General features: G+C 57.8%; 47 protein-coding genes and 2 pseudogenes (2 of these 49 cut by a window edge). 31 read left to right on the plus strand and 18 right to left on the minus strand.

Annotation, left to right across the window (positions count from 1 at the left end; all coding sequences use genetic code 11):
• Positions 1–104, minus strand: partial view of a 3-mercaptopyruvate sulfurtransferase gene (gene sseA, locus DBY73_RS05605; protein WP_112010214.1) — the start only. It extends 739 nt beyond the left edge of the window; the window shows 104 of its 843 coding nt (coding positions 1–104); the start codon lies at positions 102–104; the stop codon falls past the left edge of the window.
• Positions 105–306: 202 nt separating this feature from the next.
• Here sseA and DBY73_RS05610 point away from each other — a divergent pair, with 202 nt between their 5' ends.
• From DBY73_RS05610 to DBY73_RS05690, 17 genes are all read left to right on the plus strand, one after another.
• Positions 307–5,259, plus strand: a complete 4,953-nt coding sequence (locus tag DBY73_RS05610; RefSeq protein ID WP_112010215.1) for an alpha-2-macroglobulin — start codon at positions 307–309, stop codon at positions 5,257–5,259.
• A gap of 1 nt (position 5,260) precedes the next feature.
• Positions 5,261–7,588, plus strand: a complete 2,328-nt coding sequence (gene pbpC / locus DBY73_RS05615) for a peptidoglycan glycosyltransferase PbpC (protein ID WP_112010216.1) — start codon at positions 5,261–5,263, stop codon at positions 7,586–7,588.
• A 155-nt stretch (positions 7,589–7,743) separates the two neighbouring features.
• Positions 7,744–10,122, plus strand: coding sequence for a DMSO/selenate family reductase complex A subunit (locus DBY73_RS05620; RefSeq protein WP_309300351.1), 2,379 nt, complete (start codon positions 7,744–7,746; stop codon positions 10,120–10,122).
• Positions 10,119–10,748: a DMSO/selenate family reductase complex B subunit gene (locus DBY73_RS05625; RefSeq protein ID WP_112010218.1), complete on the plus strand. Its 630-nt coding sequence runs from the start codon at positions 10,119–10,121 to the stop codon at positions 10,746–10,748. The genes DBY73_RS05620 and DBY73_RS05625 overlap by 4 nt, the downstream gene beginning before the upstream one ends.
• Positions 10,741–11,544: a DmsC/YnfH family molybdoenzyme membrane anchor subunit gene (locus DBY73_RS05630; protein ID WP_112010219.1), complete on the plus strand. Its 804-nt coding sequence runs from the start codon at positions 10,741–10,743 to the stop codon at positions 11,542–11,544. The genes DBY73_RS05625 and DBY73_RS05630 overlap by 8 nt, the downstream gene beginning before the upstream one ends.
• Complete coding sequence (locus DBY73_RS05635) at positions 11,541–12,404, plus strand: 4Fe-4S dicluster domain-containing protein (protein WP_258458384.1); 864 nt, start codon at positions 11,541–11,543, stop codon at positions 12,402–12,404. Before DBY73_RS05630 ends, DBY73_RS05635 begins: the two co-directional genes overlap by 4 nt.
• A 133-nt stretch (positions 12,405–12,537) precedes the next feature.
• Entirely contained in the window at positions 12,538–12,969 is a 432-nt protein-coding gene (gene ndk / locus DBY73_RS05640) for a nucleoside-diphosphate kinase (RefSeq protein ID WP_112010221.1), read from the plus strand.
• A gap of 273 nt (positions 12,970–13,242) precedes the next feature.
• The gene (locus DBY73_RS05645; protein ID WP_112010222.1) at positions 13,243–14,409 is read left to right on the plus strand and encodes a bifunctional tRNA (adenosine(37)-C2)-methyltransferase TrmG/ribosomal RNA large subunit methyltransferase RlmN; all 1,167 of its coding nucleotides are present in this window, start codon (positions 13,243–13,245) and stop codon (positions 14,407–14,409) included.
• Positions 14,410–14,701: 292 nt separating this feature from the next.
• Positions 14,702–15,694 (plus strand): cytoskeleton protein RodZ, encoded by a 993-nt coding sequence (rodZ, locus tag DBY73_RS05650; RefSeq protein WP_112010223.1) that lies wholly within the window; start codon positions 14,702–14,704, stop codon positions 15,692–15,694.
• Positions 15,695–15,720: 26 nt separating this feature from the next.
• On the plus strand, positions 15,721–16,839 hold the full coding sequence (gene ispG / locus DBY73_RS05655) for a flavodoxin-dependent (E)-4-hydroxy-3-methylbut-2-enyl-diphosphate synthase (protein WP_020690022.1): 1,119 nt from the start codon (positions 15,721–15,723) through the stop codon (positions 16,837–16,839).
• 81 nt (positions 16,840–16,920) lie between these two features.
• On the plus strand, positions 16,921–18,195 hold the full coding sequence (hisS, locus tag DBY73_RS05660) for a histidine--tRNA ligase (protein WP_112010224.1): 1,275 nt from the start codon (positions 16,921–16,923) through the stop codon (positions 18,193–18,195).
• A 13-nt stretch (positions 18,196–18,208) separates the two neighbouring features.
• Positions 18,209–18,829, plus strand: coding sequence for a YfgM family protein (locus DBY73_RS05665; RefSeq protein WP_112010225.1), 621 nt, complete (start codon positions 18,209–18,211; stop codon positions 18,827–18,829).
• A gap of 10 nt (positions 18,830–18,839) precedes the next feature.
• The gene (gene bamB / locus DBY73_RS05670) at positions 18,840–20,018 is read left to right on the plus strand and encodes an outer membrane protein assembly factor BamB (protein ID WP_112010226.1); all 1,179 of its coding nucleotides are present in this window, start codon (positions 18,840–18,842) and stop codon (positions 20,016–20,018) included.
• 112 nt (positions 20,019–20,130) lie between these two features.
• The gene (gene der / locus DBY73_RS05675) at positions 20,131–21,603 is read left to right on the plus strand and encodes a ribosome biogenesis GTPase Der (RefSeq protein ID WP_112010227.1); all 1,473 of its coding nucleotides are present in this window, start codon (positions 20,131–20,133) and stop codon (positions 21,601–21,603) included.
• Positions 21,604–21,899: 296 nt separating this feature from the next.
• A complete protein-coding gene (locus tag DBY73_RS05680; protein ID WP_112010228.1) occupies positions 21,900–23,441 on the plus strand; it encodes a peptide MFS transporter in 1,542 nt (513 codons plus the stop codon).
• A gap of 61 nt (positions 23,442–23,502) precedes the next feature.
• Positions 23,503–24,531, plus strand: a complete 1,029-nt coding sequence (locus DBY73_RS05685; protein WP_112010229.1) for a Gfo/Idh/MocA family oxidoreductase — start codon at positions 23,503–23,505, stop codon at positions 24,529–24,531.
• A gap of 48 nt (positions 24,532–24,579) precedes the next feature.
• Positions 24,580–24,801, plus strand: coding sequence for a zinc ribbon domain-containing protein (locus DBY73_RS05690; protein ID WP_112010230.1), 222 nt, complete (start codon positions 24,580–24,582; stop codon positions 24,799–24,801).
• Here DBY73_RS05690 and DBY73_RS05695 read toward each other — a convergent pair.
• Genes DBY73_RS05695 through xseA form a run of 3 tightly spaced genes read right to left on the minus strand, consistent with a single transcriptional unit; the run spans position 24,798 to position 27,600 of the window.
• Positions 24,798–25,148, minus strand: a complete 351-nt coding sequence (locus DBY73_RS05695; RefSeq protein ID WP_112010231.1) for a protealysin inhibitor emfourin — start codon at positions 25,146–25,148, stop codon at positions 24,798–24,800. The genes DBY73_RS05690 and DBY73_RS05695 overlap by 4 nt on opposite strands.
• Entirely contained in the window at positions 25,149–26,168 is a 1,020-nt protein-coding gene (locus tag DBY73_RS05700; RefSeq protein WP_112010232.1) for a M4 family metallopeptidase, read from the minus strand. It lies immediately after the preceding gene.
• A gap of 58 nt (positions 26,169–26,226) precedes the next feature.
• Positions 26,227–27,600: an exodeoxyribonuclease VII large subunit gene (gene xseA / locus DBY73_RS05705; RefSeq protein WP_112010233.1), complete on the minus strand. Its 1,374-nt coding sequence runs from the start codon at positions 27,598–27,600 to the stop codon at positions 26,227–26,229.
• 159 nt (positions 27,601–27,759) lie between these two features.
• Here xseA and guaB point away from each other — a divergent pair, with 159 nt between their 5' ends.
• The 3 genes from guaB (at position 27,760) to DBY73_RS05720 (ending at position 31,656) form a co-directional block, all read left to right on the plus strand.
• Entirely contained in the window at positions 27,760–29,226 is a 1,467-nt protein-coding gene (gene guaB / locus DBY73_RS05710) for an IMP dehydrogenase (protein ID WP_112010234.1), read from the plus strand.
• A 68-nt stretch (positions 29,227–29,294) separates the two neighbouring features.
• Complete coding sequence (gene guaA / locus DBY73_RS05715) at positions 29,295–30,872, plus strand: glutamine-hydrolyzing GMP synthase (RefSeq protein WP_112010235.1); 1,578 nt, start codon at positions 29,295–29,297, stop codon at positions 30,870–30,872.
• Positions 30,873–31,203: 331 nt separating this feature from the next.
• Positions 31,204–31,656 carry a GNAT family N-acetyltransferase gene (locus DBY73_RS05720; protein WP_112010415.1) on the plus strand — a complete coding sequence of 151 codons (453 nt, stop codon included), beginning with the start codon at positions 31,204–31,206 and terminating at the stop codon, positions 31,654–31,656.
• A gap of 97 nt (positions 31,657–31,753) precedes the next feature.
• Here DBY73_RS05720 and DBY73_RS05725 read toward each other — a convergent pair whose 3' ends face one another.
• Entirely contained in the window at positions 31,754–32,644 is an 891-nt protein-coding gene (locus tag DBY73_RS05725; RefSeq protein ID WP_112010236.1) for a LysR substrate-binding domain-containing protein, read from the minus strand.
• Between the two features lie 165 nt (positions 32,645–32,809).
• Here DBY73_RS05725 and DBY73_RS05730 point away from each other — a divergent pair, with 165 nt between their 5' ends.
• The 3 genes from DBY73_RS05730 to DBY73_RS05740 are packed head-to-tail and all read left to right on the plus strand — an operon-like array spanning position 32,810 to position 34,527.
• Positions 32,810–33,343, plus strand: coding sequence for a sugar ABC transporter (locus DBY73_RS05730; protein WP_112010237.1), 534 nt, complete (start codon positions 32,810–32,812; stop codon positions 33,341–33,343).
• Positions 33,344–33,347: 4 nt separating this feature from the next.
• Positions 33,348–33,674 (plus strand): hypothetical protein, encoded by a 327-nt coding sequence (locus DBY73_RS05735; protein ID WP_112010238.1) that lies wholly within the window; start codon positions 33,348–33,350, stop codon positions 33,672–33,674.
• 13 nt (positions 33,675–33,687) lie between these two features.
• Positions 33,688–34,527, plus strand: coding sequence for an MBL fold metallo-hydrolase (locus DBY73_RS05740; protein ID WP_112010239.1), 840 nt, complete (start codon positions 33,688–33,690; stop codon positions 34,525–34,527).
• An 86-nt stretch (positions 34,528–34,613) separates the two neighbouring features.
• Here the strand turns inward: DBY73_RS05740 and DBY73_RS05745 are convergent, their stop codons facing one another.
• The 3 genes and pseudogenes from DBY73_RS05745 to DBY73_RS05755 form a co-directional block, all read right to left on the minus strand.
• Complete coding sequence (locus tag DBY73_RS05745; RefSeq protein ID WP_112010240.1) at positions 34,614–35,348, minus strand: alpha/beta hydrolase; 735 nt, start codon at positions 35,346–35,348, stop codon at positions 34,614–34,616.
• A gap of 11 nt (positions 35,349–35,359) precedes the next feature.
• Positions 35,360–35,827 (minus strand): DUF6130 family protein, encoded by a 468-nt coding sequence (locus tag DBY73_RS05750; RefSeq protein ID WP_112010241.1) that lies wholly within the window; start codon positions 35,825–35,827, stop codon positions 35,360–35,362.
• Between the two features lie 50 nt (positions 35,828–35,877).
• Positions 35,878–36,354 (minus strand): annotated as a pseudogene (locus tag DBY73_RS05755) (MFS transporter); the annotation flags it as partial.
• Here DBY73_RS05755 and DBY73_RS05760 point away from each other — a divergent pair.
• A pseudogene (locus tag DBY73_RS05760) lies at positions 36,351–36,993 on the plus strand (LysR family transcriptional regulator substrate-binding protein); the annotation flags it as partial. The pseudogenes DBY73_RS05755 and DBY73_RS05760 sit on opposite strands and share 4 nt — an antisense overlap.
• Here the strand turns inward: DBY73_RS05760 and DBY73_RS05765 are convergent.
• Positions 36,990–37,178, minus strand: a complete 189-nt coding sequence (locus DBY73_RS05765; protein ID WP_112010242.1) for a YfgG family protein — start codon at positions 37,176–37,178, stop codon at positions 36,990–36,992. The pseudogene DBY73_RS05760 and the gene DBY73_RS05765 sit on opposite strands and share 4 nt — an antisense overlap.
• A gap of 348 nt (positions 37,179–37,526) precedes the next feature.
• Here DBY73_RS05765 and DBY73_RS05770 point away from each other — a divergent pair, with 348 nt between their 5' ends.
• Positions 37,527–39,767: an EAL domain-containing protein gene (locus tag DBY73_RS05770; RefSeq protein ID WP_112010243.1), complete on the plus strand. Its 2,241-nt coding sequence runs from the start codon at positions 37,527–37,529 to the stop codon at positions 39,765–39,767.
• A 4-nt stretch (positions 39,768–39,771) separates the two neighbouring features.
• Here the strand turns inward: DBY73_RS05770 and ppx are convergent, their stop codons facing one another.
• The 4 genes from ppx to purM form a co-directional block, all read right to left on the minus strand.
• On the minus strand, positions 39,772–41,313 hold the full coding sequence (gene ppx, locus DBY73_RS05775) for an exopolyphosphatase (protein WP_112010244.1): 1,542 nt from the start codon (positions 41,311–41,313) through the stop codon (positions 39,772–39,774).
• 3 nt (positions 41,314–41,316) lie between these two features.
• The gene (gene ppk1, locus DBY73_RS05780) at positions 41,317–43,377 is read right to left on the minus strand and encodes a polyphosphate kinase 1 (protein WP_112010245.1); all 2,061 of its coding nucleotides are present in this window, start codon (positions 43,375–43,377) and stop codon (positions 41,317–41,319) included.
• Positions 43,378–43,581: 204 nt separating this feature from the next.
• On the minus strand, positions 43,582–44,223 hold the full coding sequence (gene purN, locus DBY73_RS05785) for a phosphoribosylglycinamide formyltransferase (RefSeq protein ID WP_112010246.1): 642 nt from the start codon (positions 44,221–44,223) through the stop codon (positions 43,582–43,584).
• Complete coding sequence (gene purM / locus DBY73_RS05790; RefSeq protein ID WP_112010247.1) at positions 44,220–45,257, minus strand: phosphoribosylformylglycinamidine cyclo-ligase; 1,038 nt, start codon at positions 45,255–45,257, stop codon at positions 44,220–44,222. Before purM ends, purN begins: the two co-directional genes overlap by 4 nt.
• A gap of 266 nt (positions 45,258–45,523) precedes the next feature.
• Here purM and DBY73_RS05795 point away from each other — a divergent pair, with 266 nt between their 5' ends.
• The 4 genes from DBY73_RS05795 (at position 45,524) to DBY73_RS05815 (ending at position 50,104) form a co-directional block, all read left to right on the plus strand.
• On the plus strand, positions 45,524–46,954 hold the full coding sequence (locus tag DBY73_RS05795) for a 6-phospho-beta-glucosidase (protein ID WP_112010248.1): 1,431 nt from the start codon (positions 45,524–45,526) through the stop codon (positions 46,952–46,954).
• Between the two features lie 225 nt (positions 46,955–47,179).
• Entirely contained in the window at positions 47,180–47,806 is a 627-nt protein-coding gene (gene upp / locus DBY73_RS05800) for a uracil phosphoribosyltransferase (protein WP_040074548.1), read from the plus strand.
• Between the two features lie 86 nt (positions 47,807–47,892).
• Positions 47,893–49,182, plus strand: coding sequence for a uracil permease (uraA, locus tag DBY73_RS05805; protein WP_112010249.1), 1,290 nt, complete (start codon positions 47,893–47,895; stop codon positions 49,180–49,182).
• 220 nt (positions 49,183–49,402) lie between these two features.
• Positions 49,403–50,104: a DnaA inactivator Hda gene (locus DBY73_RS05815; protein WP_220092922.1), complete on the plus strand. Its 702-nt coding sequence runs from the start codon at positions 49,403–49,405 to the stop codon at positions 50,102–50,104.
• Between the two features lie 80 nt (positions 50,105–50,184).
• Here the strand turns inward: DBY73_RS05815 and DBY73_RS05820 are convergent, their stop codons facing one another.
• The 3 genes from DBY73_RS05820 to celB are packed head-to-tail and all read right to left on the minus strand — an operon-like array spanning position 50,185 to position 53,885.
• Positions 50,185–51,606 (minus strand): leucyl aminopeptidase family protein, encoded by a 1,422-nt coding sequence (locus DBY73_RS05820; RefSeq protein WP_112010251.1) that lies wholly within the window; start codon positions 51,604–51,606, stop codon positions 50,185–50,187.
• A complete protein-coding gene (locus DBY73_RS05825) occupies positions 51,606–52,562 on the minus strand; it encodes a N(4)-(beta-N-acetylglucosaminyl)-L-asparaginase (RefSeq protein ID WP_112010252.1) in 957 nt (318 codons plus the stop codon). Before DBY73_RS05825 ends, DBY73_RS05820 begins: the two co-directional genes overlap by 1 nt.
• 3 nt (positions 52,563–52,565) lie before the next feature.
• Positions 52,566–53,885 (minus strand): PTS cellobiose transporter subunit IIC, encoded by a 1,320-nt coding sequence (gene celB, locus DBY73_RS05830; protein WP_112010253.1) that lies wholly within the window; start codon positions 53,883–53,885, stop codon positions 52,566–52,568.
• A gap of 146 nt (positions 53,886–54,031) precedes the next feature.
• On the opposite strand from celB, the gene DBY73_RS05835 reads away from it, so the two are divergent.
• Positions 54,032–54,856, plus strand: a complete 825-nt coding sequence (locus DBY73_RS05835; protein ID WP_112010254.1) for an XRE family transcriptional regulator — start codon at positions 54,032–54,034, stop codon at positions 54,854–54,856.
• Here the strand turns inward: DBY73_RS05835 and arsC are convergent, their stop codons facing one another.
• Together arsC and bepA are read right to left on the minus strand one after the other, a co-directional pair.
• Complete coding sequence (arsC, locus tag DBY73_RS05840) at positions 54,857–55,213, minus strand: arsenate reductase (glutaredoxin) (protein WP_112010255.1); 357 nt, start codon at positions 55,211–55,213, stop codon at positions 54,857–54,859.
• Positions 55,214–55,231: 18 nt separating this feature from the next.
• Complete coding sequence (bepA, locus tag DBY73_RS05845) at positions 55,232–56,695, minus strand: beta-barrel assembly-enhancing protease (protein ID WP_112010256.1); 1,464 nt, start codon at positions 56,693–56,695, stop codon at positions 55,232–55,234.
• Positions 56,696–56,914: 219 nt separating this feature from the next.
• Between bepA and DBY73_RS05850 the strand changes: the two genes are divergently transcribed.
• A protein-coding gene (locus DBY73_RS05850) for an AI-2E family transporter (RefSeq protein ID WP_112010257.1) crosses the window boundary here: on the plus strand, positions 56,915–57,671 show its 5' portion. It continues 308 nt past the right edge of the window; the window shows 757 of its 1,065 coding nt (coding positions 1–757); the start codon lies at positions 56,915–56,917; its stop codon lies beyond the right edge, outside the window.

Below are 57,671 nucleotides of genomic sequence, written 5' to 3' on the forward strand. Positions count from 1 at the left end.
TGTTCCTGCCCGGGAGGGGCCATCCGCGCGTCAATAATCTGAACTTCCGGGTCGTCGCCGTGTTCAACCAGCCAGTCGGCCGCGACGAAGTATGAGGTAGACATGATTGCCTCCGTTTTTATCCGTAAAGCTGAATTGTCGGCGTTTTTGCGAATACCCACAAGCCGGCCTTTTCCAACGTGCGAGCAACGCCTTATTTTCACTCTCTTTCTCCAAATCGTAATTTGGACTTTTGGTATTAATCAAACATGGCGATAATACTTATCCGGACGATGACCAACAGGCTCTTTGGGCCAGGGACACAGGATGAAACCGTTTCGCTTAGCCGCGCTCTCACTCGCGCTGCTCACCACCTTTACGCTTGTCGGCTGCGACAATAGCGACGAAAAAACGCAGGCTGCGGTACCCGCGGCTTCCTCTACGACGCAACAGAAAACGCCGGATAAGCCGAATGCGGATACGCTGGCGAAGCTGGCCGCGCAGAGCGAGGGCAAAACGCTGACCCTGCTGGACGCCTCGGAAGTCCAGCTTGACGGTGCGGCTACGCTGGTGCTGACGTTCTCCATTCCGCTCAATCCCGACCAGGATTTTGCGAAAACGGTACACGTAGTGGATAAAAAAAGCGGCAAAGTCGACGGGGCATGGGAGCTTGCGCCGAATCTGAAGGAGCTGCGCCTGCGCCATCTGGAGCCAAACCGTAATCTGGTCGTCACCGTTGAACGCGATCTGCAGGCGCTGAACAAAGCGACGTTTGGTATTGATTATGAAAAAGCACTGACTACCCGGGACGTTGAACCGACGGTCGGCTTTGCCAGCCGCGGCTCGCTGCTGCCGGGCAAGGTCGTGGAAGGGCTGCCGGTAATGGCGCTCAACGTGAACAACGTTGACGTGAACTTCTACCGCGTGAAGCCGGAGTCGCTGGCCGCCTTTGTCAGCCAGTGGGAATACCGCAACGCCCTGACCAACTGGGAATCGGACAATCTGCTTAAAATGGCGGAGCTGGTTTATACCGGGCGTTTCGATCTTAACCCGGCGCGCAACACGCGTGAAAAGCTGCTCCTGCCGCTGCGCGATATCGCGCCGCTGCAGCAGTCCGGCGTCTACATCGCGGTGATGAATCAGGCCGGGCACTATAGCTACAGCAATGCCGCCACGCTCTTTACCCTGAGCGATATTGGGGTGTCCGCTCACCGTTATCATAACCGTCTGGATATCTTTACCCAGAGCCTGGAGAACGGCGCGGCGCAGGCTGGCGTGAAGGTCACGCTGCTGAATGATAAAGGGCAGACGCTTGCCGAGGCGAACAGCGACGCGGACGGCCATGCGAAGCTGGAAACGGATAAAGAGGCGGCGCTGATCCTCGCCAGCAAAGACGGACAGACCACGCTGCTTGACCTCAAGCTGCCGGCGCTCGACCTGGCGGAGTTCAATATTGCCGGTAGCCCTGGCTACAGCAAACAGTTCTTTATGTTTGGCCCGCGCGATCTCTATCGTCCGGGCGAAACGGTGATCCTCAACGGCCTGCTGCGCGACAGCGATGGCAAACCGCTGCCCGCGCAGCCGGTTAAGCTCGACGTGCTTCGCCCGGACGGGCAGGTGGCGCGCACCGTTGTGGTTCAGCCTGAAAACGGCCTCTACCGCTTCAACTATCCGCTCGATAGCGGTGCCCAGACGGGCATGTGGCACATCCGCGCCAACGCGGGCGATAACCTGCAGCGGCTGTGGGACTTCCACGTAGAAGACTTTATGCCGGAACGCATGGCGCTGAACCTGACGGGGCAAAAAGCGCCGGTGTCGCCCGAAGATAAGGTGAGTTTCGACGTTGTGGGATATTACCTGTACGGCGCGCCGGCCAACGGTAATTCTCTGCAGGGCCAGCTGTTCCTGCGTCCGCTCCGCGAGGCCGTCGCCGCGCTGCCCGGCTTCCAGTTTGGCGATATCGCCGAGGAAAACCTGAGCCGCAGCCTGGACGAAGTTCAGCTGACGCTTAACGAGCAGGGCCGCGGGCAGGTATCTGCCGAAAGCCAGTGGAAAGACGCGCATTCGCCGCTGCAGCTTATCCTGCAGGCCAGCCTGCTGGAGTCCGGCGGACGTCCGGTGACGCGCCGCGCCGAACAGGCGATCTGGCCCGCCGCCGCGCTGCCCGGTATTCGCCCGCAGTTCGCCAGCAAGGCGGTTTACGATTACCGCACCGATACCACCGTCAACCAGCCGATCGTTGATGAAAATAGCAACGCCAGCTTTGATGTTGTGTATGCCGACGCCAGCGGCGCGAAAAAAGCCGTTTCAGGGCTGAAGGTGCGCCTGATCCGCGAGCGTCGCGACTACTTCTGGAACTGGTCCGAAAGCGACGGCTGGCAGTCGCAGTTCGATCAAAAAGATCTGGTTGAGGGTGAGCAGGAACTCAGCCTCAAGGCCGATGAAACGGGCAAGGTCACCTTCCCCGTGGAGTGGGGCTCCTATCGTCTGGAAGTGAAAGCGCCTGACGATACGGTCAGCAGCGTGCGCTTCTGGGCGGGCTACAGCTGGCAGGACAACAGCGACGGCACGGGGGCGGCGCGTCCCGACCGCGTAACCCTGAAGCTCGACAAGCCGGCATACCAGCCTGGCGACACCATCCAGCTGCATATCGCCGCGCCTGCCGCAGGGAAAGGCTACGCGATGATCGAGTCCAGCGAAGGGCCGCTGTGGTGGAAAGAGATCGACGTCCCGGCAGCCGGGCTTGATATTTCTATTCCCGTGGATAACGCCTGGAAGCGCCACGATCTCTATCTCAGCACGCTGGTGGTTCGCCCTGGCGACAAGTCTAAATCCGCCACGCCGAAACGCGCCGTAGGCCTGTTGCATCTGCCGATGGGTGACGAAAACCGCCGACTGAACCTCGCGCTGGATGCTCCGCAAAAAATGCGCCCTAACCAGCCCCTCTCCGTGAAGGTCAAAGCCAGCGTGAAAGAGGGCGCGGTGCCGCAGAAGGTGAACGTGCTGGTCTCTGCGGTGGACAGCGGCGTGCTGAACATTACGGATTACGTCACCCCCGATCCGTGGCAGGCCTTCTTTGGCCAGAAGCGCTACGGCGCGGATATTTATGACATCTACGGCCAGGTCATCGAAGGGCAGGGGCGTATGGCCGCGCTGCGCTTCGGCGGCGACGGCGACGAGCTGAAGCGCGGCGGCAAGCCGCCGGTGAATCACGTCACGATTATTGCCCAGCAGGCGCAGCCGGTAGAGCTGGATGCCAACGGCGAAGGTACGATTACGCTGCCGATTGGTGATTTTAACGGCGAGCTGCGCCTGATGGCCCAGGCCTGGACGGAAGACGATTTCGGCAGCAGCGAGAGCAAGGTGGTCGTTGCCGCGCCGATTATTACGGAGCTCAACGCGCCGCGTTTCCTGGCGAGCGGAGATACCTCAAGGCTCACGCTGGATCTCACTAACCTGACGGATCAGCCGCAAACGCTGAACGTGGCGCTAACGGCCTCCGGCAAACTGTCGCTCGAAGGCGCCCAGCCGCAGCCAATTCAGCTGCCGCCGGGGGCGCGCACGACGATGTTTATTCCTGTGCGCGCGCTGGACGGCTACGGTGACGGTGACGTGACGGCGCAGGTGACCGGCCTTCAGCTGCCGGGCGAGACCTTTGCGCCGCAGCAGAAGAGCTGGAAAATCGGCGTGCGTCCGGCCTTCCCGGCCCAGACGGTTAATACCGGCGCGATGCTGAATCCGGGCGAATCCTGGACCGCACCGGCCCAGCATATCAACGGTTTCTCTCCTGCGAACTTGCAGGGGCAGCTGCTGCTGAGCGGCAAGCCGCCGCTGAACCTGGCGCGCTACATTCGCGAGCTGCAGGCCTATCCGTACGGCTGCCTGGAGCAAACCGCCAGCGGCCTGTTCCCGTCGCTCTATACCAACGCCGCGCAGCTGGCGGCGCTCGACATTAAGGGCGATACGGACGACAAGCGCCGCGGGGCGATTGACGTGGGGATCGCCCGCCTGCTGCAAATGCAGCGCGACGACGGCGGCTTTGCGCTGTGGGATAAAAACGGGCCGGAAGAGTACTGGCTGACGGCCTACGTAACGGACTTCCTGGTGCGCGCGGGCGAGCAGGGCTACAGCGTGCCGACGGACGCGGTGAATAACGCCAATACCCGGCTGCTGCGCTACCTGCAGGACCCGGGCATGATGTCTATTCGCTACAGCGACGACGCGCAGGCAAGCCGCTTTGCCGTGCAGGCCTACGCCGCGCTGGTGCTGGCGCGACAGCAGAAAGCGCCGCTGGGCGCGCTGCGTGAAATCTGGGATCGCCATGCGCAGGCGGCGTCCGGGCTGCCGCTGATGCAGCTCGGCATGGCGCTTAAGCTGATGGGCGATGCGCCGCGCAGCCAGCAGGCGCTGGATCTGGCGCTCAAAACCCCGCGCAGCGACGCAAAAAGCTGGATGGCGGATTACGGCAGCGCGCTTCGCGACAACGCGCTGATGCTCTCCCTGCTGGAAGAGTACCAGCTGCTGCCGGATGCGCAGAACGCGCTGCTCAATACCCTTTCTGAGCAGGCGTTCAGCCAGCGCTGGCTGTCGACGCAGGAAAGTAACGCCCTGTTCCTGGCCGGGCGCTCGCTGCAAACCCTGAGCGGCGCGTGGCAGGCGAAATCGTCTACGTCTGAAGCCCCATTAAGCGGCGATAAGGCGCAGGTTGAAAACCTGAATGGCGACCAGCTTGGCGCGCTCCAGGTGACCAATACCGGCACCGCTCCGCTGTGGGTGCGGCTCGACAGTACGGGTTACCCTGAGTATGCCCCTCAGCCCGCGTCGAACGTTTTGCAAATCGAACGTCAAATCCTGGCGACGGACGGCAGCAGCAAATCCCTCTCTTCGCTGAAGAGCGGCGAGCTGGTGCTGGTATGGCTTGAAATCAACGCCAGCCAGAACGTGCCGGACGCGCTGGTGGTTGATCTGCTCCCGGCGGGGCTTGAGCTGGAAAACCAAAATCTGGCCAGCAGCAGCGCCAGCCTGCAGGACAGCGGCAGCGAGGTGCAAAACCTGCTGAACCAGATGCAGCAGGCGGATATTCAGCATATGGAGTTCCGCGACGATCGCTTCGTGGCCGCCGTGCCGGTCAACGAAGGCCAGCCGGTGACGCTGGTCTATCTGGCGCGCGCCGTCACGCCGGGAACCTATCAGGTGCCAGTGCCGATGGTGGAATCCATGTACGTGCCGCAGTGGCGCGCAACCGGAGCGGCCAGCGGCCCGCTGATCGTTGTTCCGTAAGATGCAGATTGCGCGTCTCTTACGCTCCCGCTGGCTTTGGCTGGCGGGAGCGCTTCTCGTTTTATGGGGGCTGATCCTTGCGGCCGACCGCCTGTGGCCGCTGCCGCTGAAAGAGGTCAACCCCGCAAGGGTCGTCGTGGATGAGAACGGAACCCCGCTCTGGCGCTTTGCCGACGGCGAAGGCATCTGGCGCTATCCGGTCACCCTGGAAGACGTTTCTCCCCGCTATCTCGACGCCCTGATCCAGTATGAGGACCGCTGGTTTTGGGAGCATCCCGGCGTCAACCCGTTCTCCGTACTGCGCGCGGCCTGGCAGGACGTGACCTCCGGCAAAGTCGTCTCCGGGGGCAGCACGCTCACCATGCAGGTGGCGCGCCTTCTGGACCCGCACCCGCGCACCTTCGGCGGAAAAATCCGCCAGCTGTGGCGGGCGCTGCAGCTGGAGTGGCACCTTTCCAAGCGCGATATCCTTACGCTCTATCTCAACCGCGCCCCCTTCGGCGGCACGCTGCAGGGCGTCGGGGCCGCAAGCTGGACCTATCTCGGCAAACCGCCGTCGCAGCTGAGCTATTCTGAAGCGGCGCTGCTTGCGGTTCTGCCGCAGGCTCCCAGCCGCCTGCGGCCGGACCGCTGGCCGGAGCGCGCAGAAGCCGCGCGCAATAAGGTGCTTGAGAGGATGGTGACCCAGGGCGTCTGGTCCGCAAAGCAGGTCAAGGAATCCCGCGAGGAGCCGGTTTGGCTCGCCCCGCGTCAGATGCCGCAGCTCGCGCCGCTCTTTTCACGGATGATGCTCGGCAAAAGCCGCGAGACGAAAATTATCACCACCCTCGACGCCGCCCTGCAGCGGCAGCTTGAAGAGCTGGCGATGAACTGGAAAACCCGCCTGCCGGCCCGCAGCTCGCTGGCCATGATCGTCATCGATCATACCGACATGAAGGTGCGCGGCTGGGTGGGATCGGTGGACATTAACGACGATAGCCGCTTTAGCCACGTCGATATGGTCAACGCGATCCGATCCCCCGGATCGGTGCTTAAGCCTTTCGTTTACGGCATGGCGCTGGACGAGGGGCTGATCCATCCGGCGTCGCTGCTGCAGGACGTGCCGCGAAAAACCGGTGATTATCGTCCCGGCAACTTCGACAGCGGGTTTCACGGCCCGGTAAGCATGAGCGAGGCGCTGGTGCGATCGCTCAATCTGCCAGCCGTTCAGGTGCTGGAAGCCTACGGGCCGAAACGCTTTGCGGGCATGCTGAGCAACGCGGGGCTACCGCTTATGTTGCCCGCCGGGGCGCAGCCGAATTTATCCCTGATCCTCGGCGGCGCGGGCGCCCGGCTCGCGGACATCGCCGCCGCGTACAGCGCGTTTGCCCGCCACGGCAGGGCGGGACGATTGCGCCTGCAGCCCGGCGATCCGCTGGTCGAGCGGCCGCTGCTGTCGCCGGGCGCGGCGTGGATTATTCGCCGCATTCTCGCCAACGAGGCGCAGCCGCTGCCGGACAGCGCGCTGCCCCAGGTTGCGCCGCTGGCGTGGAAAACGGGCACCAGCTACGGCTACCGCGACGCCTGGGCCATCGGGCTCAACGCCCGCTACGTGATTGGCATCTGGACCGGGCGGCCCGACGGTACGCCCGTTGCCGGGCAGTTCGGCTACGCCAGCGCTATTCCGCTGTTAAATCAGGTTAATAATCTGCTGCAGGCGCGTTCGACGATCGACGAGGCGCGCCTCCCGCGCGATCCGCGTCCCGCCAGCGTCGGGCGGGGCACAATCTGCTGGCCGGGCGGCCAGTCGCTGCCGGAAGGCAGTGAAAACTGTCGACGCCGTCTCTCGACCTGGCTGCTGGACGGGAGCGAGCCGCCTACGCTGCTGCTGCCGGAGCAGGAGGGCATTCGCGGGATCCGATTCCCAGTCTGGCTGGATAAAAGCGGAAAGCGGGTGGCTGCGGACTGCCCGGATGCGACAGAGAAGGTGCTGGACGTCTGGCCGCTTCCGCTTGAGCCGTGGCTGCCGCCGTCGGAAAGAAGGGCAGCGCGCCTGCCCGCGGCGTCCACCGTCTGCCCGCCGCTGGACAATCATAATGCCGCGCCGCTGATGCTGTCCGGCGTCAGGGAGGGCGCGGTCATCCGCCGCCTGCCGGGTCAGGAGGCCATGACGCTATCGGTGACGGCCAGCGGCGGAGAAGGGGAACGCTGGTGGTTTTTAAACGGCGAGCCGCTTTCGGGAAGTAGCAGCTATTTGTCGCTTGGATTAAGCAAGCCGGGCGACTATCAGCTGGTTGTAATGGATGGCTCAGGGCAGGTTGCGGCGGTAAATTTTTCGCTGATTCGTTAGGAATTGTTTAAATGTGTTAAATCCTTACGCACTTAAAAATTGAATAATTATCATTAACTTACAATTAGGCTAATCCCAACGGATTATCTTGATACTCATCAAAAGTAGGGTCCCCTAAAACCGCGAGAATGCGCTTTTATTTTAAGGACCCAATGATGAAAAAAATAACAGACCAGGGAGAGGGGTTATTACCTTCGGTGTCCCGGCGCAATTTCATCCAGGCCAGCTCGGCGCTGGTTGCGCTCCCCTTTATCACCTCGGCAGGAAAAGTTCAGGCGCAGGCCGCTGATGCCGCGGACAGTGTCTCCCCGGAAAAGGTCGTTCAGACCTGCAGCACCTTCGACTGCGGCGGCAAATGCGATATTCGCGCGCACGTCAGCGACGGGGTTGTCACCCGCATCTCCACGCGCCCCGATGACGCACTCGATCCTGACATGCCGATTATGCGCGCCTGCGTTCGAGGCCGTGCATACCGCAAATTCGTCTACCATCCCGACCGCCTGAAATACCCTATGAAGCGCGTGGGCAAGCGCGGTGAAGGGAAATTTGAGCGTATTTCGTGGGATGAAGCGACCACGCTGATTGCCAATAACGTAAAAACGATCACCGAAAAATATGGCGCCGCGTCGCGCTATGTTCACGTGGGGACGGCGGTGTCAGGCGGCACCTTCTCCGGGGATAAAATGGTCCGTCGCCTGCTGAATCTGACCGGCGGCTATCTGGAAAGCTACCATTCGGTGAGCATGGGCAACACCGCGGCGGCGACGCCGTATACCTACGGTACCGCCGCCAGCGGCAGCTCGCTGGACACGCTGCTGGATACAAAGCTGGTGATCCTGTGGGGGCATAACCCGACGGAAACCATTTTTGGCCACTCCAACTACTACTTCCAGAAAATGAAGCAAAACGGCACCCGCTTCATCGTTGTCGATCCGCGCTATTCCGATACCGTGTCGTCGCTTGCCGACCAGTGGATCCCGCTGCTGCCGACCACGGATAACGCGCTGATGGACGCCATGATGTATACCATCGTGACGGAGAATCTGCACGACCGCGACTTCCTGTCGCGCCACGCGATCGGCTTTGACGAGGCGTCAATGCCTGAAGGCGTGCCGGCGAACGAATCGCTGATGGCCTACCTGACCGGCGCAAAAGACGGCCAGGCGAAAACGCCGGAATGGGCGGAGAAGATCACCCACGTGCCCGCACAGACGATCCGCCAGCTGGCGCGCGACTACGCCAACACCAAACCCGCGGCGCTGATCCAGGGCTGGGGCCCGCAGCGTCATAACTGCGGCGAACGCACCGCGCGCGGCTCAACAATCCTGGCGACGCTGACGGGCAACGTGGGCGTGAAGGGCGGCTGGGCGGCTGGCTACGGCGGCTGCGGTAACCGTAAATTTGCCGCCGGACCGGAAATGCCGGACAACCCGGTACAGGCCAAGATCTCGGTAATGAACTGGGTGCAGGCGGCGGATGATGCTTCTCAGGTGACGCCGGAAGATGGGCTGAAGAACGCGGATAAGCTGGACAGCAATATTCGCATTCTCTTCTCTCTTGCCGGTAACTACCTTGCGAACCAGAACCCGGACCTGCACCAGGCCACGCGCGTGCTGGAGGATGAATCCAAAATCCAGTTCATCGTGGCAAGCGATCTGTTTATGACCCCAAGCGCGAAATACGCCGATCTCCTGCTGCCGGAAACGAGCTTTATGGAGCGCTGGAACATCGGCGAAACCTGGGGTACGGCAAGCTATCTGATCCTCTCCGAAAAGCTGATCGAGCCGGAGTTTGAGCGCCGCTCGGACTACGACTGGCTGCGCGAGGTGGCCGCGAAGCTCGGCGTCGAGCAGGCGTTTAGCGAAGGTCGCGATGAAAAAGCGTGGATCGAACACATCTGGGAGCAGACGCGCCTGGCGATGCCGGATGAAAACCTGCCGGACTTTGCGACGCTGCAAAAGACCCGCCAGCACCTGTTCAAGAGCGCGCCTTACGTCGCCTTTGAAGAAAACGTGCGCGATCCGGAAAACCATCCTTTCCCAACGCCGTCTGGAAAAATTGAGATCTTTTCGAAGCGTTTGTACGACATGCACCATCCGGAGATCCCGGCGCTGTCGCACTATGTTCCCGCTCATGAAGGCCCGGAAGATGCGCTGGCGAAATCCTTCCCGCTGCAGCTGATTACCTGGAAAGGGAAAAACCGCGCCAACTCAACGCAGTACGCCAACCCTTGGCTGATTGAAGCGCAGCAGCAAAAGCTGTGGATCAACCCGCAGGACGCGCAGCGCCGCGGCATTGCGCAAGGAGATACCGTCCGTATCCATAACCAGCGCGGTATTTGCGAAGTTCCGGCGGAAGTGACGCCGCGCATTATTCCGGGCGTTGTGGCGATGCAGGCGGGTGCCTGGTGGCAGCCCGACGAACGCGGCGTCGATAAAGGCGGCTGCGCAAACGTGCTTAGCTCGGCGCGCATTACCGCGCTGGCGAAAGGGAATTCCCATCAAACCATGCTGGTGGAGGTAGCAAAAGCATGAGTCAGTTTAAAGAGTATCCGCCGGTGAGCGACAAACAGCTGGGGTTCTTCATCGACTCCTCACGCTGCTCCGGCTGCAAGGCGTGCCAGGTGGCATGCAAAGATAAAAACAACCTTGAGGTGGGGCGTCGTTTTCGCCGCGTGTATGAGGTCAACGGCGGGAATTTCATCCCAACCGGGCAGGGCGGCGTGAGCAACAACGTTTTTGCCTACACGCTCTCTATCTCCTGCAACCACTGTGCGGACCCAATTTGCACCAAAAACTGCCCGACGACCGCGATGCACAAGCGTCCGGGTGACGGCATCGTGCGCGTCGACACCGACAAATGCGTCGGCTGCGGCTACTGCGCGTGGTCCTGTCCTTACGGCGCGCCGCAGCTCAACGAGGAGACCGGTCAAATGTCAAAATGCGACTTCTGCGTCGATCTGCAGGCGAAGGGCGAGCAGCCCGTTTGCGTGGCGACCTGTCCGCTGGAGGCCATCAAGTTTGGCCCGATTGACGAACTGCGCGCCAAATATGGTTCGCTGTGCGACGTAAAAGGGCTGCCTGATTCGTCCATTACGAAACCTAATCTGGTGATTAAGGCCCATCAGGGCGCGGAGAAAGAGGGCAAACGTCATGCATGAGCTACCGCTGCTGATCTTTACGCTTTTCCTGCAGGGTTCCGTGGGCGTTACGCTCTGGCTCGGGTTTGGCTGCAAGCCGGTGATGGGGGCGCAGGCCTCTGGTCGCAGCATTGCCATTGCGGCCGCTGGCGCGTTCGTGCTGGCGAGCCTCGGGCTTCTCGCGTCTGCCCTGCATATGGGCTATCCGCTGAACGCCCTTAACGCGCTGCGCCACGTTGCCAGCTCCTGGCTCAGCCGCGAGATCGTGTTTGCCAGCCTTTATCTGGCGGCGCTCGGCCTTGCGGTGCTCCTGCTGTTCTTCAATAAACCTGGCGGAAAAGCGCTGCTGGCGCTGGCGGGCATCGTTGGCCTGGTTGACGTGTTCTGCATGGCGCAGATTTACATGCATGCATCGGTCATGACCTGGCAGCACGTGAACACGCTGGTTCTGTTCATCGGCTCGGTGGGCATTCTCGGCTCCGCCGTGGTGGCGCTCGGGGCGCAAACGCGCAGCGCCCTGCGCGTGGCGGCGATCGTCGTTACCCTGCTGGTGCTGATTCGCCTGCTGATGCAGCCGGTCTGGCTGGCGGATATCGCGGCGCTGGACCACACCGTTGTGACCTTCCCTCATGACCCGCTTCACGCGCTTGAGCAGCTGCGCGGCGTGCACCTTCTGGGCTGGTGCGTCTCCGCCGTTGGGATGCTGGGCTTCGCCGCTGGCGCGCTGAAGCAGACGCGCGGCCTGCTGCTGGTGGGCTCCGCGCTGCTGGTGTTCGGCGAAGTGCTGCTGCGCTTTGTCTTCTTCAGTATTGGCTGATGGAGATTCTGTTCGCTCAAGCGGTGGACGTGACGCAAAACTGCGTCCGTCGCCGCTTTCGCAGCGCCTCCTGCCATGCCTGCGCGGACGTATGCCCCGCGCGGGCATTTTCCATGACTGACGGAAAAATTTCCGTTGATGCTTCTCTTTGCATTGAATGCGGGGACTGTCTTTTTGTCTGCCCCACGGACGCCATTTCGGGCATCAGTCCACAAAAACGTTATCTGCATGACGACGCGCTGGTGGGGCCTTTTAGCCCGATAGCGCCGACGGTTAATGAGCTTCTGCTCTGGCACGTTCAGCGCGGGGTTCGCTCAATCAGCCTGGACGCCGAACGGTTTACGGCATGGATGGTGGCGCTGGCGGGGCTTAATCTTGCCCTGCGCGAGTACGGTGAACCCGTCTGGACCTTCAGGCCCGTGCAGCAGAAGGAGATCAGCGTGACTCGTCGAACGCTGATGCACGTCCCTCGAGAAGAGGTGAACGCGTGCGCCGTCCTGCCGGGTATGCGGCAGCTCAGGCAGGCCTTTATACATTTCAGCGAATACGATCCCGATATTGATCCTGGAAAATGCGTCCTGTGCGGTGCCTGCTGGCGAAGCTGCACCGAGGGCGCCCTGAGCTTTGAGGAGGGGAGGTTAGCGATCGAGCCGGGGCGCTGCACCGGATGCGGCGGATGCGAAAGCGTGTGTCATCATCAGGCGGTTAAGCTCGCACCTTATAAAGGCGAGGCGCAGCGGCGCGTGATGAAAGCACATGCATCCACCTGTAAAGAATGCAGCCGTTCGTTCTGGACGTTCAGCCGTGAAGAAGCGCGCTGCTACCTCTGTAAACCCCATCACCACGGTATGCGTCGCTAAGTCTGTTGCTAATCTTCGTCTCATTTTAAAAAAATGTTACCCGAATCCATAGGCAACGGCGCTATAGCTCATTATAATCCGCGCCACACCATACTTCGGTATGCAAAACAACAGAACATTGACAGAGGTTATCATGGCTATTGAACGTACTTTTTCCATCATCAAACCAAACGCGGTGGCAAAAAACGTTATTGGCAGCATCTTCTCTCGCTTTGAATCAGCAGGGTTTAAGATCGTTGGCACCAAAATGCTGCACCTGACCGTTGAACAGGCTCGCGGTTTCTACGCTGAGCACGACGGCCGCCCATTCTTTGATGGTCTGGTTGAGTTCATGACCTCAGGCCCGATCGTCGTTTCCGTGCTGGAAGGTGAAAACGCGGTACAGCGTCACCGCGATCTGCTGGGTGCAACCAACCCGGAGAACGCGCTGGCAGGGACCCTGCGTGCAGATTACGCTGACAGCTTCACCGAGAATGGCACCCACGGTTCCGACTCTGTTGAATCTGCTAAGCGCGAAATCGCGTTCTTCTTCGCAGAAGGCGAAGTGTGCCCACGCACTCGCTAATTCTCATCGTATTTCACGCCACAGGTGCGTTGGCTTCGCTTACTCACCCCAGTCACATAGCCTTCTGTGCTCCTGGGGATTCGTAAGCTTGCCGCCTTCCTGTGACGCGAACTACTTGGGAATGCATTAATTTCGTAAATGCCGCGTGCAAACGTGGCATCCCTGCGTCAGACTTTGTACAATGCAACGCCCCGGATGAGCCGATGCTTTCCGGGGCGTTTCTTTTCAACCCTCCACGGGCCATAACGTGTAACAACGAGGCCGGAATATATTATGTCTGAACTAGTGAATACCTCCGAAGTCGCCATTCCTGCGGTTCCAAATAAAAATGGAAAAATCAACCTGTTGGACCTGAACCGTCAGCAGATGCGCGAGTTCTTTAAAGAGATGGGCGAAAAGCCGTTTCGTGCCGATCAGGTTATGAAATGGATGTACCACTATTGCAGTGACAACTTTGATGACATGACGGACATCAACAAAGTGCTGCGCAACAAGCTCAAAGAAGTGGCTGAAATCCGCGCGCCGGAAGTGGTCGAAGAGCAGCGCTCTTCCGACGGCACCATCAAATGGGCGATTGCCGTAGGCGATCAGCGCGTTGAAACGGTGTATATCCCGGAAGATGACCGCGCCACGCTGTGCGTCTCTTCGCAGGTTGGCTGTGCGCTGGAGTGTAAATTCTGCTCTACGGCGCAGCAGGGCTTTAACCGCAACCTGCGGGTGTCCGAAATCATCGGCCAGGTGTGGCGCGCAGCGAAAATCGTCGGTGCGGCAAAAATTACCGGTACGCGTCCTATTACCAACGTGGTGATGATGGGCATGGGCGAGCCGCTGCTGAACCTGACGAACGTAGTGCCCGCGATGGAAATCATGCTCGATGACTTCGGTTTTGGTCTCTCCAAGCGCCGCGTAACGCTCTCTACCTCAGGTGTGGTGCCTGCGCTGGACAAGCTGGGCGACATGATTGACGTGGCGCTGGCGATCTCCCTGCACGCGCCGAACGATGAAATTCGTGACGAAATTGTGCCAATCAACAAAAAGTACAACATCGAAACTTTCCTCGCCGCCGTGCGCCGCTATCTGGAAAAATCCAATGCGAATCAGGGCCGCGTGACCATCGAATACGTGATGCTCGATCACGTCAACGACGGTACCGAGCATGCGCATCAGCTGGCGGAACTGCTGAAAGATACGCCGTGCAAGATTAACCTGATTCCGTGGAACCCGTTCCCGGGCGCCCCGTATGGGCGTAGCTCAAACAGCCGTATCGATCGTTTCTCCAAAGTGCTGATGGAGTATGGTTTTACCACTATCGTGCGTAAAACCCGCGGTGATGATATCGATGCCGCCTGTGGTCAGCTGGCAGGTGACGTTATCGACCGTACCAAGCGCACGCTGCGTAAACGTATGCAGGGCGAAACCATCGCGGTGAAATCTGTGTGATAATGATGCGTTGCGGCACGTTTTATGCGCCGTAACGCATAATCTGACTGAATAAACAGTCATATTCATGTTGATTGATTAATAATTACGGTGCGTTTCATATGACTTTCGGGCAGTATGTAACGACGTAACAACAGTTTAGCTTCACGGGCAGGACTGCACTGTCATCTCAGACGTGACAGTCTTATACTGTCTGTTCATGGTTAACTGACCAGAAGTTTCGCGGTGCGGGCGGCATTGTGACTCACCGGCACCTGAACCCTTATTTTTCACGTACCAGTAGTTGTAGCGAATGAATACTGAAGCCACTCACGACCAACATGAAGCACTCTCCACTGGCGTTCGTCTTCGCAACGCCCGTGAACAACTCGGACTCAGCCAGCAAGCCGTTGCAGAACGCTTGTGCCTGAAGGTTTCCACGGTTCGCGATATTGAAGAAGATAAGGCACCTGCCGATCTGGCTTCAACGTTCCTGCGCGGCTATATCCGCTCTTACGCAAAACTGGTTCATATCCCCGAAGAAGAATTACTGCCAATGATGGAGAAGCAGGCACCGGTCCGTGCAGCGAAAGTTGCGCCGATGCAGAGCTTCTCACTGGGTAAACGTCGCAAAAAACGTGACGGCTGGCTGATGAGCTTTACCTGGCTGGTGCTGTTTGTAGTGGTCGGCCTGACGGGCGCATGGTGGTGGCAAAACCACAAAGCGCAGCAGGAAGAGATCACTACGATGGCCGATCAGTCTTCTGCCGAACTGAACCAGTCCGGTAACGACGGCGCGCAGAGCGTGCCGCTGAACACCGACGGTGCGGCGTCCTCAAGCGAACCGCAGACTGCGGTTAATACTCCGGCCACCGATGCGCCAGCCGCAACGGCGAATACTGCGCCAGCAGCACAGGATCAGAGCGCGGTTGTTGCGCCTTCTCAGGCTAACGTTGATGCTGCTCCGGCAACTGCCGCACCGGCAGATAACGCGGCTGCACCTCTGCCAACCGACCAGGCGGGCGTTGCGACGCCAGCAGCCGATCCCAACGCGCTGGTGATGAATTTCAGTGCCGACTGCTGGCTGGAAGTGACTGACGCAACGGGTAAAAAGCTGTTTAGCGGCCTGCAGCGTAAAGACGGCACGTTAAACCTAACCGGTCAGGCACCGTATAAACTTAAAATCGGCGCTCCGGCCGCGGTACAGATCCAGTATCAAGGAAAACCTGTCGATCTGAGCCGCTTTATCAGAACTAACCAGGTTGCACGTCTTACCGTTAATGCCGAACAATCAGCAGCACAGTAACAGACGGGCAACGCGGGAGATTTTTCATGCATAACCAGGCTCCGATTCAACGTAGAAAATCGAAAAGGATTTACGTTGGGAATGTGCCAATCGGCGATGGTGCACCTATCGCCGTTCAGTCGATGACCAATACGCGCACGACGGATGTGGAAGCGACGGTCAATCAGATTAAAGCGTTAGAACGCGTGGGCGCGGACATTGTTCGCGTCTCCGTGCCAACGATGGATGCCGCCGAGGCGTTCAAGCTGATCAAACAGCAGGTTAGCGTTCCGCTGGTTGCCGATATCCACTTTGATTACCGCATTGCGCTGAAGGTTGCCGAATATGGCGTCGACTGCCTGCGCATCAACCCGGGCAACATCGGTAACGAAGAGCGTATCCGCATGGTGGTGGATTGCGCCCGTGACAAGAATATTCCAATCCGTATCGGCGTTAACGCCGGCTCCCTGGAAAAAGATCTGCAGGAAAAGTACGGCGAGCCAACCCCGCAGGCGCTGCTTGAGTCCGCCATGCGCCACGTCGATCATCTGGATCGTCTCAACTTCGATCAGTTCAAAGTCAGCGTAAAAGCGTCTGACGTGTTCCTCGCGGTGGAGTCCTATCGCCTGCTGGCAAAACAGATCGAGCAGCCGCTGCACCTCGGGATCACCGAAGCGGGCGGCCTGCGCAGCGGTTCCGTTAAATCGGCGATCGGGTTGGGTCTGCTCCTTTCTGAAGGGATCGGCGATACGCTGCGCGTCTCTCTTGCAGCCGATCCGGTGGAGGAGATCAAAGTCGGTTTCGATATCTTGAAATCACTGCGGATCCGCGCCCGCGGGATCAACTTCATTGCCTGCCCAACCTGCTCGCGTCAGGAGTTTGACGTGATCGGCACCGTGAACGCGCTGGAGCAGCGTCTGGAAGACATCATCACGCCGATGGACGTCTCTATTATCGGCTGCGTGGTGAACGGTCCGGGCGAGGCGCTGGTCTCCACTCTCGGCGTAACCGGCGGTAACAAGAAAAGTGGTCTCTATGAAGATGGCGTTCGTAAAGATCGTCTGGATAATAGTGACATGATCGACCAGCTCGAAGCCCGCATTCGTGCCAAAGCCAGCATGATGGATGAAGCGCAGCGCATCAGCGTTCAGCAGGTTGAAAAATAACGTGTTGGGAAGCCGCGAGCTTCCCATGTATGATTGAACCCATTCTTTGGGTTCTTTTTTGTATATAGAAAGAGAATAAACGTGGCAAAAAACATTCAAGCCATCCGCGGCATGAACGATTATCTGCCTGGCGAAACCGCCATTTGGCAGCGCATTGAAGGCACTTTAAAACAGGTGCTCGGCAGCTACGGTTACAGCGAAATCCGTTTGCCGATTGTAGAGCAGACCCCGTTATTCAAGCGCGCGATCGGCGAAGTGACCGACGTGGTTGAAAAAGAGATGTACACCTTCGAGGACCGCAACGGCGACAGCCTGACCCTGCGTCCTGAAGGGACGGCGGGCTGTGTGCGCGCCGGCATCGAACATGGTCTTCTGTACAATCAGGAGCAACGCCTGTGGTATATCGGCCCAATGTTCCGCCACGAGCGTCCGCAGAAAGGGCGTTACCGCCAGTTCAACCAGCTGGGTGTGGAAGTTTTTGGCCTGCAGGGCCCGGACATTGACGCCGAGCTGATTATGCTGACCGCCCGCTGGTGGCGAGCGCTCGGCATCGCTGACCACGTTTCTCTGGAGCTGAACTCTATTGGTTCTCTCGAAGCGCGCGCTAACTACCGCGATGCGCTGGTGGCGTTCCTGGAACAGCATAAAGACAAGCTCGACGAAGACTGCAAGCGTCGTATGTACAGCAACCCGCTGCGCGTGCTGGATTCCAAAAATCCGGACGTGCAGGCGCTGCTGAACGACGCCCCTGCGCTGGGTGATTACCTGGACGAAGAGTCTCGCGAACACTTTGCAGGCCTGTGTAAACTGCTTGAAGCGGCGGGCATTGCCTATACCGTCAACCAGCGTCTGGTGCGCGGTTTGGACTACTACAACCGCACCGTCTTTGAGTGGGTCACCACCAGCCTCGGCTCACAGGGTACCGTGTGTGCCGGCGGTCGTTACGACGGTCTGGTCGAGCAGCTGGGTGGCCGTGCCGCGCCTGCTGTAGGCTTCGCGATGGGCCTTGAGCGACTTGTTTTGCTGGTTCAGGCAGTTAATACGGAATTTAAAGCAGATTCCGTTGTCGATATATACCTGGTGGCCTCAGGTGCGGATACGCAACCTGCGGCAATGCAGCTTGCCGAACGCGTGCGCGATGCGCTGCCGGGCGTGAAGCTGATGACCAACCATGGCGGCGGCAACTTTAAAAAACAGTTTGCTCGTGCCGATAAGTGGGGCGCATCGATTGCACTGGTTCTGGGTGAGTCCGAAGTGGCGAACGCGGAAGTGGTGGTAAAAGATCTGCGCTCTGGTGAGCAAACAACGGTAACGCAGGACGGCGTTGCGGCGCACTTGCGCACTTTATTGGGCTAAGGAGAAGGACTGCGTGGAAATTTACGAAAACGAACACGACCAGGTCGACGCGATCAAACGCTTCTTTGCTGAAAACGGCAAAGCGCTGGTAGTCGGTGTCATTTTAGGCGTTGGTGCGCTGGTGGGCTGGCGCTACTGGAATAATCATCAGGCTGACTCCGCTCGCGGTTCGTCCCTGAACTACGAAAACACGATCGCCGCAATTCGCGCTGACCAGCCGCAAACGCTGGTTGCTGCAGAGAAATTTGCGGCTGACAACAAAAATACCTACGGTGCGCTGGCTGCGCTGGAAGTTGCCCAGCAGTACGTAGATAAAAACGAGCTGGATAAAGCGGCTGCCCAGCTGTCTCAGGGGCTTGCTGCTGCTAAAGATGAAAATCTGAAAGCGGTGATTAACCTGCGCCTGGCGCGTATCCAGGTTCAGCAGAAGAAAGCTGATGACGCGCTGAAAACGCTCGACACCGTTAAAGGTGAGGGCTTTGCTGCCATCGTTGCCGATCTGCGCGGTGAAGCACTGCTGAGCAAGGGCGATAAAGAGGGCGCGCGTAAAGCGTGGCAAGCTGGCGTAGAAAGCAAAGCTTCCCCTGCGCTGAGCGAAATGATGCAGATGAAAATAAATAATTTGTCCGTCTGAGAGGGACCCGATGCAATTGCGTAAATTACTTCTGCCAGGACTGCTTTCCGTTACGTTATTGAGTGGCTGTTCACTGTTCAGTGGCGAAGAAGATGTTGTCAAAATGTCCCCGCTGCCGACGGTTGAAAACCAATTCACTCCGTCAACCGCCTGGAGCTCATCCGTAGGTGATGGGATCGGCGATTTCTATTCCAACCTGCATCCAGCGTACGCTGACAGCGTCGTCTATGCGGCTGACCGCAAAGGCACGGTGAAAGCCGTTAACGCCGATGACGGTAAAGAAGTCTGGTCCGTGAATCTGGCTGAAAAAGACGGCTGGTTCTCCCGCAAACCTGCACTGCTTTCAGGCGGCCTGACCGTTGCTGGCGGCCATGTTTACGTGGGAAGTGAAAAGGCTCAGGTGTATGCCCTGAACGCCAGCGATGGTTCCATCGCCTGGCAAACCGCCGTTGCCGGTGAAGCCCTTTCTCGTCCTGTTGTGAGCGACGGCCTGGTGCTGATCCATACCAGCAATGGCCAGCTGCAGGCGCTGAACGAGGCCGACGGCCTGGTGAAATGGACCGTTAACCTGGATATGCCAGCGCTGTCTCTGCGCGGTGAATCTGCGCCTGCCACCGCGTTTGGCGCTGCCATTGTCGGCGGCGACAACGGTCGCGTGAGCGCGGTTCTGATGCAGCAGGGCCAGATGATTTGGCAGCAGCGCATCTCTCAGGCAACCGGTTCAACCGAAATTGACCGTCTGAGCGACGTTGACACCACCCCGGTTATCGTTGATGGCGTGGTTTACACGCTGGCGTACAACGGCAACCTGACCGCGCTGGACCTGCGCAGCGGCCAGATTATGTGGAAGCGTGAACTGGGCTCCGTGAACGACTTCATCGTAGACGGCAACCGCATCTATATGGTCGATCAGAATGACCGTCTGCTGGCGCTGAGCACCGAAGGCGGCGTCACGCTGTGGACCCAAAGCGATCTGCTGCACCGTCTGCTGACCGCACCGGCACTTTACAACGGCAGCCTGGTGGTAGGCGATAGCGAAGGCTATATGCACTGGATCGATCCGCAAAACGGACGCTTCACCGCCCAGCAGAAAGTCGATAGCTCCGGCTTCCTGACGGACCCGGTGGTTGCCGACGGTAAACTGCTGATTCAGGCAAAAGTCGGCACGCTGTACGCGATCACGCGTTAATTACACAGCGGTTGTAGTATACTCAACGGCTCCTGTTCGCTCAGGGGCCGTTTTGACTTTTTGAAAAACGCCGCGATAGCGACGTGATATTGAATTTTATGAGGCTTCAAACATGGTACCTGTGGTCGCGCTTGTCGGGCGCCCTAACGTTGGAAAATCCACTCTTTTTAACCGTTTAACACGCACCCGTGATGCGCTGGTTGCGGATTTCCCGGGGCTGACGCGTGACCGTAAGTACGGTCGTGCAGAGGTGGAAGGTCGCGAGTTTATCTGTATCGATACCGGCGGTATTGATGGAACAGAAGACGGCGTTGAAACCCGCATGGCGGAACAATCACTGCTGGCTATCGAAGAAGCAGACGTGGTTCTGTTTATGGTGGATGCCCGCGCTGGCCTGATGCCAGCTGACTCGGCGATCGCTAAACATCTGCGCTCGCGTGAAAAGCCAACTTTCCTGGTGGCGAACAAAACTGACGGCATTGATGCCGATCAGGCCGTGGCTGACTTCTGGTCTTTAGGCTTGGGTGACATCTACCCTATCGCGGCGTCTCACGGCCGCGGCGTGACCAGCCTGCTTGAAACCGTACTGCTGCCGTGGGTTGACGAAGTGAACCCGCCGGAAGAAGTGGACGAAGACGCAGAGTACTGGGCGCAGTTCGAGGCCGGTGAAGAGGGCGAGGAAGAGCCTGAAGACACCTTTAACCCGCAGGATCTGCCGATCAAGCTGGCGATTGTTGGTCGTCCAAACGTAGGTAAGTCTACGCTTACTAACCGTATTCTCGGCGAAGACCGCGTCGTGGTGTACGACATGCCGGGCACCACGCGTGACAGCATCTACATTCCAATGCAGCGCGATGAGCGTGAATACGTGCTTATCGACACCGCGGGCGTGCGTAAGCGCGGGAAAATCACCGACGTGGTGGAAAAATTCTCCGTTATTAAAACCCTGCAGGCGATTGAAGATGCCAACGTAGTGATGCTGGTTATCGACGCGCGTGAAGGTATCTCCGATCAGGATCTCTCTCTGCTCGGCTTTATCCTTAATAGTGGGCGCTCACTGGTTATCGTCGTCAACAAGTGGGACGGCCTGAGCAACGAAGTGAGAGAGCAGGTAAAAGAGACGCTGGACTTCCGTCTGGGCTTTATCGACTTTGCCCGCGTGCACTTCATCTCTGCGCTGCACGGCAGCGGCGTCGGCAACCTGTTTGAATCCGTCCGTGAAGCCTATGACAGCTCCACCCGTCGTCAGAGCACCGCGATGTTAACGCGCATCATGAACATGGCCGCAGAAGACCACCAGCCGCCTCTGGTGCGCGGTCGCCGCGTGAAGCTGAAATACGCTCACGCCGGAGGTTATAACCCGCCAATCGTCGTGATCCACGGTAACCAGGTTAAGGATCTGCCGGATTCCTATAAGCGTTACCTGATGAACTACTTCCGCAAGTCGCTGGACGTGATGGGTACGCCTATCCGCATCCAGTTCAAGGAAGGGGAAAACCCGTTTGCCAACAAGCGCAATACCCTGACGCCAAACCAGATGCGTAAGCGTAAGCGTTTGATTAAGCACATTAAGAAAAGCAAATAATCATTGCTGACTTCCCTAAAACCCGCGCATGTCGCGGGTTTTTTTTGTCTCTCACGCCGCCGATTTTCTCTGTGTGATGTCAATCACTATTCATTTTTAACCATGTTTAAATCTAAGAAAGTAGACAATCGTCGAATTTTCGTCTTAAAGTCCAGGGTCCGGTACTAGACAAAACTAGCGTCCGGTTATCAAATGGTTAACCAATTTTCGCCGCATGTAAAAAAATCGATCAGATACGTAACTGATCGGCGTACATGCCGGTGTTTACAAGCACGACACATACCTTCGGGAGAATTATGCAATCCTCTGTTAATCAAAAAGAAAGCCGAACGTTCTTCGGCCATCCGTATCCCCTCGGTTCGCTGTTCTTTACCGAAATGTGGGAGCGTTTCTCGTTTTACGGCATTCGCCCGCTGCTGATCCTGTTTATGGCGGCCACCGTGTATGACGGCGGGATGGGGCTGGCGCGTGAAAACGCTTCGGCGATTGTCGGTATCTTCGCGGGTACGATGTACCTCGCGGCGCTGCCGGGCGGCTGGCTGGCGGACAACTGGCTTGGACAGCAGAAGGCGGTCTGGTACGGCTCGATTCTGATCGCGCTCGGCCACCTGTCGATTGCGCTCTCGGCCTTCATGGGCGACAACCTGTTCTTCATCGGGCTGATGTTTATCGTGCTCGGTTCCGGCCTGTTCAAAACCTGTATCTCGGTCATGGTGGGCACGCTGTACAAAAAAGGCGATGCGCGTCGCGACGGCGGTTTCTCGCTGTTTTACATGGGCATCAACATGGGGTCTTTCATTGCGCCGCTGATCTCCGGCTGGCTGATTAAAACCCACGGCTGGCACTGGGGCTTTGGTATCGGCGGCATCGGGATGCTGGTGGCGCTGATCATCTTCCGCGTGTTTGCCGTTCCGTCGATGAAGCGCTACGACAGCGAAGTGGGCCTGGACTCCACCTGGAACAGCCCGGTTGTGAAGCGCCGCGGCGTGGGTGCCTGGCTGCTGGCGCTGGCCGCGGGCGTGGCCATTATCGTTACGCTGATCGCACAGGGCGTGATTGTGATAAACCCGGTTGCGGTTGCCAGCGTGCTGGTTTATGTGATTGCGGGCTCCGTTGCCCTCTATTTTGTCTATCTGTTTATTTTTGCTGGCCTGAACCGCAAAGAGCGCGCCAGGCTGCTGGTCTGCTTTATCCTGCTGATTTCCGCCGCGTTCTTCTGGTCCGCGTTCGAGCAGAAGCCGACCTCGTTCAACCTGTTCGCCAACGACTACACTAACCGCATGATTGGCGATTTTGAAATCCCTGCCGTATGGTTCCAGTCGATCAACGCGCTGTTCATCATCCTGCTGGCGCCGGTATTCAGCTGGGCCTGGCCGAAGCTGGCGACCATGAACATTCGCCCAAGCAGCATTACCAAGTTCGTCATCGGCATTCTGTGCGCGGCCGCGGGCTTTGGCATCATGATGATGGCTGCCCAGAACGTGCTGGCTAACGGCGGCGCGGGCGTTTCGCCGTTCTGGCTGGTGGGTAGTATCCTGATGCTGACGCTCGGCGAGCTGTGCCTGAGCCCGATTGGTCTGGCGACCATGACCCTGCTGGCGCCGGAAAGAATGCGCGGCCAGATGATGGGGCTATGGTTCTGCGCAAGCGCGCTGGGCAACCTGGCCGCTGGCCTGATTGGCGGCCATGTTAAGGCGGACCAGCTGGATATGCTGCCGGATCTCTTCGCGCGCTGCTCCATCGCGCTGCTGATCTGTGCGGCCGTCCTGATCGTCCTCATTGTTCCGGTTCGCCGCATGCTGGAAAATGTGCAGACGAAGCCGGTAGCTAACGCCTGATAAACCTCGGCATTGCCGGGGCGGGCATGATTCTCCGGCAATGCAATCTCCGAGGTGGAATATGCTGACAGGATTTATTGGGCTTGGCGCGGTGGTCGAAACCGCATACCTGCCCGCCCTGAGAACGATTTTTGGCGACGCGCTACGCTGTACGGGCTTCGACGTTCAGCCCGCGCGGCAGCCTGCAGGCATCGCGCGCTGCGCTTCACTCCCCGAGCTGCTCGCTCAACCGCTTGATATCCTCTTTATCACCACCGCATCCCTTCAGCATCTTGGCGTCCTGGAGCAGGTGCTACAATCCGCTGTTCCGCGCATCGTGGTGGAGAAACCCGTCGTCGCCACGCTTTCCCAGATCCAGCGGCTTAAACTGCTGCTGGCTGCGCCGGGCGCGGCATCCCGCGTGCTGGCGCTCGACCACTGGATGGCCCGAACGCAGGCGGCGACCTATATCGATGGGGCGTCAGATATCGTCAAAATCGACGGATTTCTGCAGGAGCCGAGCGGGCTTAACGCTGCGGGAGAACCCGTTGCGCTCAACTTTGCCACCGGCGAGCCGGACACGCGCACGCTTCGTCACCCAGATGGCGTCATTCTGGATGTTGGCACCCACGTGCTGGCAATGCTGCGGGAAACGCTGCATCTCATCGGCGGCAGTGACGACATGGCGCTGCGTGCTGTGGCCGCCAAAGACAGGTTGGGACGTGAGATTGCAAAAGGGGATGTCGTCACCGCAGAGGGCGAGGCGCATCTTCAGGGGCAGATTAGCGGCGTGCCCGTGAACATCTGGCTTAATAAATATGCGGGGCCGGCCGGCGGGCAAAAGGGGCTGCGAATATACCTGCGCAGCGGGGACATCATTAATTACGATCGGCGTGGTACAGAGGACCTGCTCGAGCATAGCGCGGACGGTAAACTCCAACGCAGGTCTATTCCAGGAACGATTTATGCGCGCTGCCTGACCGAGGCTGTTTTTGGGAACCATAGCCTTTTCGAGCGTGGTCCTCATGAGGTGAGCAGGGCGACGCAGCGCAGGATTCAGGAGGTCGAGCTGCTGCTCACCCTGCAGCAACAGCTTCGTGGTCCGCACTGAGCACAGCGTGTTAAGATCGGCGCATTACAGCTAAGCAAAGGAGCTTCCATGGCCATCACCTGCCCGGAATGCCGCGCAGCGCTTGAGCCTCAAAACGGCGCGGCGCACTGCGAACGGTGCAACAACGATTATGCGCTTGAAGCGCGCTGTCCGGAGTGCCACCAGCCGCTTCAGGTGCTAAAAGCCTGCGGCGCGGTGGACTATTTCTGCCAGAACGGCCACGGGCTGATCTCTAAGAAACGCGTAGAGTTTGCGCTGCCCGACGCCTAATCGCAGACGCAGCCTTCGCCTTTTTGCCACAGCTCGACCAGCGACTCGGGTGCTTCCTGCTCCGGCACCAGCACGATGATATCGGCATAATGAGCCTGATTCTGCCCGGTCCAGATAATCTGGATGCGGTAATAGCGCTGGTCACCGCTGCCGGGTGACGTCGCTTGCCCGGGCGTCTGGCCGCGTGGAAACGCCTGCTCCAGGATGCTCACCAGGCGCTGGCGCTGGGCCTCATTGAGCGAGGACAGCGCGATGGTGCGCTGACCGCTCAGCTTAGGAATAAACGCGACGCCGCCTTCCCGGGCCAGCTCAACCACGGCGTCATCCGTCAGTTCTGGAACTTGCATTTAAAGCACTCCCACCTGTTCCCAGGCGTGTTTTATGGCCGCCCCAACGTCGCTACCGGAGCGTTTCTCTCCGTGCGCTATCGTCAGTTTTGCGAAGGCATCAAAATCCGCATCCTGCGCCAGATTGCGATCGCAAACCGTGTCGTACCAGGCATAACCGGCTTTTTCCCAGGCGTAGCCGCCGATCGCCGTCGCGGCGAGATAAAATGCCCGGTTGGGGATGCCGGAGTTCAGATGCACGCCGCCGTTGTCCTCGCGCGTTTTAATAAAGTCCTTCATATGCCCCGGCTGCGGGTCTTTGCCAAGCAGCGGATCGTCGTAGGCGGTGCCGGGCTCAGACATCGAGCGCAGCCCTTTGCCGTTAATTCCCGCGGCCAGCAGCCCTTCACCAATCAGCCAGTCGGCCTTATCGGCGGTTTGCTTGAGATGGTACTGCTTGACCAGCGAGCCAAACACGTCCGACAGCGATTCGTTCAGCGCGCCAGACTGTTCGAAATAGATTAGCCCGGCTTCCGTCTCGGTGACGCCGTGGCTTAGCTCATGCGCGACAACGTCGATAGCGATCGTAAAGCGGTTAAAAATCTCACCGTCTCCGTCGCCGAACACCATCTGCTGGCCGTTCCAGAAGGCGTTCTGGTACTCGCGCCCGTAGTGGACGGTGCCGGTCAGAATCAGCCCCTTATTGTCGAGTGAATCGCGCTGGTATTCTTTCCAGAAAAAATCGTGCGTAATGCCCAGATAGTCGTAGGCTTCATCCACCGCCACGTCGCCGCTGGACGGCTGGCCCTCATAGCGCACCTGCGTGCCCGGCAGTTCCTGGGTTTGCTTCGCATCGTAGATGTCGCGCTCCAGCTGGCCGGCTTTGTTGACGTGCGGCGCGGCGGGTTTGCCCGGCATATGGGCCATCAGGGTCTGAACGTGGGTTAAGGTCTGGCGCGCGCAGCGCTGCTGCGGCTCTGAGCCGGCTTCAATGATTCGACGAAGAATATAGGGGGGGATAACGCTGTGAAGATGGGGCATGCTGCTCTCCTTATTAAAAAAGGGAATAGCAGCAGTATAGTAATTAACCGGCGAAGTATTATCCGGTTTTACGCTGACGCGTCTTTTTTACCGGTTTAATTGATTTTACTTCGCTTTCCACCCAGCCGTCCGACAGGCGCGTGGTGAGCAGGTCACCCGCTTTAACCTGCTTCGTTTGCTTCAGCACGTTGCCGTCCGTCGCCGTGGTCACGCTATAGCCGCGCGCCAGGGTGGAGAGGGGGCTGACGGCCTCCAGATGGGTTACCGCATTGCCAAAGCGTTCGCGGGTGGTGCTCAACCGGGCGCGGATATTTTCCGCCAGGCGGTACTCGAGCTGCTGAATGCGCGTCTGGGCGCGATAAATTTTCGGCTGAGGGTTCTGCTGGTTTAGGCGCTGCGTCACGCGCTGCTGGCGCGAGGCCGCGCGCTTAAGCTGGCTGTCCAGCGCGAAGTTCATCCGCTGACGCAGGCGCTCCAGCACGGTTTGCTGGCGGGCCAGGCGCAGCTGCGGGTGCTGCTGCTGAAGGCGATGATGAAGCTGGGTAAAGCGGCGGGTGCGGTTGGCGAGGAAATAGTCCATCGCCATTTCAAGACGCTGCTGGCCGTTTTGCATCTGGCGCAGCAGCTCCAGCTGGTTGCGGCTGACCACTTCAGCCGCCGCGGACGGCGTTGGCGCGCGCTGGTCCGCGACAAAGTCCGCGATCGTCACGTCCGTTTCATGCCCGACGGCGCTCACCACGGGGATCTGACTTGCAAAGATCGCCCGCGCCACGCGCTCGTCGTTGAAGCTCCACAGGTCTTCCAGCGAACCGCCGCCGCGCCCGACGATTAACACGTCGCACTCCTGGCGGGCGTTAGCCAGTTCGATGGCTCGCACGATCTGGCCCGGCGCATCGTCGCCCTGGACGGCAGTCGGGTAGATGATGACGGGCAGGGAAGGATCGCGACGCTTGAGGACGTGCAAAATATCATGCAGTGCCGCACCGGTTTTTGAGGTGATAACCCCAACGCAGTGGGCAGGAGAGGGCAGGGGCTTTTTATACTGCTGGTCGAACAAGCCCTCTTGGAAGAGCTTCGCTTTCAGCTGTTCATACTTCTGCTGCAGCAGGCCTTCGCCCGCAGGCTGCATGCTCTCGATGATGATTTGATAATCGCCGCGCGGTTCATACAGAGTGATATTGGCGCGAACCAGAACCTGCTGGCCGTGCTGGGGGCGAAACGTCACGCGGCGGTTGCTGTTGCGGAACATGGCGCAGCGTACCTGGGCGGTGTCGTCTTTTAAGGTAAAGTACCAGTGCCCGGACGAGGGCTGCGTGAAGTTTGAAATCTCACCGCTGATCCAGACCTGCCCCATTTCCTGCTCAAGCAGCAAACGCACCGTCTGGTTAAGGCGGCTAACGGTATAAATTGAGGGGGATTGAGAGGGTAACATGTGAGCGAGATCAAATTCTAAATCAGCAGGTTATTCAGTCGATAGTAACCTGCCCTGAGGGGAGCGCAAGCATTTTTTGCAAAAAAGTGTAGATGCAATCGGTTACGCTCTGTATAATGCCACGGCAATATTTAACCACCCAGGTCAGAGATATTGCCCATGCTACGTATCGCTAAAGAAGCACTGACGTTTGACGACGTCCTCCTCGTTCCCGCTCACTCCACCGTTCTGCCGAATACTGCCGATCTCAGCACGCAGTTGACGAAAACCATTCGCCTGAACATTCCTATGCTCTCTGCGGCAATGGACACCGTGACCGAAGCGCGCCTGGCGATTGCCCTGGCACAGGAAGGTGGCATCGGCTTTATTCACAAAAACATGTCTATCGAGCGCCAGGCGGAAGAAGTCCGCCGCGTGAAAAAACATGAATCCGGCATCGTGTCCGACCCGCAGACCGTTCTGCCAACCACTACCCTGCACGAAGTGAAGGCCCTGACCGAGCGTAACGGCTTTGCCGGCTACCCGGTTGTGACCGAAGAGAACGAGCTGGTGGGCATCATCACCGGCCGCGACGTGCGTTTCGTGACCGACCTGAACCAGCCGGTCAGCGTCTACATGACCCCGAAAGAGCGTCTGGTGACCGTTCGCGAAGGCGAAACCCGCGACGTGGTGCTGGCCAAAATGCACGAAAAACGCGTTGAGAAGGCGCTGGTTGTCGACAGCAGCTTCCACCTGCGCGGCATGATCACCGTTAAAGATTTCCAGAAAGCAGAACGTAAGCCGAACGCCTGTAAAGACGAGCATGGACGTCTGCGCGTGGGCGCGGCGGTTGGTGCGGGCGCAGGTAACGAAGAGCGTGTAGACGCGCTGGTTGCGGCGGGCGTTGACGTGCTGCTGATTGACTCCTCTCACGGCCACTCCGAAGGCGTACTGCAGCGCATTCGTGAAACCCGCGCAAAATATCCTGACCTGCAAATTATCGGCGGCAACGTGGCGACGGGCGCAGGCGCGCGCGCGCTGGCGGAAGCCGGCTGCAGCGCGGTGAAGGTGGGTATCGGCCCTGGCTCTATCTGTACCACCCGTATCGTCACCGGCGTAGGCGTTCCGCAGATCACCGCCGTGTCTGACGCGGTAGAAGCGCTGGAAGGCACCGGCATTCCAGTTATCGCTGACGGCGGGATTCGCTTCTCAGGTGATATCGCTAAGGCTATCGCCGCAGGCGCAGCGGCCGTGATGGTAGGCTCCATGCTGGCCGGTACTGAAGAATCCCCGGGCGAAATCGAACTCTATCAGGGGCGTTCTTATAAATCTTACCGCGGCATGGGCTCCCTGGGCGCGATGTCCAAAGGCTCCTCCGACCGTTACTTCCAGACCGATAACGCTGCCGACAAGCTGGTGCCGGAAGGTATCGAAGGCCGCGTTGCCTATAAAGGCCGCCTGAAGGAGATCATCCACCAGCAGATGGGCGGCCTGCGCTCCTGCATGGGCCTGACCGGCTGTGGTACCATTGACCTGCTGCGTACTAAAGCGGAGTTCGTACGCATCAGCGGTGCGGGTATCCAGGAAAGCCACGTTCACGACGTGACGATCACCAAAGAGTCCCCGAACTATCGTTTGGGCTCCTGATTTTCTTCGCCCGACCTCGCGTCGGGCGATTTATTTAATCTGTTTCACTTGCCTCGGAATTAGCGTCAATGACGGAAAACATTCATAAACATCGCATCCTCATCCTTGATTTCGGTTCTCAATACACTCAGCTGGTGGCGCGCCGCGTGCGTGAGCTGGGCGTTTACTGCGAGCTGTGGGCGTGGGATGTCACGGAAGCTCAGATCCGCGAATTTAATCCAAGCGGTATTATCCTTTCCGGCGGCCCGGAAAGCACCACCGAAGAGAACAGCCCGCGCGCGCCGCAGTACGTTTTCGAAGCGGGCGTGCCGGTCTTCGGCGTGTGCTACGGCATGCAGACCATGGCGATGCAGCTCGGCGGCCACGTAGAAGGCTCTAACGAACGCGAGTTCGGCTATGCGCAGGTTGAGGTGGTGACCGACAGCGCGCTGGTGCGCGGCATCGAAGACTCCCTGACCGCAGACGGCAAACCGCTGCTGGACGTGTGGATGAGCCACGGCGACAAAGTCACCGCCATCCCGTCTGACTTCGTAACCGTTGCCAGCACCGAGAGCTGCCCGTTTGCCATCATGGCGAACGAAGAAAAACGCTTCTACGGCGTGCAGTTCCACCCGGAAGTGACCCACACCCGCCAGGGCATGCGCATGCTGGAGCGCTTCGTGCGCGACATCTGCCAGTGTGAAGCCCTGTGGACTCCGGCAAAAATCATCGACGACGCCGTTGAGCGCATCCGCCAGCAGGTTGGCAATGACAAAGTGATCCTCGGCCTCTCCGGCGGCGTGGACTCTTCCGTCACCGCGATGCTGCTGCACCGCGCCATCGGCAAAAACCTGACCTGCGTCTTCGTGGACAACGGCCTGCTGCGCCTCAATGAAGCTCAGCAGGTCATGGACATGTTCGGCGACCACTTCGGTCTGAACATCGTTCACGTGGAAGGCGAAAAGCGCTTCCTGGACGCGCTGGCGGGCGAGAACGATCCTGAAGCCAAACGTAAAATCATCGGCCGCGTGTTCGTGGAAGTGTTCGACGAAGAAGCGCTGAAGCTGGAAGACGTGAAGTGGCTGGCGCAGGGCACCATCTACCCGGACGTGATCGAATCCGCGGCTTCTGCCACCGGTAAAGCACACGTCATTAAATCTCACCACAACGTGGGCGGCCTGCCGAAAGAGATGAAGATGGGTCTGGTTGAACCGCTGCGCGAGCTGTTCAAAGACGAAGTGCGCAAGATCGGCCTGGAGCTGGGTCTGCCGTACGACATGCTCTACCGCCATCCGTTCCCGGGCCCGGGTCTGGGCGTGCGCGTGCTCGGCGAAGTGAAGAAAGAGTACTGTGACCTGCTGCGTCGCGCGGACGCGATCTTCATCGAAGAGCTGCACAAGGCTGACCTGTACAACAAGGTGAGCCAGGCGTTCACCGTGTTCCTGCCGGTTCGCTCCGTTGGCGTGATGGGCGATGGCCGTAAGTACGACTGGGTTGTCTCCCTGCGCGCGGTCGAAACCATCGACTTCATGACCGCCCACTGGGCGCACCTGCCGTATGACTTCCTGGGCCGCGTGTCCAACCGCATCATCAACGAAGTGAACGGTATCTCCCGCGTGGTGTATGACATCAGCGGTAAGCCACCGGCAACGATTGAGTGGGAATAAGCCGATAACCCTTCCTGAGTTTTCATGAACAGGTAAAACTGCAATCAACCCTCTGTTTTTACAGAGGGTTTTTATTTATGTGCATTCATGAATTTTCTATGTGGCGCACAGTTCCTGACGGTGAATTTGACGTGGTCGTTGAAAAAGTAGACGTTCTTTTATAGTCAATGCGTACAATAATTAGTCAATTCTGACGGTGTTTCCGGAGAGCGTATGCTTACCGATATCCAGCTAAAGCCACGGATCAGGGTTCCCCATTACTTATTCTAAGATGATGCTTTTTCAACCAAGGTACTATATTCTGGTTGAACTCCTTTTGGTGGGTATCATCATGATAGCAGTAGAGAAATCAGATCCATTTTCTTTAGAATCTCATCGATTAATCGAGATGCTGTCTGCAGAACTTGCCGCTATTACTGGCGATAGTGGCAAAACCAACTTCACCATTGAAGCTATGAACAATGACAAAGCAATATGGGCATTGGCAAAAAATGCACATGGCGATGCAATAGGATGCGGTGCAATCCGCCCATTAACGCAAAACATAGCTGAACTTAAAAGAATGTTTTCAGATCGAAGTGAGCCTGGCGTGGGTAGTGCATTACTTACTTTTCTGGAAACCTCTGCAAAGCAAATGGGATATCGAGAACTGAAACTGGAAACCCGACATATCAACCACCGGGCCGTTAGCTTTTATGAGAAAAATGGGTATGTGCGTATTGATAACTATGGCCCATACGCAGGAAGAGAAGAAGCCGTCTGTTTCTCAAAAACATTGTATTGATTGCATTTAACGGAAGGAACGTCCTCTTCTGGCATAAAGCGGAGAAGCTAACTGGGTTGAAGATCCGGACGTAACATTATCGTTCGGTATTAGGTGATCAATGTGAGCGATTAATTTCAGTAAGCAACCAGCCTTTAAAGCTTTCCAGCGCAACCTCATTTATTCCCGTTTCCGTCGGTTGTACTAAACAAAATCTTTTGTTTAGCCTGTCTGAAGCTGGCCAGGGCGAAGCAAGCTGGCCGCAGCTTAATTCATTCTCGACATACATGCGTGGTATCAATGCCACGCCTTGTCCCGCCATAACGGCAGCGATGGCCATTTCATGAAGATCGTACCGTACTCCCTGAGCCGGATTCTCGAGTAGAATTCCACTCTCCTGGGCATAGTGATGCCAGGCATCAGGGTTCTGTCGACGGTGAATCCGCGGCAGTTCGTTTAACTGTTGAGTGACGTCGTTACTGGTTAGCAGTGCAGGATGACAAACAGGCACCAGATTTTCCTGAAACAGAAATTGCGTACGCATACCTGCCCAAGCGGAATGTTCAAAATGAATGACGGCGTCAAATCCGCTTCCAGGCAAAATAAAAGGATCCGTTCTGGCCGCAATATTTAACGTTATCTCCGGGAATAAAGTGGCAAAACCGTTAAGGCGAGGAATAAGCCAACGGCTGGAAAAGGTTGGCAGGACGGCGATGTCCAGACTTGTACTACCCTCCGGCATTCCCATTATGTACTGCGTATCTCTTTCGAGCCTGTCGAGCGTTTCACGTACGTGGTGTGCATAGCGCGCGCCGACAGGGTTTAGTTTTACCCTGCTTCCTACACGATCGAACAATTTACAGTTCAGCAAAGCCTCAAGTCGCGCAATCTGACGGCTAATAGCCCCTTCCGTTAATGATAATTCCTCTGCAGCGCGGGCAAAATTACCGTGCCTTGCAGCGGCTTCAAAAGCCTGAATTGACGTACTGCTGGGTATTTTTCTGCGCATGAAACCTGTTCCTTGTTCTAGGTCTTTAGCCTGTCATCATTGACTTAATGTCACTAATCCGTGATTTATTATCGATTTTAAGCCGTATAGCTAGCTTGTAGCATGATGAAAAATCATTGAGCAACTATTTTTGCTTGCGTCTATGTCTCATGTGGAGATGAACTAATGTGGTACACCGTGGAATGTTCGTATAACGATTCTGAAAGCGAGGCAGAATGGAATGCTTTTTACAACCAGCTTAAATTACCGGCACTGATATCTGTTACTGGATTCACAACATCTCAACGCTTTCGTGCCGTCACATCCGGCTGCCCTGTTTACCTTGCCATTCATACTGTTAAAGATGCAGATACTCTCAACAGTGATGATTACCGTTTAAAAGGAGGTGGTAATTTTGCTCGTTGGCAGGACTGCATTACTGACTGGCATCGTAACCTGTATGAAGCTAAGGGCCTTGCTCCAGACATCTCTTCTGATGAAATTCTGCTATTGAGCTCAACGCCAATAGACTTTTTAGATAAAGAAATGGGATACCGTGGGCTGGAAATACGTGCGGTGGGGCTGGATAAATTCCCTGAATATCGCGTTGCCTATATTTTGCCAGTTGAAATTAGCGCGCTAATCGCGAATATGCCTAAGGTGTACCTCTACGAGCCTCTTACACCGCAGTTGCAGAGTGCTTTAAAAGGGGAGGCATAATATCATGCCTAATCTGACCTTTTATATTTCTGAAAATCACTCTGACAAGTTCAGAAATCTTAACAATTTTACCCATAAATGCAGTGCCCTCTGCTGTGACATCCTTGGTGCGGAACTTAAAAACGTCCATATCATTTTTGTCAATGTAAAGCCGGGATGCGGGCAACCGGTATATGCCGAACTCTTTTATCGTCTGACAACATCACGAACACAGGAGGTGATGGAAAACTTTATTCGTGAACTGGATCTCGCCACTCACCAGACCTCCGGCCTGACAACACGTATTCGCTGCTTCGGATACCCAGCAGAACGCATATTCGCCCGCAACTAATCCCGAGGTATTGATGAGCCATTCCCTTCCGTTCCGGCAGATTGGAGATTTTCAGATAACGGCGCTGAGTGACGGTACGATGTCAGCCAGCCTGGATTTACTGTCAGGCATTGAAAAAACTGATGCGGACGTCATTCAATATGACGCCGGGCTCGATGAGCCCGGCGATATCCATATAAACTGCTACCTGATCCGCGGTCAGGGTCGGATCATTTTGGTCGACGCTGGCGCAGGGCCGCTGAGCAATAAAGGGGGACAACTCAACATAAACCTTGCAGCAGCGGGGGTAAGCCCTGACGAGGTCGATACTGTTTTATTGACGCACTGCCATCCGGACCATATTGGCGGCCTGCTGGATCCTGAAAAACAGCCAGTTTTTCAGCACGCTGAAATTATGCTTCATCCTCTTGAAGCGCAATACTGGCAGGATGATAAAAAACTAAAAATGGCGAATGAGCGCGGGCAACGTAATTTTTGGCTGGCCCGCCAAACGTTACACGCTTATGCGCAAAACCTGCGTTTTTTTGACGGGGATAACATTGCAGAAGGTATTCTCCCAGTCTGGTTACCAGGCCATACGCCCGGGCATACAGGGTTTCGCATTGATGCGGATGATAAATGCTTATTAATATGGGGAGACATCGTCCATTATCCTCAGATTCAGTCAGCGCACCCGAATGTTTCTATTTTATTCGACACCGATCCTGCTCAGGCCGAGGAAATAAGGAAGAAAATTATGGAAGAAGCTGTCAGCAAAAAAATGCTTATTGCAGGTATGCACCTAGGTGAGGCAGGGTTTGGCAGTATTCTCAGGGTAGGTAGTGGATACCGCATTTCATTCTCTGAGAATTGAATGGAAATACCCGATGGGCTTGTTATCGATCAGCACCATTCAACGTCGCACTCAACCCTCTGTCAATGCAGAGGGCTTTTTATTTTCTACTCCGCTTGTTCAATCACTCTCGCAATCGCGTCCGCCTGGCTCACCATTGAGACATGGCTTGCCGCAACCTCCGACGTTTTTGCATTGATCTTCTGCGCCATCGCGCGCTCAAGCTCCGGATTGATCATCCGATCGTTCTTGCTGACCACAAACCAGCTCGGCTTATCATGCCAGGCCGCATGGGTAATTTTCTCTACGAACGCATCGGCTTTAATCGGCCCCTGCGTCGCTGCGATCGCGCGCTGCTCATCCGTATTCGCATCGGGCGCAAAATCCTCGCGGACCGCTTTTGGCGGCAGGTACAGATATCCGTCCGCGGTTTTAGCAATGCCCGCGCTGCCCGGCGGTGCGGGATAGCTTCCGGCCAGATCCGCCGTCGATTGGCCCGAATCCGGCGCAAAAGCGGCAACGTACACCAGCGATTTCACCCGCGCAGCGTTACCCGCCTCGCTAATCACCGTGCCGCCCCAGGAGTGGCCCACCAGCACCACGTCGCTGTGCGCGCGGGCGATGGCGCGCCGGGTGGCGGCTACGTCATCTTCTAGTGAGGTGAGGGGAAGCTGTACGGCAATTACCTCCGTATGCTGTTTTTGTAATTGGGCAATCACTTTATTCCAGCTGCTGCCGTCGGCGAACGCGCCGTGTACCAGCACGACGCTGGTTTTATTCTCCGCAAAGGCGCTGGCCGAAAGCGCCAGCAGGCCTGCTGTCAGTACAGACAGTGCTTTCATTTTCATTCTCCTTAGAAATGATGGATCGCCGCATGGGGCGGCACGGTAAATTCAACGGTTTTGTGATCGAGGGGTTTGTGCGTCGGGTCGGCCATGATAACCGTCACCTTGTGCTTACCTGCGGGCAGACCCACCAGAATCACCGGTTCGCCGCTGGTATCGGCCCAGTGCCACGGATTATCGTCAACGACGACGTGAATATGGCCAATTCTCGGGGATACCTTTAACGCCTCGGGGCCAAACACCGGCTCAATGCGTAGGTTTTCCGTGCGGTACTGAATAAAGACGGCCCCTTTGCTCAGCGGGCCCGCCAGCGGCGGGTCGACAATCAGCTTCGCGGGCGGCTGCGGGTGTTCCAGCGGGGCGACGGCTGCCGGGCCGTTAATATCCGCGGCGCTGAGCCCATTTAACGATGAAGCTGTAGCGCTGGCTACCGATGCCAGCGCCAGTAAAGGCAGCAGTAAATATCCACGTCTCATCTGCGTATCTCCTCTGTGATTAATCCTGCGACAGCCACAGAAGACCATTTCTATGTGTCCGGGCTGTTTGCCGCACGCGCCTTTTTGTACCGACGTGTCAGCATCGCGTTTGGGATACGTTGCGATACATTTTGCCTGACGGTACCGCGCGCGAGGGCGATGGCTAACCCCGCAATCAACAGCGTCAGACCCAATGAAACCCACATGGCTTCGGCAATACCCAGCGTTTTATTGAGCCACGCATAGGCAAACGGCGACATTGCCGCCATCAGCTGTCCTGGGATAAATAACCAGCCCGTGAGGCTGGCGTAGCGCCCGGCGCTGAACAGCTCAAGCGGCAGCGTCGCTTTGACGATGGTCATCAAACCGTTAATCGCCCCATAGCCGAGCACAAACCCGGCTGCGCTCCAGGCACACGCGGAGCTGCTCAGGCCGATAAGAAAACAGACCGGCATGGCGAGGGCGGTAAAAAGCGTCAGCCTAATCGGCGTTAAGTGCCCGCCTGCCAGCACCTCCATCAGCCGGGCGCGGCATCAAGGCGACGCCAGCGGGTCTCACCTTGCTGGTGCAGGCTGAACGCATTGAGCAGACCGTGGAGGAAACCATACGCGCCGTGAGCGCGCTCAGCCATGAGGTGAGCGGTACGGTTACCCTGGGCACGGGCGCAACGGCGTGCATTCATCTTCTGCCGCCTTTACTGCAGCAGTTGCGCAGCGATTATCCGCTGCTGAGCGTCGGCGTAACGACCGGCAACACGCGCGACATTGTCCGCGCCGTGGAGGAAAACCGTCTTGATATGGGGCTGGTGACGCTGCCCGTGGCCGGACGGGCGCTTAACGTCATGCCGGTGATTCAGGAAGAGTTTGTCTTTATCGCCTCGCAGCAGGCTGATTTTGCTGGTCTGACGCCCGAGCGGGCTTTCCATCGTGCCGGTAATGGAGCGTGGCAGTATTGAAGCGATCAAGCGAATGGTGCGTGCAGGCCTGGGCTACAGCATTGTGCCAGGCATGTCGGTGGCGCATCCCTCCGACCGCGAGGGGCTAAGCGTGCGTTCACTCACACCGGTACTTGCGCGGCAGTTAGCCGTCGTGATGCGACAGGATAAAATCCTCAGCAGAGGGATTGCGGGTATTGTACGGCTGCTGCTGCACCGCGACGCGGGCTAGCGCTCAGGGGGTTCGACGGTCAGGCTGGTTTGCTGAGACTGAATTTTGTCCTGATGGTGATACCAGGCACCAATGGAGGAATAAACGAAGCGGCCAAAGAAAAACAGAAAGCTGATGAGCAGTATGATGCGTGTCATCCGAGTGTTAAATCGATGTCGTTTGCGCATAGGCGTGGTCTGGCTCACTCTGTTTTCCTGGGTATACCCTTCCGGGCGATGCGGCTATTAAGGCACAGCATGGGGGAAGGGTCAATTCCAGAATGTGTAAAAAACCGTCAATCCAAACTATTTGATTATTTTATTAGTGATTTATATATATTGACCGCTCTGATGGATATGAAAAAGAGCATAAAAAAAGCGAAATAAAGCGTTAAGCGATTAGCCTAATTTGATTTAGGTCAACGGATTCCCGCCACCAATAACTAAAATCCTTCCTCCTGCATGGTTGGGCACATTCCTCTGCACCGCATGCGCGTCAGGATGGATGCCTGTCTTTAATTACTCTCTGGAGAGAAAAGGCTAATCCGGGCATCTATGACTATTATCTCTTTTCTGCAACGCAACAAAAATTGCTGGTGGGCGCTTCCTCTTGTTTTGCCCGTCATGCTACTACCAATACTTAGCGAGGCGAATACCTACACCCGCCTGGGCGAAGGTACCGTCATCCTCTATTATTTTCCGCTCTCGTTTCTGCTGACGATGATGCTGATTTTTGACTTCGCGGCGCTGCCGGGGATTGTCATTTCGCTGCTCTGTCGTTATTACCCGGCCGTCAGCCTGTTTGAAACGCTGGCAAGCGTGCTTCACTTCGTTGTCCCCGTGGTGCTCAGCTGGGGAGGGTATCGCGTCTTTGCCCCGAAACGCAGCCGGGTGTCTTACGGTGACGCGCGCCTTATGGGGCAGCGTATTTTCTGGCAGGTGCTCTGCCCTGCAACGATGTTCTTGCTCTTTTTCCAGTTCGCGGCCTATCTGGGCATCTATGACAGCCGCCGGAGCCTGCAGGGACTGAACCCCATGAACATTTATACCCTGATCAACTATCAGGCGCTGTTGGTGAGCGGATTGACGGCGGTCCCGCTGAGCTATTTACTCATCCGCCTGATTCGCCATCCGCGTTATCTTAAAGCGGTTGTGTCGCAGATTCGGGCGCAGATAGACAAAAAAGTCACGGTAGCGGAATTTCTGATTTGGACCGCGATTTTGGGCGGATTGCTGTCGCTGCTGCTGCTCCCGATGAATGAAAATAGCTCGATTTTCAGCACCAACTACACGCTGTCGCTTCTCATGCCCGTTATGCTTTGGGGCGCGATGCGCTTTGGCTATAGGCTGATGTCGCTTATCTGGACGCCGGTGCTGCTGGTGACGATCCACTATTTTTATCGCTATATTCCTGTCAATCAGGGATACGACATTCAGCTCGCGATAACCTCGTCCAGCTACCTGGTCTTTTCGTTCGTGATCATTTTTATGTCCATGCTGGCGACGCGCCAGCGCGCGGTAAATATTCGCTTCCGTAACCTGGCGCTGCTTGACCCGGTATTGCATATGCCTAACCTGCGGGCGCTAACTCGTTCGCTGAGCAAATCGCCCTGGTCAGCCCTGTGCGTGCTGCGCATTCCCGAGCTGGAAGTGCTGGGGCATAACTATGGCGTCCTGCTGCGCATCCATTACAAGCAAAAGCTGGCGGAGTGGATAAACAAAACGCTGCGGCCGGACGAGGGGGTTTACAACCTGACCGGGTACGACCTGGCAATTCGCATGACGTCCGAAGCGCACCAGGAGCGGATTGAGGTGCTGGACGCGCACATTAAACAGTTTCGTTTTATCTGGGACGGCATGCCGCTCCAGCCGCAGGTCGGCGTGAGCTATTGCTATGTACGTTCGCCGGTGAAGCACCTTCACCTGCTGCTGGGCGAGCTGAGCGTGATTGCCGACCTGTCGCTTTTCACCCATCATCCGGAAAACTTGCAGCAGCGCGGCGCCATGCACCTGCAGCGCTCGCTTAAGAGCAAAATCGAGATGATGAATCGCCTGCAGTGGGCGCTGGACCAGGATGCATTCACCCTCAAGGTTCAGCCCGTCAGCGGGTTACGTGGCGATCGTTATTATGAGGTGCTGCTGCGGATGCCGGACGAGCAGGGCGAACTTCTCTCGCCCGATCGCTTTCTGCCCGTAGCCCAGGAGTTTGGCCTATCGTCTCGCGTGGATCTGTGGGTGATAGCGCGCGCGCTGCAGTTCCTGGCAACGCACCGCGAACGTCTGCCCGCGCAGCGTTTCGCGATCAATCTGGCTCCGTCAACGGTTTGTCGGTCACAGTTCCCGCAGGAGGTGGCGCGGCTTTTGACGAAGTACGGCATTGAAGCCTGGCAGATCATTTTTGAAATAACGGAGTGCGGCTCTTTTGGCGGCACTGAGCAGGTGACGCAGACGCTAAAACAGTTGCAAAAAATGGGCGTGCTTATCGCGATTGATGATTTTGGCACCGGCTATGCCAGCTACGCGCGGTTGAAAAGCGTGGATGCCGATATTCTCAAGATTGACGGCTGCTTTATCCGCAATATCGTGAGCAACAGCCTGGATTACCAGATCGTGGCGTCTATTTGCCATCTGGCGCGAATGAAGAAAATGCTGGTGGTGGCAGAGCACGTTGAAAGCGAAGAGATACGCAGCGCGGTGAATGCGCTGGGTATCGACTATGTGCAGGGATATCTGATCGGCGAGCCGGTTGAGCTGGAGTCGCTTCTCGAAGAACAGGTGCCGCGGGTGGACGCTTGAGCCGTTAAGCCGCCACCTCCGGCGAGCTTTCTTCTTCGATTTTTAGCATCCAGCCGGTCACCGCTTCCCAGTACTGCTGCTCTTTTTCCAGATCCAGCAGGACCAGCGCGTTCTGGCTGAACCAGTCGTGCGGGAAGCTCAGCGTCCAGTGGTGGTCGTCCGTTTTCAGCCTGAGCGTCGGCGGCGTGGTCGTGGCCTGACGCTGGTTGTTAAGCAGCACGCCGAGGCGCAGTAGCTGAATGAGCGGCAGGAACTGTTTTTTCTTGAACAGCGTGAAGCGCGGCAGGTCATCGAGCTTGATGGCCTTGCGGTGGTAGCGCACCAGGGTGGCCATCATGGTCTGCTGTTCCTGATTAAAGCCCGGCAGGTCGCTGTTTTGCAGGATATACGCCGAATGGCGGTGCATCCCGCTGTGGTTGATGTTCAGGCCAACCTCATGCAGCATGGCTGCCCATTTGAGCAGGGCGGCAAGCTGCGGATGGTCAAGCTTGGGGTTCTGCGCCTGCCACTGCTCGTACATTTGCACCGTGGTTTCCAGCACGCGCTTCGCCTGTTCGCGGTCGATATTGTACTGGTTCGCCAGGCTTTGCGCCGTGCGGCTGCGAATGTCCTGATGGCGGAAGCGGCCTTCCATCTCATACAGCACGCCCTCACGCAGCGCGCCGTCGGAGAGGCGCAGCTCCTTGATGGCCAGCGCGTCAAACACGCCGCAGAGGATCGCCAGCCCCGGTACGAATACGGATTTACGCTCTTCGGAAAGCCCCGGCAGGCTCAGCGAATCGAAGCTTTTATGCTTGAGCACTTCTTCGGTAAGCAGCACCAGGCGTTCAGGGGTAATGATCCCGTCCTTTTCGCCCATCGCCAGCAGCACTTCATGCGCAGCCTTAATGGAGCCCGATGCGCCCAGCGCGACGTTCCAACCCTGAATGCGGTACTGCCAGGCCAGATTTTCCAGTTTCTGGATCGCGGCCATGCGCGCGCGCTGGAAGTTTTCGCGGGTGATTGCGCCGCCCGGGAAGTACATTTGCGCGAAGCTGACGCAGCCCATGCGGCGGCTTTCCACCAGCCGCGGCTCGAAGTCTTCGCCAATCACCAACTCCGTCGATCCGCCTCCAATGTCGATCACCAGCTTGCGGCCTTTTTCAGGCTGAGTATGTTCAACGCCCATAAAGATCAGGCGCGCTTCCTCGTTGCCGGAGATGATCTCAATCGGGTAGGGGATAACCTTTTCCGCGCGCTTGAGAAACTCGGCAGCGTTCAGCGCCTGGCGCAGGCTGTGCGTGCCGACGATGCAAACGCTGGACGGTGAGAACCCCTGCAGGCGCTCGGCAAACAGCGAGAGGCAGTTTAAGCCGCGCTCCATCGCCTCTTCGCTGAGCATGCCGCGCGCGTCCAGGCCATCGGCCAGGTGGACGCGCTGCTTCAGGCGGCCGATGATCTGCATGGCGCCATCCACCTCACGGGCGATGACCATGTGGAAGCTGTTAGAACCTAGATCGACCGCAGCAAACTCCTGCGGGCGGGGTGCGTTATCATTTATCGGCATAGGTTAATCAGGTTGCTCGAGTGATTTGATATAGTCGTAAATCGCCAGCTGCGACCGCACTTTACGGCGATTGCCGCGCGGCACGTAGCGATTACTGAGTTCTTTGTCGATATAGCGTGCTTTCACCGTATCGCTAAACAAAATCTCGATAATGTCGAGAATTTGCTGTTTCAGGCGCGGATCGAGAAGCGGAGCCGCGACTTCAATTCGGTAGTCGATGTTGCGCGTCATCCAGTCTGCGGATGAGAGGTACACCTGCTTATCACCCGCGTTGTCGAAGATATAGACCCGGTCGTGCTCCAGGTAACGGTCCACGATGCTGATGACGCGAATGTTGTCGCTAATGCCTTCCAGCTCTGGGATCAGGGAGCACATGCCGCGAATAAGCAGGTTGACCGGCACGCCGGAGCTGGACGCCGCATACAGGCGATCGACAAGCCCTTTGTCGACCAGGTTGTTGAGCTTCAGCGTGATCCCGGACGATAAACCCTGCTGCGCGTTCGCAATCTCCTTATCGATCATCTGGTACAGCAGGCGCCGCGAGTTCTGCGGGGACACCAGCAGATAGTCGAAGCTCACCGGACGATACGGGTTCTCAATAAAGTTGAACACCCGGCGCACCTCGTTGGTGATCCGCGCATCGGCGGTCAGCAGCGAGTAGTCGGTATAAATACGCGCGGTTTTCTCGTTAAAGTTGCCGGTGCCGATGTGGGCGTAGCGCACCACGTCGTCGCCCTCTTTACGGGAGATCAGGAACAGCTTGGCGTGAATTTTCAGCCCCGGCGCGGAGAAGATCACGTGTACGCCCGCTTCCGTCAGGCGTCGCGCCCAGTGGATGTTGGCTTCTTCGTCGAAGCGCGCCTGCAGCTCCACCACCACGGTCACTTTTTTACCGTTGTGCGCCGCGTGGATCATCGCGTCGATGATGCGTGAATCTTTCGCCACGCGGTAGATGTTGATTTTGATCGCCAGCACGTTCGGGTCGAACGACGCCTGGCGGAGCAGTTCAAGCACGTGCTCGAACGTGTGGTATGGATAGTAGAGCAGGACGTCGCGCTCGCGGATGGCGTCAAACCCGTTACGGAACTTATCGAACCAGATATGGCGCAGGCGCGGCAGCGGCTTGTTCACCAGGTTGGCTTTGCCCACGTTCGGGAAACCAATGAAGTCTTTAAAGTTGTGATAGCGCCCGCCGGGGATAATAGAGTCGTAGCGGGAGATGGTCAGCTTATCGCGCAGCATTTCCACCATCGCATCGGGCATGTCGCGCTGATAGACGAAACGCACCGGTTCGGCGGTCAGGCGCTGCTTGAGGCTGGAGGACATCAGCTCCATCAGGCTGGCTTCCATCTCGTGCACCAGGTCATATTCGGCGTCGCGGGTCATCTTCATCGAGTAGGCGTTAAGCGCGTCGTAATCGAAGAAGCCCTTGAAGATATCGTCCAGGCAGTAGCGAAGAATGTTGTCCAGCAGGATCATCGGCTTGCGTCGGCGCGGCGTTTCCGGCGGCAGGTTCACAAAGCGCGGAACCTTATCGGACGGAATTTCCAGCAGCGCGTAGCTGATGCTCTCGCCGCGAATAATCTCCACCGCCAGATAGGTGTAATCATCCTTCAGGAACTGCACCAGGTCGGTTTCGCGGTTGATTAAAATCGGCGTAATGTGCTGGCGCAGATAGTGTTTGAAGTAATGACGCAGCCAGGTTTGCTGGTTGACGGAGAGCTGTCGCTCGTTGATCAGGAAGATTTGGTTGCGCGCCATTTCCAGCAATAGCTCGTTATAAAGGCCATCAAATTCCTGATCGGCCTTCATGACGCGGGACTGAATTTTGCCGAGCAGATGGCGCGAGTGCGAGTTCAAACCCTGCTCTTCGCTGATGATGATTCGCCGCTTCAGTTCGGCAAAGCGAACCTTATAAAATTCATCCAGGTTATTCGAGTAGATGCCCAGGAAGCGCATACGCTCAATCAGCGGGTTGGTTTTGTCCGCCGCTTCCTGGAGTACGCGCTCGTTAAAGGCTAACCAGCTAAGCTCTTTCTCAATGTATAACTTTTCCTGACCCATTACAGCTCACACTCCAGTTCAATCACAGGACGTGGTAAATCCGTCTCGTCCTTATTATGGCGAGCATTTCCACGATATGTCCAACAGTGCCAGAAAAGTATGACAGTTATTTTTTTTGTTGGGGATTTTAGGGGGTTGGGGAAGGGACTATCGGGTAATGCACGCTGTAGGTCGGGCAAGCGCAGCGCCACCCGACATAACAAACTACTCTTCTGCCGCATAACCCTGCGGGGGCAGCTTCACGCCGTCCAGCCAGGCGGCGCCGTCGCGCATCTCCAGACGCCCGTCGACAAACCAGCTTACCACCAGCGGGTAGATAGCGTGTTCCTGCGTCTGTACGCGTTCCGTCACGTCATCTTCGCTGTCGCCGTCAAAGACCGGGACTTTCGCCTGCAGGATCACCGGCCCGCCGTCCAGCTCGTCGGTAACGAAATGCACGGAGGTGCCGTGCTCCTCATCGCCATTTTCCAGCACCTGACGGTGCGTGTGCAGGCCGGGGTATTTCGGCAGGAGAGAAGGGTGAATGTTCAGCAGACGCCCCGCGTAGTGCGCAACAAAAGCCGGGCTGAGGATGCGCATATAGCCGGCCAGTACCACGACGTCGGGCGCATAGGCATCAATCTCCTGCACCAGCTCGCGGTCGAACGCTTCGCGGCCAGCGAACTGGCTGGCCTCCAGCGCATGGGCGGGAATGTTCGTTTCCCGCGCCCGCTCAAGGCCGAACGCGTCGGCCTTATTGCTGAACACTGCCCGAATGGTGCCATTGATTTTCTTCTGCCTGCAGGCGTCTATGATGGCCTGCAAATTGCTTCCGTTACCGGAAATGAGCACCACGATGTTTTTCATTCAATGACCACACGCTGTTCGGAATCGGAAGCTTTAATCGTACCGATTTTCCACGCGTTTTCACCTTTCTCGTTCAGCAGCTTAACCGCGCTATCCGCTTCGCTCGCTGGCAATGCGATAACCATGCCCACGCCGCAGTTGAACGTGCGGTACATTTCGTGGTCGCTCACGTTACCGGCCGTTTGCAGCCAGTTAAAGACGGACGGCCACTGCCAGGAGGATTCGTCGATAACGGCCTGAGTGTTATCCGGCAGCACGCGCGGAATGTTTTCCCAGAAGCCGCCGCCGGTCAGGTGGGCAATGGCGTGCACGTCCACATTCTCGATAAGCTCAAGGATGTTTTTCACGTAGATGCGGGTTGGCGCCAGCAGGTGGTCGGCCAGCGGTTTGCCGTCGAGCTCGGTGGTTTGCGGGTCGCAGCCGCTGACGTCGAGGATTTTGCGCACCAGAGAGTAGCCGTTAGAGTGCGGTCCGCTGGACGCCAGGGCAACCAGCACGTCGCCGTCAGCCACTTTGCTGCCGTCGATGATTTCTGATTTTTCTACTACGCCGACGCAAAAGCCCGCGACGTCATAATCTTCACCGTGATACATGCCCGGCATTTCTGCGGTCTCGCCACCCACCAGCGCACAGCCCGACTGCAGGCAGCCCTCGGCGATGCCGTTGATCACGCTGGCAGCGGTATCCACGTCCAGCTTGCCGGTCGCGTAGTAGTCGAGGAAGAACAGCGGCTCCGCGCCCTGTACCACCAGGTCGTTTACGCACATCGCCACCAGGTCGATGCCGATGGTGTCGTGACGCTTAAGATCCATCGCCAGGCGCAGTTTTGTCCCTACGCCGTCAGTACCCGAGACCAGCACAGGTTCACGATATTTTTGCGGCAGCGCGCACAGTGCGCCGAATCCACCCAGGCCACCCATTACTTCAGGGCGACGGGTTTTTTTCACCACACCTTTGATTCGGTCAACCAGCGCATTACCTGCGTCAATATCAACACCGGCATCTTTGTAGCTGAGAGAAGTTTTGTTGGTCACGGCTAAAGTCCCCACGCGATTGCATAGCTTGTAAGAAAAATCGGCGCAATTCTAACAGTCCAGGCAAACGTTTGCGAGCCTATTATGGGAAGGCGTTATTTTTTTTCTGAGCGCGTTGTTACGGCTGCCAAAGTTGACTCCGTTCACGGAAATGAAACCGGTTTCGGTATTCTGCTTGCAACCTGTTATCCCTTTGAACATCATCATCCTGAAACCGGTTTCTGTAGCTGTTTTTGCAGAAAATAACGCAGAATGAGGGAATGAGAATGTCAGGATTCAAAGCAGGTTTTCTTTGGGGCGGCGCCGTTGCCGCGCATCAGCTTGAAGGCGGCTGGAAAGAGGGCGGCAAGGGCGTCAGCGTTGCCGACGTGATGACGGCGGGCGCACACGGCGTGCCGCGCGAAATCACCGCGGGCGTGCTGGAAGGGAAAAATTACCCGAATCACGAAGCCATCGACTTCTACCATCGCTATAAGGAAGATATCCAGCTTTTTGCCGAGATGGGATTCAAATGCTTCCGCACCTCTATCGCATGGACGCGCATCTTCCCGAAAGGGGATGAGCAGGAGCCAAACGAAGCGGGCCTGCAATTCTACGACGATCTGTTCGACGAGTGCCTGAAGCACGGCATTGAGCCGGTTATTACCCTGTCTCACTTCGAAATGCCTTTCCATCTGGTCACCGAATACGGCGGCTGGCGCAACCGCAAGCTGATCGACTTCTTCGTTCGCTTCGCAAAAGTGGTTTTCCAGCGCTATCAGCACAAGGTGAAGTACTGGATGACCTTCAACGAAATCAATAACCAGGCCAACTTCCACGAAGATTTTGCGCCGTTTACCAACTCCGGACTGAAGTACGCGCCGGGTGAAGACCGCGAGCCGGTCATGTTCCAGGCGGCGCACTACGAGCTGGTCGCCAGCGCGCTGGCCGTGAAGGCAGGGCGCGAGATTAACCCCTCGCTGCAAATCGGCTGCATGATCGCCATGTGCCCCATCTACCCGCTGACCTGCGCGCCGGACGATATGATGATGGCGATGAACGCCATGCACCGCCGCTACTGGTTCACCGACGTTCACGTGCGCGGCGCGTATCCGCAGCACCTGCTCAACTATTTCGACCGCCGCGGCTTTGCGCTGGATATCACCGAAGAGGATAAAGCCGCGCTGAAGCAGGGCTGCGTGGACTACATCGGCTTTAGCTATTACATGTCCTTCACCACAAAAGCGACGGCGGACAACCCGCAGCTCGACTACGACGAGAGCAAAAGCCTGGTCTCCAACCCGTACGTGCAGAAATCCGACTGGGGATGGCAGATTGACCCGGTTGGCCTGCGCTACTCGCTGAACTGGTTCTGGGATCACTACCAGCTGCCGCTGTTCATCGTTGAAAACGGCTTTGGCGCCATCGACGTGCAGGAGAGCGACGGCACGGTGAACGACCAGTACCGCATTGATTATCTTGCGGCGCACATCCGCGAGATGAAAAAAGCGGTGGTGGAAGACGGCGTTGATCTGATGGGCTACACCCCGTGGGGCTGTATCGACCTCGTTTCTGCCGGCACGGGCGAAATGAAAAAGCGCTACGGCTTTATCTTTGTCGATAAAGATAACGAGGGCAACGGCACGCTGAACCGCAGCAAGAAGAAGTCGTTCGACTGGTATAAGCAGGTGATAGCCAGCAACGGCGAGCAGCTATAATTGCCCGCTGGCGCTGCGCTTACCGGGCCTGTCGAGATTGTAGGTCGGGTAAGCGTCAGCGCCAACCGACAAAAACGTACACGAGGCCGGAGCTTGCCCTCCGGTTTTTTTACGTCTAAACCATTTTGATTGATCGCCGTCAAGCAACATGGGTATGGCCTAATCAGAAAAAAGCGGTATAATCCCGCGATTTTTTTGCGGATGCCACCTCAGAGGAGAAAGAGAATGAAGATTGTGGAAGTGAAACACCCACTCGTTAAACACAAGTTGGGCCTGATGCGTGAGCATGACATCAGCACGAAGCGTTTTCGCGAACTGGCTTCTGAAGTGGGCAGCCTGCTGACCTACGAAGCAACCTCCGATCTGGAAACCGAAAAAGTGACCATCGAAGGCTGGAACGGTCCGGTACAGGTTGAGCAGATTAAGGGTAAGAAAATCACCGTTGTGCCAATCCTGCGCGCGGGTCTGGGCATGATGGAAGGCGTGCTGGAGCACGTGCCGAGCGCGCGCATCAGCGTGGTCGGGATCTACCGTGACGAAGAAACCCTCGAGCCGGTCCCGTACTTCCAAAAGCTGGTCTCTAACATCGACGAGCGTATGGCGCTGGTGGTTGACCCAATGCTGGCAACCGGTGGCTCAATGATCGCCACCATCGACCTGCTGAAAAAAGCGGGCTGCAGCAGCATCAAGGTGCTGGTGCTGGTTGCGGCGCCTGAAGGTATCGCGGCGCTGGAAAAAGCGCACCCGGACGTAGAGCTGTATACCGCCTCCGTCGACCAGGGGCTAAACGAGCACGGGTACATTATCCCGGGGCTTGGCGATGCCGGCGATAAGATCTTTGGTACTAAATAATCGAATAACGATAAATAAGCCGACTTTGAGAGTCGGCTTTTTTTTGAATAAAACACACATAACTAACCATCTCAGAGGAAAACACTATGACGCGCCGTGCTATCGGGGTGAGTGAAAGACCGCCGCTTTTACAGACGATCCCGCTTAGTTTGCAGCACCTGTTCGCCATGTTTGGCGCAACCGTGCTGGTGCCAATCCTGTTTCACATCAACCCGGCCACCGTTCTGCTGTTCAACGGCGTCGGCACGCTGCTTTACCTCTTTATCTGCAAGGGCAAAATTCCGGCCTATCTCGGCTCAAGCTTCGCCTTTATCTCGCCGGTGCTGCTGCTGCTGCCGCTGGGTTATGAAGTGGCGCTGGGCGGCTTTATTATGTGTGGCGTGTTGTTCTGCCTGGTCTCCTTCATCGTGAAGAAAGCCGGTACGGGCTGGCTGGACGTGATGTTTCCCCCTGCGGCGATGGGCGCAATCGTTGCCGTTATCGGCCTCGAGCTTGCAGGCGTAGCCGCAAATATGGCCGGACTGCTGCCCGCAGACGGACAATCACCGGATTCCAAAACCATCATCATCTCGCTGGTGACGCTGGGCGTGACGGTATTCGGCTCGGTCCTGTTCCGCGGCTTTATGGCGATTATCCCGATCCTAATCGGCGTGCTGGCGGGCTATGCGCTCTCCTTCGCCATGGGCGTTGTTGATACCACGCCGATTGCAGAAGCGCACTGGTTTGCGCTGCCAACCTTCTATACCCCGCGCTTCGAATGGTTCGCTATTTTCACCATCCTGCCCGCCGCGCTGGTGGTGATTGCCGAGCACGTCGGCCACCTGGTGGTGACGGCGAACATCGTGAAGCGTGACCTGATCCGCGATCCGGGCCTGCACCGCTCTATGTTTGCCAACGGCCTCTCTACCATTATCTCCGGCTTCTTTGGCTCAACCCCCAATACCACCTACGGCGAGAATATCGGCGTGATGGCAATTACCCGCGTCTACAGCACCTGGGTTATTGGCGGCGCGGCGATCATTGCCATTCTGCTCTCCTGCGTGGGCAAGCTGGCGGCAGCGATTCAGATCATCCCGGTCCCGGTAATGGGCGGCGTCTCCCTGCTGCTGTACGGGGTGATCGGCGCCTCAGGTATCCGCGTGCTGATCGAATCGAAAGTGGATTACAGCAAAGCGCAAAACCTGATCCTCACCTCGGTCATTCTGATTATCGGCGTGAGCGGCGCGAAGGTGCACATCGGTGCGGCGGAGCTGAAAGGCATGGCGCTGGCGACCATCGTCGGCGTGGGCCTGAGCCTGATTTTCAAGCTGATCTCGGTGATCCGCCCGGAAGAGGTGGTACTGGACGCTGACGAAAGCGAAAAAGCGCCACATTGATCGGATATACACTAAATCATTCAAGCTGCATCAAGGCGGCAAGTCTGAGAAATCCCCGGGAGCTTACTCAAGAAAGTGACTGGGGTGAGCGGACGCAGCCAACGCAGAGACAGCTTGAAGGATGACGTGTAAACCGGGTGGACGATCCGCCCGGTTCTCTCCTTGCGGGTTCCGTGTTAAACTCGTTGCCGATTTTTAGTCAGATCTGGTTGAGGTATTTCTGAACGGACCGGCACAGCTCTCTCTGCCACTTTATCTCCCTGACGATGAAACTTTCTCAAGTTTCTGGCCGGGCGATAACCCCTCTTTACTGGCTGCACTGCAAAACGTGCTGCGCCAGGATCACAGCGGATACATCTACATCTGGTCACGCGAAGGCGCGGGGCGCAGCCACCTGCTGCATGCCGCCTGCGCGGAGCTTTCCGCTCGCGGTGACGCGGTGGGCTATGTGCCGCTGGACAAGCGTACCTGGTTCGTGCCGGAGGTGCTTGAGGGAATGGAACATCTCTCACTGGTCTGCATCGATAATATCGAGTGCGTGGCGGGGGATGAGCCGTGGGAAATGGCGATCTTCAACCTGTACAACCGCATCCTGGAGTCGGGCAAAACCCGGCTGCTGATCACCGGCGATCGTCCGCCGCGCCAGCTTAACCTTGGGCTACCGGATCTGGCCTCTCGCCTGGACTGGGGGCAAATCTACAAGCTACAGCCGCTCTCCGACGAAGATAAGCTCCAGGCGCTGCAGCTGCGCGCAAAGCAGCGCGGATTTGAGCTGCCCGAGGACGTGGGGCGCTTCCTGCTGAAGCGCCTGGATCGCGAGATGCGCACGCTGTTTGATACGCTCGATCAGCTCGATCGCGCCTCAATAACCGCCCAGCGCAAGCTGACCATTCCGTTTGTGAAAGATATCCTTAAGCTTTAAGTTTTTTGCCGGGTAGCGGCTGCGCCTTACCCGGCCTGCATAGTGCCCCACCAGGCCCGGTAAGCATAGCGCCGCCGGGCTTAAAGATCCCCCATCAGATGCTCTACCAGCAGCGGAATCGGCCGGCCCGACGCCACGCTTCTGCCGCCTTCCCGCCACAGCGCCGTGCCGCTGATGTCCAGATGCGCCCACGGGATCGTCGGCGGGCAGAAATGGTGCAGCAGCCAGGCCGCCGAGGCGCTGATCGCCGCGTTATTGGTCGGCGTATTGCACAGATCGGCAATCGCGCTCTCGGTCTGCTTTTTCAGCCTCGCGTCCAGCGGCAGGGACCACACCTCGTCGCCGCAGCGCTTCCCTGCCTCGACGAGCGCCTGGCGCAGCGGCTCGTCCTGGGTCATCAGGCCGCTCAGCTCATACCCCAGCGCTTTCACCACCGCGCCCGTTAAGGTTGCCATATCAATGATATAGCGCGCCTGCGGATGGCGCTGGCTGGCCCAGGCGATGGCGTCGGCCAGCACCAGCCGCCCTTCGGCATCGGTGTTATTGATTTCAACGGTCAGGCCGTTGCAGGCGCGCGCAACCGTGCCCGGCTGCATGGCGTCCGGGCCGATGGCATTTTCCGCCAGCGCCAGCACGCCCATGATGCGCACCGGCAGGCCCAGCCCGGCGACGGTGAGCATCAATCCCAGAACGTTCGCCGCGCCGCACATGTCGTACTTCATGGTGTACATGCCCGCGCCTTCCTTCAGCCACAGTCCGCCGGTGTCGAAGGTAATGCCTTTGCCCACGTAGCAGCGCACCTGACCCTCAGTCGCTCCGTCATAATGAATAGCGAGCAGCCGGGGCGGGCAGGTCGCCCCTTTACCCACGGCGTGCAGCAGCCCAAGGCTTCCATCGACGATCTGCTTTTCATCCAGCACCTCGCAGCGCAGGGTAGGGAATGCCGCGCACAGCCGCTGTGCTTCTTCGACAACAAACTGGGGCGTGCAGCGGTCGGACGGCAGATCCGCCAGCTGCCTGGCGGCAATCATGCCTTCGGCGATGGCGTGCTGATGCCTGAAAACGTCCGTCAGCCTCTCCCGCTGCTCGGGCAGGCAAAGCGCCGAGATATGGCGAAGGCGCACGGTGGAGGCATCTGCTTTTTTCAGCTGAAGGTCCGCAAGGCGATGCGCCTGATTGAAGAGAAAGCGCAGCAGCTGCGCCAGCACGGTGTCGTCAACGTTCGTCACGTCAATCACCACGCTCTCGCTGGCGGGGGAGGCCAGCAGCGGGCGCAGCGCGGTGAGTAATCCCTCGGTCAGGCTATCGTGCCAGAGCACGTCCGGCAGCAGCGTGATGCGGGCAAAAGGCGCGCAGCCAAACCGGGCGTCGGCGACGCTTCCCTGCTGGCGCATTTCGGCGACGAGCGGCGTCTCCGGCAGCTGCGCCGAGTCCGCACGGGCAATCAGATGGCTGTGCGCTTCGGCGTCTGAAAGTTCGGTAATCAGTTGCCAGTTCATCATTATTGCTCCTCGATGGGCGCGCGGATGCGCTCGGCGTAGGCCTGCATCCACTCATCATCCACGGGCTGATAGTGCGTTTTTTCTCGCTGGCGTTCGGCGCGAAACACGGTCAGCGGCTGGCGCGCGCTGGCGACGACGAATGAAAAGGTTTTGATGTTAGTCGCCGCGCCGAACTCGCCCTGCCTGTTCATGCAGACGACGGAGAGATCCCCCGCGCGGCCGAAGCGCGACATCAGCTTATCTTCCAGCTCAAACACCACCGAGTCTGCCGCCTGCTGAGGGGACATGCCTCCGGCCATTCGGCGGACGATCTCATAGCTGGTGCAGCCTTTCATCAGGTCTTCGCCGACGCCCGTGGCGGTGGCGGCCCCGGTTTCGCTGTCGCAGTAAAAGCCCGATCCGATAATCGGCGAATCGCCAATGCGGCCACGCTTTTTCATAAACAGGCCGCTGGTGGAGGTGGCGACGCTCATCGACCCCCGCTTATCAAGGCCGATAATCCCGACCGTGTCGTGGCCGTCATACGGGCTCAAGCCCTTATCGAGCGTTTCCCGGCAGCGCTTGCGGTAGTGCTGCATGGCGCGGTCGGTAAGCATGGTTTTATCGGCAAAGCCCTGGCTCAGCGCCCATTCGCGCGCACCCTGGCCGACCAGCAGGCTGTTGTAGCGCTGGCGGCTTAGCGCGTGCGCCACGCGCACCGGGTTGGCGATATCCACCAGATCCCCCACGGCGCCAAACGCGAGTGTGTCGCCGTCCATATAGGCCGCGTCCAGCTCCACCTCGCCGTTCTCGGTGGGCAGGCCGCCGTAGCCGACGGATTTATAAAACGGAAAGTCTTCTACCGCCGCGACGGCGTCAACCACCGCGTCGGCGACCGGCTTCCCTGCTGAAAGGGCAGACGCGGATTCCGTGACGCCTTCCAGCGCCATTCGCCAGGTGGCGATAATTCCCCACATGCTTTACTCCTGTTTTGCAAGGGTGGTATCGGGCTGCGTCACGGTGGCAATCTCCGCGGCGCGGTACTGTTTATCCAGAATGCGCATGAAAGGCAGGTACAGCATGGCGCCAATCAGCAGGTTGATGAGCTGCATAACGCTGCCGCTCAGATGGCCGGTAACGATAAAGCCGCTGATGACGGGCGGCAGCGTCCACGGGATAAAGACCCCGGTGGTGACGGCGACCGCGCCAATTTTCATTGCGGCGTACTGCACGCTGACCAGCACCAGCGGCACCAGGTTGAACGGGATGAGCATGATCGGGTTCATGATCACCGGCAGGCCGAAGAGAATTGGCTCGTTGATGTTGAACACCGACGCGCCCGCGCCGAGGCGAGCCACTTCGCGCATGTTCTTACTGCGGGCGAAAATCAGCATCGCAATCACCAGCGACAGCGTTGCGCCCGCGCCGCCCATCCAGATCATGTCAAAAAACTGCTCGGTGATAATGTGCGGCGGCGTGACGCCCGCCTGAATAGCGGCGATGTTGTCGGTCTGATTTTCCATCCACAGCGGACGGATAATGCCGTTGATCATCGACCCTGAGTTAATGCCCACTGACCACAGGATCGTGATGCTGAACACCGTCATCAGCGCGCCGAAATAGGAGGTGCCATAGTGGCGCACCGGCGTAGCGACCACTTCATAAATAAACTGATGGATGGTGTGGTAATGGGTGTTTTCAAAGACGATGCGGATTAACAGCACCAGAATCATCACCAGCAGCGCCGGGATCAGCGCGGCGAAAGATTCCTGCACCGCAGGCGGCACGCCGTCCGGCATGCTGATCACCAGGTTTTTGCGCTTTAGCCAGCAGAACAGCTCCGTCCAAAGAAGCGACCCGATCATCGCGACGAATAGCCCTTTGCTGCCAATCCATTCAACGGGGATCACGGTGATGCCGCCGTTCTCCGCCATCTTGATGAACGGCGTCAGGATCAGGAAAGCGACCAGCGACAGAATGCCGCAGGAGATGCGGTCCTCGCCGTAGTGTTCCGCCAGGCGAAACGCCACCAGGAAGCTGATGAACAGCGACATGGTGGAGAATACCGCGTTAAACGGAATTTCGATGATGGCGCTCCAGCTCGCGCCAAAGGCCTGAGACATAAACTGCTGGTAGGCCTGATTTGGAAACGAGGAGATCACCAGCAGTATCGAGCCGACGATGATAAACGGCATGAATGAAACGTAGGCGCCGCGAATGGCCCCCAGATGACGCTGCTGGGCCGTTTTGGCCGCCAGGGGCATCAGTTTTGCTTCTAGAAATCCCAGAACATTGTTCATTGTGAACTCCGTACAAGATTGAGTGGCGTTGTTTGTGTTATGTCTGTGGATTATCAGTGAAGCGCGGCGGGCGAAAGGTGAAATCGGTCACAAAGCATTCGCCTTAACACTGTAAATCTCACAAGATTAGTTAACGGAATTTACCGATGGAAATTAAACTGCACGCCAATGCCACCACCACGCCGCGGGTCCGGCGCTACCTTCAGCAGTCGGATAAAAGCGACAGAGAGCTTGCCGTCGAGCTGGGGATCTCCGTAACGACGGTGCGGCGCTGGCGCAACCGCAGGCAGGTTTCTGATAATCAGACTACGCCCAGGGTGATACACAAAGCGCTGAGACAAGAACAGGTGATGCTGATCAATGCCCTGCGCGACGCGACCGGCGCGCCGCTGGACGAGCTGCTGCATCTGGTCAACGACGGGCTAGGGATTGCCGTTTCGCGGGCGACGCTTAACCGCTACCTGAAGCCCGCGGCGGTGAAACAGAAGGGGGCACCGCTGCAGGGCGTGAAGGCGTTAAAGGCCGGCGTCAGGCCGCATGCGCTGGCGTTGCACCACGTGCCGCTGTCGCTGCACATGGATGACGGTGGTGAGCAGCATCTGCTATGGGCGCGCGAGCCGATCAGCGGCTGGTGCTATGCCCGATTGTATGCGGGCGTATCGCAGCCGCTGCTGGATAACTGGACGAAGGCGCTGCTGGAGGCCTGTCCGGCTGATATACAATCTCTTGAGACTTTCGGTTTTGAAGTCACTCTGGCGGAGCGAAGCGTCGCCGTGAACGCGCATCCGGAAAAGCGGAGAACCGTTCAGGTGGCGCTGCCGTTAGCCGAGATTGTTCCGCACGTGAATGCGCAGGCGCTCGGATCGCTGCTGATAAACCTGTGCGAATGCTACAACCGGGGAAAAGCGCAGAAAAAGCTGGGAGAGAGAACGCCGCAGGCCTTTCTGGAGGCGCTGCGGCGCGGGGATTAATCAGAGGATCTCAAGCACGCTTTCCGGCGGGCGACCAATGCGCGCCTGGCCGTTTGCCACCACGATAGGGCGCTCGATCAGCTTTGGATTATCAATCATCGCCTGAACCAGCTGCGCTTCGGTCAGATGGGCATCGCTCAGGTTAAGCTCCTTGTACAGGTCCTCTTTCTGGCGCATCAGCTCGCGCGCGCTGCCCATGCCCAGCATGTGCAGGAGCTGCTGAATTGTCTGCGCGTCCGGCGGTGTCTCAAGGTACAGCACCACGTCAGGATCAACGCCGTTAGACTTCAGCAGGCTGAGCGTGTCGCGGCTCTTTGAGCAGCGTGGATTGTGGTAGATTTTTACCGCGTCTGTCATGACTAAACGTCTCCTTTATTACATCTTTTCGTACGGCTTGAAGCGCTGCTGCAAGCCGCGCAGCTGATCGATTCGCGCGTCGTAGCGCGCCTGCTGCAGGCTGCCGAGCTTGACCTGCGAGCTGGCGCTGCTCAGCAGGGAAATGGCCTGATCCAGCCGTCCGGCCAGGGCTAACCCTTCTGCGCGCGCGGCCAGCTCCTGATCGCGATTGCCCAGCTGCCCCTCGGCCTGCGCCAGCAGATCCCAACCGTTCTGATCGTCTTTATTGTTAAAGGTGTAGCGGTTCAGGATGGTGACCGCCTCGTTGGGCTGCCCGCCCTGTAGGTAAGCATTCGCCAGGTTGAGCTGAAGCACCGGATTATTGCGAAGATCTTTCGCCCCTTTCAGACGATTAATCGCGTCGGCGGCTTTTTTCTGCCCCAGATCGATATCGGTGGAAAGATCGAGATACCACGGGTTGTTTGGCTCGGCGGAGAGCAGCGGCTGTAGCGCTTTGCGCGCTTCGTCGTACCTGCTGGCCTCCATTGCCTGAAGCGCCTGGCCGTACTGCGCGGCGTTCTTCTCGCGCACGTTACCCTTGGCCAGCGCGTCAAGCAGGTCGCTGGTGAGCTGGTTACGCCCGGAGTTATACATGCCGAGGGTGCGGACCTTGGCGAGGAAGAAATCCTGCGAGGATTGCACGACAACCGGGCGCATCTGGTTGGCGCGGTTGCGCGCGTCCGACAGGCGGCTTTCCGGCAGCGGGTGCGTCAGCAAAATCTCCGGGGGACGCGTGGAGTACCGCGCCTGATCGAGCAGCTTTTCAAGGAAGCTCGGCATCGCCTGCGGGTCGAAGCCCGAACGCTGTAAGACCTGAATGCCGATGCGGTCCGCTTCCTGTTCGTTTTGCTGGGTAAAGCTGATCATGCCCTGGCGCGTACCTGCCAGGGTGCCGGTCAGCGCCGCCATTCCCGCCTGCGGGCTGGCCATCGCCAGCAAAATCGATCCCAGCGCGCCGACCCAGGTCAGGGGAGCGTTGCGCTTCTGGTCTTCCATGGCGCGCGCCAAGTGGCGCTGCGTCACGTGCGAAATTTCGTGCGCCATTACCGACGCCAGCTGGCTTTCGTTATCGGAATAGCGGAATAGCGCCGAATGCAGCACCACGTTGCCGCCGAAGAAGGCAAAGGCGTTGATTTCGTCGTTATTGATTAAGTAGAAGTGGAAGGGGGTTTTCACCGAGTCGGCGTGGGCGACAAGGCGCATGCCGAGGCCGTTAATGTACTGTACCAGCAGCGGATCGTTGATCAGCGGCGCGCTGCCGCGCAGCTGGCGAACGTAGTAATCACCCATCTGCATCTCCTGGCCAATGGAGAGCGTGCTTCCTGCCGTGGTGCCCATATCCGGCAATGAATCGGCCGAGTCCGCAAAGGCGGGCATCGCCTGACCCACCGTCAGTGCGGCGATAAGTGTTGCAACCAGCGTTTTTTTCAACTGCCTGAACATAACCACTGTCCTGTATTTTGGATGTGCTAATTTGACCGACGAACCCGTCGAACGTTCATCTCCACTGCCCTGCGAGTGTAGCCGTGTTGGGGCGTGAAGAAAATCCCGATGATCGGGGTTTTGCAATTCGTGACGCATCGTTAAAAAGGAAAGGCATTTCTGTGACAGTTAGATACAATTCCTTCTTTCCATTCCGCCGTCAGTTCAGGGAAGGGTTGCATGCTCGAAATGTTAATGCAGTGGTATCGCCGCCGGTTTAGCGACCCGGAAGCCATTGCTCTGCTGGTTATTCTGGTTGCCGGTTTCGGCATTCTCTTCTTCTTTAGCGGCCTGCTGGCTCCGCTGCTGGTGGCGATTGTGCTGGCGTATCTGCTGGAGTGGCCAACGGCGAGGCTTGAGCGTGTCGGCTGCTCCCGCCGCTGGGCGACCAGCATCGTGCTGGTGCTGTTCGTCGGGATTTTACTGCTGATGTCATTCGTCGTGATGCCCGTTGCCTGGCAGCAGGGGATTTACCTGATCCGCGACATGCCAGGCATGCTGAACAAGCTCTCTGACTTTGCCGCCACGCTGCCGCGCCGCTATCCCGCGCTGATGGACGCCGGGATTATCGACGCGATGGCGGAAAACATGCGCGCCCGCATTATGACGATGGGCGACTCGGTCGTGAAATACTCTCTGGCCTCGCTGGTGGGGCTGCTGACGCTGGCGGTTTATCTGGTGCTGGTGCCGCTGATGGTCTTTTTCCTCGTCAAGGATAAAGAGCAGATGCTTAACGCCGTGCGCCGCGTTTTGCCGCGCAACCGAGGCCTGGCGGGGCAGGTGTGGGAAGAGATGAACCAGCAGATCACCAACTACATTCGCGGTAAGGTGCTGGAGATGATTGTGGTCGGCGTGGCGACGTGGATTGGCTTCCTGATCTTCGGGCTTAACTATTCGCTGCTGCTGGCGGTGCTGGTGGGGCTGTCGGTCCTGATTC

Origin of the sequence: Enterobacter sp. RIT418, from assembly GCF_003057745.1 — a bacterium.
Lineage (GTDB): Bacteria > Pseudomonadota > Gammaproteobacteria > Enterobacterales > Enterobacteriaceae > Enterobacter.

Excerpts from the sequence above, each read along its gene's own strand:
- DBY73_RS05610 (WP_112010215.1), top strand. The coding sequence starts at position 307 with ATGAAACCGTTTCGCTTAGCCGCGCTCTCACTCGCGCTGCTCACCACC.
- pbpC (WP_112010216.1), top strand. The coding sequence starts at position 5,261 with ATGCAGATTGCGCGTCTCTTACGCTCCCGCTGGCTTTGGCTGGCGGGA.
- DBY73_RS05620 (WP_309300351.1), top strand. The coding sequence starts at position 7,744 with ATGAAAAAAATAACAGACCAGGGAGAGGGGTTATTACCTTCGGTGTCC.
- DBY73_RS05625 (WP_112010218.1), top strand. The coding sequence starts at position 10,119 with ATGAGTCAGTTTAAAGAGTATCCGCCGGTGAGCGACAAACAGCTGGGG.
- DBY73_RS05630 (WP_112010219.1), top strand. The coding sequence starts at position 10,741 with ATGCATGAGCTACCGCTGCTGATCTTTACGCTTTTCCTGCAGGGTTCC.
- ndk (WP_112010221.1), top strand. The coding sequence starts at position 12,538 with ATGGCTATTGAACGTACTTTTTCCATCATCAAACCAAACGCGGTGGCA.
- DBY73_RS05645 (WP_112010222.1), top strand. The coding sequence starts at position 13,243 with ATGTCTGAACTAGTGAATACCTCCGAAGTCGCCATTCCTGCGGTTCCA.
- rodZ (WP_112010223.1), top strand. The coding sequence starts at position 14,702 with ATGAATACTGAAGCCACTCACGACCAACATGAAGCACTCTCCACTGGC.
- ispG (WP_020690022.1), top strand. The coding sequence starts at position 15,721 with ATGCATAACCAGGCTCCGATTCAACGTAGAAAATCGAAAAGGATTTAC.
- bamB (WP_112010226.1), top strand. The coding sequence starts at position 18,840 with ATGCAATTGCGTAAATTACTTCTGCCAGGACTGCTTTCCGTTACGTTA.
- der (WP_112010227.1), top strand. The coding sequence starts at position 20,131 with ATGGTACCTGTGGTCGCGCTTGTCGGGCGCCCTAACGTTGGAAAATCC.
- DBY73_RS05680 (WP_112010228.1), top strand. The coding sequence starts at position 21,900 with ATGCAATCCTCTGTTAATCAAAAAGAAAGCCGAACGTTCTTCGGCCAT.
- DBY73_RS05685 (WP_112010229.1), top strand. The coding sequence starts at position 23,503 with ATGCTGACAGGATTTATTGGGCTTGGCGCGGTGGTCGAAACCGCATAC.
- DBY73_RS05690 (WP_112010230.1), top strand. The coding sequence starts at position 24,580 with ATGGCCATCACCTGCCCGGAATGCCGCGCAGCGCTTGAGCCTCAAAAC.
- DBY73_RS05695 (WP_112010231.1), bottom strand. The coding sequence starts at position 25,148 with ATGCAAGTTCCAGAACTGACGGATGACGCCGTGGTTGAGCTGGCCCGG.
- DBY73_RS05700 (WP_112010232.1), bottom strand. The coding sequence starts at position 26,168 with ATGCCCCATCTTCACAGCGTTATCCCCCCCTATATTCTTCGTCGAATC.
- xseA (WP_112010233.1), bottom strand. The coding sequence starts at position 27,600 with ATGTTACCCTCTCAATCCCCCTCAATTTATACCGTTAGCCGCCTTAAC.
- guaB (WP_112010234.1), top strand. The coding sequence starts at position 27,760 with ATGCTACGTATCGCTAAAGAAGCACTGACGTTTGACGACGTCCTCCTC.
- guaA (WP_112010235.1), top strand. The coding sequence starts at position 29,295 with ATGACGGAAAACATTCATAAACATCGCATCCTCATCCTTGATTTCGGT.
- DBY73_RS05720 (WP_112010415.1), top strand. The coding sequence starts at position 31,204 with ATGATAGCAGTAGAGAAATCAGATCCATTTTCTTTAGAATCTCATCGA.
- DBY73_RS05725 (WP_112010236.1), bottom strand. The coding sequence starts at position 32,644 with ATGCGCAGAAAAATACCCAGCAGTACGTCAATTCAGGCTTTTGAAGCC.
- DBY73_RS05730 (WP_112010237.1), top strand. The coding sequence starts at position 32,810 with ATGTGGTACACCGTGGAATGTTCGTATAACGATTCTGAAAGCGAGGCA.
- DBY73_RS05735 (WP_112010238.1), top strand. The coding sequence starts at position 33,348 with ATGCCTAATCTGACCTTTTATATTTCTGAAAATCACTCTGACAAGTTC.
- DBY73_RS05740 (WP_112010239.1), top strand. The coding sequence starts at position 33,688 with ATGAGCCATTCCCTTCCGTTCCGGCAGATTGGAGATTTTCAGATAACG.
- DBY73_RS05745 (WP_112010240.1), bottom strand. The coding sequence starts at position 35,348 with ATGAAAGCACTGTCTGTACTGACAGCAGGCCTGCTGGCGCTTTCGGCC.
- DBY73_RS05750 (WP_112010241.1), bottom strand. The coding sequence starts at position 35,827 with ATGAGACGTGGATATTTACTGCTGCCTTTACTGGCGCTGGCATCGGTA.
- DBY73_RS05770 (WP_112010243.1), top strand. The coding sequence starts at position 37,527 with ATGACTATTATCTCTTTTCTGCAACGCAACAAAAATTGCTGGTGGGCG.
- ppx (WP_112010244.1), bottom strand. The coding sequence starts at position 41,313 with ATGCCGATAAATGATAACGCACCCCGCCCGCAGGAGTTTGCTGCGGTC.
- ppk1 (WP_112010245.1), bottom strand. The coding sequence starts at position 43,377 with ATGGGTCAGGAAAAGTTATACATTGAGAAAGAGCTTAGCTGGTTAGCC.
- purN (WP_112010246.1), bottom strand. The coding sequence starts at position 44,223 with ATGAAAAACATCGTGGTGCTCATTTCCGGTAACGGAAGCAATTTGCAG.
- DBY73_RS05795 (WP_112010248.1), top strand. The coding sequence starts at position 45,524 with ATGTCAGGATTCAAAGCAGGTTTTCTTTGGGGCGGCGCCGTTGCCGCG.
- upp (WP_040074548.1), top strand. The coding sequence starts at position 47,180 with ATGAAGATTGTGGAAGTGAAACACCCACTCGTTAAACACAAGTTGGGC.
- uraA (WP_112010249.1), top strand. The coding sequence starts at position 47,893 with ATGACGCGCCGTGCTATCGGGGTGAGTGAAAGACCGCCGCTTTTACAG.
- DBY73_RS05820 (WP_112010251.1), bottom strand. The coding sequence starts at position 51,606 with ATGATGAACTGGCAACTGATTACCGAACTTTCAGACGCCGAAGCGCAC.
- DBY73_RS05825 (WP_112010252.1), bottom strand. The coding sequence starts at position 52,562 with ATGTGGGGAATTATCGCCACCTGGCGAATGGCGCTGGAAGGCGTCACG.
- celB (WP_112010253.1), bottom strand. The coding sequence starts at position 53,885 with ATGAACAATGTTCTGGGATTTCTAGAAGCAAAACTGATGCCCCTGGCG.
- DBY73_RS05835 (WP_112010254.1), top strand. The coding sequence starts at position 54,032 with ATGGAAATTAAACTGCACGCCAATGCCACCACCACGCCGCGGGTCCGG.
- arsC (WP_112010255.1), bottom strand. The coding sequence starts at position 55,213 with ATGACAGACGCGGTAAAAATCTACCACAATCCACGCTGCTCAAAGAGC.
- bepA (WP_112010256.1), bottom strand. The coding sequence starts at position 56,695 with ATGTTCAGGCAGTTGAAAAAAACGCTGGTTGCAACACTTATCGCCGCA.